Origin of the sequence: Sinorhizobium saheli (assembly GCF_001651875.1) — a bacterium.
Lineage (GTDB): Bacteria > Pseudomonadota > Alphaproteobacteria > Rhizobiales > Rhizobiaceae > Sinorhizobium > Sinorhizobium saheli.
This window is the reverse complement of record NZ_LNQB01000067.1, coordinates 1-57,671: the sequence shown is the minus strand read 5'-3', so window position 1 is coordinate 57,671 and position 57,671 is coordinate 1. Positions and strand designations below refer to the sequence as shown.

Sequence of the window (57,671 nt, the reverse complement as noted above, 5' to 3'; positions counted from 1 at the left end):
CACGAGTGCGGTCGCGAGCCTGACGACCGCACAGCTCGCCGCCCTCTCCACCGGCCAGGCCGCCGCCCTGTCCACGATGCAGGTCCGGGTGCTGGGTTCGGTGCAGGTCGCCGCTTTGAGCGCGGAGAATGTCGCCGCGTTCTCGACCGCCCAGGTCGCGGCACTGAGCACGAAAGGCATCCTTGGCCTCGGCTCCGAGCAGATCGACGCCTTGTCCACGGCCCAGGTCGAGGCGCTTTCCTCGACCCAGATCGCCGCCCTTCGCGCCGAGCAGCTGGCGATCTTCCATGCGGACGACGTGGCAACGTTCTCCAGCGCCGAAATGGCGGCGATCGGCGCGGGCGCCATTTCGGGGCTGACGACCGACCTCGTCGAAGCGCTCTCCACGGCACAGATCGCCGCCTTGAGCACCAAGGGCGTCACCGGCCTCAGCGCCGATCAGATCGCCGCTTTGTCCACTGATCAGATCGCCGCCCTTTCGACCGCCCAGGTGGCTGTTCTCAGCTCCGCGCAGCTTTCGGCCCTGAGCGAGGAGGATATAGCGGCGCTCTCCAGTGCCGATATCGCAGCGATCGGTGCGGGCGGTATTGCGGGGTTGTCGACGGATGTCATCTCGACCCTCTCCTCAGACCAGATCGCCGCGCTTGGCACGGCCGCGGTCGCGGGATTGACCACCGACCAGATCGACGCGCTCAGTGCCGATCAGGTCGCTGCCTTGAGCACCAGGCAGGTCGCCGTGCTCAAGGCGACGCAGGTTGCCGCCCTCGGCACCGAGAAGGTCGCGGCCCTCTCCTCCGACCAGATCGCCGTCCTCGGCGCAGCCGGCCTCAAGGGCCTGACGTCTGATCAGATGGAGGCCCTGTCCTCCGACCAGATCGCGGCACTCGGCACGAAGCAGGTTGCCATGCTGAGCGCCGATCAGGTCGCTGCCCTGGAGGCTCAGGATCTCGCGGCGTTCTCGTCCGGCCAGATCGTTGCGCTGAGCAAGGCCGCGATCACGGGGCTCGGCACCAGGCAGATCGTTGCCCTGAGCACCGCGCAGATGGAGGCGCTGAGCTCGGCCCAGATCGGCGTTCTGAGCTCGACGCAGCTTGCGGCCCTGGGCACGGAAGACCTGGCGGTCTTCTCGACGCAAGACATCGCCGCGCTCGGCTCGAGCGCAATAGCGGGTCTCACCACGTCCGTTCTCGCTTCGCTCTCGACCGGGCAGATCGTGAGCCTCGGCACGGCCGGCATCACCGGCCTCAGCACCGGTCAGGTCGCCGCGCTCGGGACGGGCCAGCTCGCCGCGCTCGGCACCGGGCAGGTTGCTGCGCTGAGTTCGGTGCAAGTCGCCGCGCTCGGCACGAGCGATCTGGCGGCCCTGTCGACCCGGCAGGTCGCCGCGCTGAGCACCGCCGGCCTCGCGGGCTTGACGAGCAAGCAGATCGTTGCGCTCGGCACCGACCAGCTCGCGGCGCTGACCACGGTCCAGGTCGCGGCGCTGAGTTCGACCCAGCTCGCGGCGCTTGGAACGGAGGACATCGCGGCCTTCTCGACCAAGGACGTCGCGGCGATCGGCGCGGGCGCCATATCGAGCCTGTCGACGGCCGTCGTCGCAGCGCTGTCGACCGGACAGGTCGCGGCGCTGAGCACCGCCGGCATCGCGGGCCTGACGAGCGCGCAGGTCAATGCGCTGAGTTCCAGCCAGCTTTCCGCCTTGAGCAGCAAGCAGCTTGCGGCGCTGAGTGCGGCGCAAGTCGCCGCGCTCGGCACGAGCGACGTGGCGGCCCTTTCGACCGGGCAGATCGCCACACTCAGCACCGCGGCGATTGCGGGCTTGAGCACCAGGCAGATCGCCGCCTTGAGCACCGACCAGATGGAGGCGCTGACGCCTTCGCAAGTCGCCGCTCTCACCTCGGCCCAGCTCTCGGTTCTCGGAAGCGAAGACATCGCCGTGTTCTCGACGAAGGACATCGCGGCGATCGCCGCGGGCGCCATTGCCGGTCTCTCCACGGCCGCCGTCGCTTCGCTCTCGACCGAGCAGATCGATTCGCTCAGCACCGCCGGCGTCGCCGGGCTCGGCACCAGGCAGATCGCTGCCCTGAGTTCGGACCAGATTGCGGCCCTCTCCGCCAGCCAGGTCGGCGCGTTGACCTCGCGACAAGCCTCCGCGCTCGGGACGGAAGACATAGGGGCATTGTCGATCGAGGACATCGCCGCGATTGGCGCCGACCTCGTCGCGGGCCTGGCAACGGATGTCATCGCTGCCTTTTCCACCGAGCAGATCGCCGCATTGGGCACTGCCGCCGTCGCGGCGCTGAGCACCCGGCAGGTCGATGCCATGAGCACCGGTCAGGTCGCAGCCTTGACCAGCGGCCAAGTGCGGGCGCTCACCTCCGGGCAGGTCGCCGCCTTGAGCACCGCTGACATCGCGACGCTCTCGACCGATCAGATCGCCGCCTTGAGCGCGGCGGGCATTGCGGGTCTCGGCACCGAGGACGTCGCGGTTCTCTCCGCGGGCCAGGTCGAGGCCCTGACGGCGGACCAGATCGGCGCCCTCGGCTCCCGGCAGATCGCCGTCCTCAGCACCGGCGACATTGCGGCCTTCACCACCGCGGAGATCGCGGCGATCGGTTCGAGCGCCGTCGCGGGGCTGTCGACCGACGCGATAGCCGCGCTTTCCTCCGATCAGATCGCCGCCTTGAGCACCGCGGGCGTCGCCGGCCTTTCCAGCGCCCAGATCGCGGCCTTGAGCACCGATCAGTTCGAGGCCTTGTCGAGCGCACAGCTCGGCGCTCTCGGCTCCCGGCAGGCGGCGGTGCTCGGCACCGATGCCATCGCCGCGCTCTCGGCCGATCAGGTTGCCGCGCTGAGCACGGCCGCCATTGCCGCGCTCTCCGCCGCCCAGATCGACGCCTTGACTGCCGAGCAGCTCGAGGCACTGACCCCCGACCAGGTCGCGGTTATGAGTTCGGCGCAGATCGCGGCGCTGAGCACCGACGATCTGGCAGCCTTCTCCACCGCGGACATTGCCGCGATCGGTTCGAGCGCCGTCGCAGGATTGTCCACCGATACGCTGGCGGCGCTTTCGGCGGAGCAGATCGCGGCCCTGAGCACGGCCGGCATCGCCGGTCTTTCCACGGCCCAGATCGATGCGTTGAGCCTCGATCAGATCGAGGCCCTGTCGACCTGGCAGGTCGGCGCTCTCGGCTCCAAGCAAGTGGCGGCGCTCGGCACCGGCGACGTGGCGGCTCTCTCCGCGGGCCAGATTGCGGCGCTGAACACGGCCGCCGTCGCGGGCCTTTCCATGGCCCAGATCGCCGCCTTGAACGGCGATCAGCTCGAGGCCCTGACCCCTGCGCAGGTCGCGGCCATGAGCTCGACGCAGATCGCGGCGCTCACCACAGCCGACCTCGAGGCCTTCTCGACCGCGGATATCGCGGCGATCGGTTCGAGCGCCGTCGCGGGGCTGTCGACCGATACGCTGGCGGCGCTTTCGCCGGGCCAGCTCGCGGCATTGAGCACGGCCGGCATCGCCGGTCTCTCCACGGCCCAGATCGATGCCTTGAGCATCGAGCAGATCGAGGCCTTGTCTACCGGGCAGGTCGGCGCTCTCGGCTCTAGGCAGGTAGCAGCGCTCGGCACTGCCGACATAGCAGCGCTTTCGGCAGACCAGGTCGCCGCGCTGGGCACGGCCGGCATCGCCGGGCTTTCCACGGCCCAGATCGACGCCCTGAACGCCGATCAGCTCGAGGCCCTGACCCCCGCGCAGGTCGCGGCCATGCGCTCGACGCAGATTGCGGCGCTGAGCACGGACGATCTGGCGACCTTCTCGACGGCGGATATCGCAGCGATCGGCTCGAATGCGGTCGCGGGATTGTCCACCGATACGATGGCGGCGCTTTCGGCGGTGCAGATCGCGGCCTTTGGGACCGCCGGCGTCGCCGGTCTTTCCACCGCCCAGCTCAATGCGTTGAGCACCGACCAGATCGAGGCCTTCACCTCTTCGCAGATTGCCGCGCTGAGTTCGACGCAGATCGCCGTTCTCGGCATGGACGACCTCGCGACGTTCTCGACGGCGGAAATCGCGGCGATCAGCGCCAGCGCCATCGCGGGACTGTCCACCGATACGATCGCCGCGCTTTCCATCGAGCAGGTCGCGGCGCTCGGCACGAGCGGCATTTCCGGCCTTTCCACCGCCCAGATCGGCGCCTTGAGCGCGGACCACATCGAGGCGCTTTCGACCGGGCAGATCGGCGCCTTCGGCTCCAGGCAGGTGGCGGTGCTGGGCACGGACGACCTGGCGGCGCTCTCGACGGACCAGATCGCGGCGCTGAGCGCGGCCGGCCTGGCGGGCCTGACGAGTGGCCAGGCCGGTTCCTTGAGCGCCGAGCAGATCGAAGCATTCTCCACAGGCCAGATTGGCGCCCTGACGGCCGATGCGCTGTCGGGCCTGAGCGCCGAGGACCTGGACGGGTTCTCGGCCGAGGAGCTCGCGGCGATCAGTTCCGCCGCCATCAAGGGGCTTTCCACCGCCTTCATCGCGGCACTCACCACCGGCGAAATCGCGGCGCTGGGCACGGCCAGCGTTGCGGGCCTGGTGAGCGCCCAGGTTGGTGCGCTCAGCCCCGCGCAGATCGATGCGCTTTCCACCGGCCAGATTTCCGCCTTGAGCGCGAACGGGCTTGCGGGCCTGGGCACCGAGGATCTCGCGACATTCTCGACCGGGGAACTCGCGTCGATCAACGCGGCTGCGATCAAGGGACTGTCCACCGATTTTGTCGCAGCGCTTTCCACGCTTGCGATCGGGGCGCTCACGACGAGCCAGGTCGGATCGCTCGGCTACACGCAGGTCCTGGCGATGAGCACCAGCCAGATCGCCGCGCTCTCCATCGCGCAGGTCGGTGCGCTGAACGCCATACAGGCCGCAGCCCTCGGCACCGACGACGTCGCGCAGCTCTCCACCGATCATATCGTCGCCCTGAGCACGAGCGCGATCTCGGGGTTGAGCGTCAACGCCATCGCCGCCCTGACGACGGCCCAGGCCGAGGCTTTGACGCCAATTCAGGTCAGTGCGATGACCTCGGCGCAAGTCGCGGCCCTGAGCGCGGACGACCTTGCGACCTTTTCGACGGAAGACGTCTCGGCGTTCAGTTCGAGCGGCGTGGCGGGGCTCTCCACCGACGACATTGCGAGCCTCTCCAGCGACCAGCTGAACGCGCTTATGGAGACGCAGATGGACGCGCTGAATTCGGATCAGATCGCAGCGGTCATCGCGGCCTATCTGGCGGTCTAATCCGCGCCTTGGCCTACGGCCGCGTCGCTGCGCCCCACGGGAAGCGGCCGACCTTGATCGATTTCAGCGCCTCGCGCGAGGCGACATCGACCACCGTGACATCTCCCGAGATGCCGTTCGTCGTGAACAGCTGGCTGTGATCTGGCGAGAACGCCAGGTGCCAGACGCGCCGGCCGACCAGGATGTATGTCTCGACCTCGAAGGTCTTCATGTCGACCACGGCGACGTGGTTTGCCGGACCGAGCGCGATGAAGGCGGTCGTGCCGTCGGGCGTGAATTCGAAGCCGACGGGCTGGATCAGGTCGTCCCTGACGCCGGTGAGGGCGAAGCGGATCTTGGCCTTTTCGGACCGGGTCGCGACGTCGAACACCGTCACCGTGCCGCCGATCTCGGAGGAGACCCAGAGCTCCTTGCCGTCGCTCGTGAACTCCGCGTGGCGCGGCCGGCTGTCGACGAGCGTATTGGCGACGATCTTCATCGTCGCCGTGTCGATCCAATGGGCCATGTTCGTCGTCTCGGAGGTCGTCACGACGAGCTTGCCGTCCGCCGAAACGGCCATGCCCTCCGGCTCGATGCCGACATTGATCTGCGCCACGACCTCGCGCGCGTCGACGTCGACCACCGTGGTAACCGCATCGTCCTCGTTGGCGATCCACAGGTGCTTGTCGTCGGGGGCGAGCACGAACTGTTCCGGATCCTCGCCCGAAGGCAGCTCGTGAAGGATCTCGCCCGACGCCGGGTCCATCACCTCCACGGCATCGCTGTCGGACGCGCAGATATAGACGCGCGAATGGTCGGAGTTGAAGGTGATGCCGCGGGGGCGCTCGCCGGTCGCGATCGTGCGGACGACTTCGAGGGTCGCGGTATCGATGACGGAGATCGTGGCGTCCTTCTCGTTGGTGACCCAGATTTCGCCGGCCGTCGCGGCAAGGGGAAGCGCGCCGATCGGCAGCGCAATCAGAAAGGAATGAAGCCGTCTCATGTCAGTCTCCGAATGCGGTGCAGGCGCTTTCCGGGCGGTCGAGCCCGAGCGTATCCATCTCGTTTTGCGGATGCAGGTAGCCGTCGAGCGGCGTCAGCTCCACGAGCGCGCGGGCATTGACGACCGGCATCGGCTGGCGCAGCTGCCCATTCCAGCGCCGGTAGCTGAGCGGGCGACCCTTGAAGCCGTCGAGCGCGAAGCCGTCCGACAGGATGAAAGCCCTGAGTTTCTCCGGGTCGGCCGTGTTGATCCGCGTCACCGCCTCGCCGACGGTGCGCAGCGCCGTCCAGGCGGCATAGTCGCGCGGCCGCATCTCGCGTTTTGCCGCGCTCTCGAAGCGGTTCTGCAACTGCACGGCGCCCCATTGCTCGAGCACCGGCGCCCAGCCGTCGCCGCGCAAGCCGTCGGAGCCGGCGATCGGGCGCGCCAGCCAGGTGTTGTTGGCAACATAGCGGGCGAAGTCGTCGGCCTCGTCGGCGACCAGCAGCACGTCGTGCTCGGGCAGGTCCTGAGTGAAGAGCGGCACCTCCTTGCTCGCCATCCGCCTGAGGTCGGTGTCGAAGGTCCAGGCCTTTTCCGCCAGGATATCGACGCCGAACTTCGCCGCCGCGGCGCGCAACGTGGCGGCGAATGCCGCGTCCTCCGGCCGCGGGCCGACGATCATGACGGTGCGCGTCCAGCGCCGCGCCCTCAACACCTGCATCAGCGCCTCGGCGCGCATCGCGTCCTCGGGAATGGTGTGGAGGAGATTGCCGCGGCAATCGGCGTCGCGCAGCCGGCGCTCGCCGGAGCCGACATTGACGATCAGCGCGCCCTTCGCCTCAGGCAGATCGGCGACGGCCAGCACGCTTTCGGCGGGCGCGTCGACAAAAAGCACGGGCGATGCCGCGAGCGCGGCCCTGGCGGCCGCGGTGAGGTCGCCTCCGGGCGCGACGGAAACCACCTTCAGCCCATAATGGTGGCCGAGGAAGCTGCCGGTCGTCTCGGTATCGGAGAGTCCGAGCTCGGCCCCGGCGATACCGAGATCCTCCGGGACAGGGTCGAGGTTCGAAAGCACCGGCGGCGCCTTCACCTCCTGACGCAGATAGGTCATGGCGACGGTGACGTCCGCCCGGGCCGGGCCGGCGGCGCCGGCAAGCGCCGCCAGCAGGCACGCGGACATTGTCCGTTTGACGCGGATCTTCGGCATGGGGAACTCCTCCTCGCTCGAAGTTAAGGCGCGAGCAGGGAGGAGCGGAATACGACCAAGGTGCCATGCCGGGCCGCGACCTAGGTCGAATACCGCGGCCACCGCGGGCGGCTGTAAGAAACGGGTCCGAACGCAGTCTTGCCAGGGAGGAAAGAATGTCCAGGAACCGTATCCGCGCCGGGGTTGCGGCGCTTCTGCTGATCGCGACGGCGACGGTCGTCGTCGCGCATGGCGACGTGGCGCCGCAACCGGTCAACACCGACGCCCTGCCGGATGTCGGTGAGGAATGGCTTACCGAAAACCCCTATCGCGAGGACAAGGTCGGACGCGACGTCTGGCTGAAGGCCGTCGAGATCGGCGCTTCCGGTTTCAACCAGAACTGCGCCCGCTGTCACGGGCTCGGCGCCGTCTCCGGGGGATTGGCCCCCGACCTCCGGCTGCTGGAAGCGGCCGAATACGGTGACGAATGGTTCGTCGAGCGCTTCCGCCACGGCTACACCCAGGACGGCACCACCAAGATGCCGGCCTTCGGTGACATTCTCGGCCAGAAGGCGGCCTGGGCGATCCGCACCTATATCGAAACCCGGCCGGAAGACGGGGCGCTCGATGCGCATGCGGGCCGGCTGCACGAGGTTCGCAACGAACTCGCCGGGGCCAAGGTCGCCGATCCGAAGGCGCTCAAGGCCGAACTCGAGAAGATCGCCGCCGAAGTGAAGACGGCCTCCGGCGCGCCGGTTGCCGACAGCGTCGCCTATGAGGCGGCGAGAATCCTGACCGACGCTCCGGAAAGCTGGAAGAAGGCCAGCGAGATCCTGACCGTCGGGCTGTCTGCGACGGAGTGAGCCATGGGCGCTCCCCGGGCGATCGCGCTCGCAGCCATGGCTTGCGCCGTCCTGCCGGCCGTGGCCTTCGCACGATGCGAGGGCCACGTGCCGCAGCCGAAGCCGCAGAACACCTTTCCCCAGGACGTCGGCCGCTCCTTCGACCGGATCGTCGAGGAGGGCTGGATCGAGTTCGCGGTCTACGAGGATTTCGCGCCCTGGTCCTATGAGGAGAAGGGGCGTGCGCGCGGGGTCGATGTGGAGATCGGCCGGCTCATTGCCGCCGCACTCGGGGTCGAGGCCCGTTTCCGCCTCGTCCAGGCGGGCGAGACGCTCGACGCCGACCTCCTCAACTATGTCTGGAAGGGCGCCGTGATCGGCGGCCATGTCAGCGACGTGATGCTGCATGTCCCCTATGACAGCGACTATGCCTGCCGGATCGAGCAGGTGACCTTCACCGGCCAATATGCCCGGGAGGCGATCGCCATTGCCTATGACAGGACCGATTATCCCGAGGAGGCGCCCACACCGCCCTTCTTCCGCTTCGACACGGTGGCGGTGGAAAACGACTCGATCTCCGACTTCCATCTGACGTCACTTCTCGGCCCGGTCGACAAGATCCGCCGCTATCGCAGCACCGCGCTTGCCGTGGACGCGCTCGCGAGCGGGGAGACCATGGCCGCCATGGGCCCGCGGGCAGAGCTTCAGGCGGGCATTGCCGCCCATCCGGAGGCGGCGCTCGCTCTTCACGAGCCGCCGCTCGTCGGTCTGGCGCGCGGCAAGTGGACCTTGGGCGTCGGCGTGAACTTCCAGCACAAGGACCTCGCCTATGCGGTCGACGACGCGATCGCCGCGGCGCTCGCCGACGGCCGGATCGCCGCGATTTTCAAGGCTGGGGGCCTGACCTTCGAGCCTCCGGTGCGATAGAGCGGGACGCGCTCAATCGCGTTCGCGCCACCGCTCTATCTGCTTGTTTCTGCCGCATTTGCGCGACGCCAGGTGATTCCACCTGGCTGCAAAATGCTTCAGTTGCCGGACCTCGCCTGATTTGCAACGGCGGGACGGGCTGATATGTTCCTCGTCTGTTCCCGATCGAGTCGCGTGAATGCCCATCCCGCGCTGGCCGTCGGTGCAATGAAGCGGGGAACCATGAGCGCAGCCTATCTCGAGAAGCTGAACGACCGGCAGCGCGACGCCGTCGAGCATGGCATCGGCCTGCCGGAGGGGAAGATCGGCGGGCCGCTGCTGATCATCGCCGGCGCCGGGTCCGGCAAGACCAACACGCTCGCCCACCGCGTCGCCCACCTGATCGTCAACGGCGCCGATCCGCGACGGATCCTGCTGATGACCTTCTCGCGCCGCGCCGCCGCCGAGATGGGCCGGCGCGTCGAGCGCATCTGCCGGCAGGTGCTCGGTGAAAGGGCCGGGGTCATGGCGGACGCGCTCGCCTGGGCGGGCACCTTCCACGGCATCGGGGCGAGATTGCTGCGCGACTACGCCCCAGAGATCGGCATCGATCCGGACTTCACGATCCACGACCGCGAAGATTCGGCCGACCTGATGAACATCGTCCGGCACGAGCTCGGCTTCTCGAAGACGGAGAGCCGCTTCCCCACGAAGGGAACCTGCCTGGCGATCTATTCGCGCGCCGTGAATTCGCAGCAACCGCTCGACGAGGTACTGCGAACCGGCTTTCCGTGGTGCGCGTCCTGGGAAAAGCAGTTGCGCGAGCTCTACGCCTCCTATGTCGATGCCAAGCAGGCGCAGAACGTCCTCGATTACGACGACCTCCTGCTCTACTGGGCGCAGATGGTCGGCGAGCCGGTGATTGCCGGGGAAATCGGCGGCCGCTTCGACCATGTGCTCGTCGACGAATATCAGGACACCAACCGCCTGCAGGCGGCGATCCTGACGGCGCTGAAGCCGGACGGCCGCGGGCTCACCGTCGTCGGCGACGACGCGCAGTCGATCTATTCCTTCCGCGCCGCGACCGTGCGCAACATCCTCGATTTTCCGGCGACGTTCACGCCGGCGGCGGACATCATCACGCTCGAGCGGAACTACCGCTCGACTCAGCCGATCCTGGCGGCCGCCAACGGCGTCATCGAGCTTGCCCGCGAGCGCTTCACCAAGAACCTCTGGACCGAGCGCCAGTCGGCCGAGCGGCCGCGGCTGGTGACGGTGCGCGATGAAGCCGATCAGGCCAACTATATCGTCGAGCAGGTTCTGGAAAACCGCGAGGGCGGCATGCGCCTGAAAGAACAGGCGGTGCTCTTCCGCACCTCCCACCACAGCGGCACGCTCGAGGTGGAACTGACCCGCCGCAACATTCCGTTCGTCAAGTTCGGCGGCCTCAAATTCCTGGACAGCGCCCATGTCAAGGACCTGCTCGCGGCGCTGCGCTTTGCCCAGAACCCGCGCGACCGCGTCGCCGGCTTCCGGCTGATGCAGCTTCTGCCCGGTGTCGGGCCGCAGACGGCCGGTCGGGTGCTCGATGCGATGGCCGCCGATCCCGAACCCTTGACGGCGCTCGCCGAAATCCCAGCACCGCCGCGCGCGGGCGACAACTGGACCGCCTTCATCGACATGCTTCAAAGCGTGCGGACGGGAAAGGCCGGCTGGCCGGCGGAGATCGGCGCGGCGCGCGCGTGGTACGAACCGCATCTCCACCGCATCCACGAGGACGCGGAGGTCCGCAAGGCCGATCTGCTGCAGCTCGAGCAGATCGCCGCCGGCTACCCGTCACGCGAGCGGTTCCTGACCGAGCTCACCCTCGATCCGCCGGACGCGACCAGCGATCAGGCGGGCGTGCCGCTTCTCGACGAGGATTATCTCATTCTGTCGACCATCCATTCGGCCAAGGGCCAGGAATGGAAGTCGGTCTTCATGCTCAACTGCGTCGACGGCTGCATCCCGTCCGATCTCGGCGTCGGGTCGACGGCGGAAATCGAGGAGGAGCGCCGCCTACTCTATGTCGCGATGACGCGTGCCAGGGACAGCCTGCACCTCGTCACGCCGCAGCGGTTTTTCACGCATGGGCAGAACGCCGCCGGCGATCGCCACGTCTATGCGTCGCGAAGCCGCTTCATCCCGGCGACGCTTCTGCAGTTCTTCGAATGCGCGGCCTGGCCGGCCGTGAAGCCGGCGGTCGCCGGCGCGCGCGAGGGGCGAGCGATGCGCGTCGACGTCGGCGCCCGCATGCGCGGCATGTGGCGGTAATCGGCCGAGCCCCGCGCGCGCGGGCTCCCCGGCGTCATTCCTCCGCATAGACGGAGGCTGCCTTGCCGTCCTTCGGGACGGTGTAGATCACGAACTTCCCTGTCTTGGTGCCCGCCATGCCGGGCGAACCCATCGGCATTCCCGGGAGCGTGATGCCGGCGATCGCCGGCTTCTCGCCGATGAGCTTGCGCACGACGTTCACCGGCACATGGCCGTCGACCACGTAGCGGTCGATGAACATGGTGTGGCAGCCCTGCATGCCTTCCGGCACGCCGGCCTTGCGGCTGATCGCGGCAAGCTCATCCGTGGGCTTCACCTCCACGTTGAAGCCGTTCTCGCGGAGATAGGCGGCATAGCCCTCGCAGCAGCCGCATTCCGGGTCCTTGTAGAGCGTCGCCTCAAGCGGCTCGGCGAAGGCCGGCGCGGCGAGCGCGATGAAAGCGGCGACACTGGCGAAGCGGCTGCCCAGGCGGAAGGTGCGGTTCATTTCAGCGTCTCCTCGAATAGCTCGGCATCGACTGTAGCATAGCGCCGCCGGACGATCTTTGCGGCCGTGCAATCGCCGTTCAACAAGCTTTGATCAGGCCGGAGCCTGCGGGGTCTGGTCCGCGAGAAAACGCGCTCTACAATCATCGGGATCAACCGAGGGAAATCCATGACGGAATACCAGATCCGCCGCCGCTCTTTCCTGACGCTCGCTGCCGGAACGGCGGTGCTTGGGCTGGCGGGTTGCACCACGGCTCCGAGAAGTTCGCGCACGGAATACGTCGCGCCGGCACCCTATGCCTACGGCGCGAACCAGATGCTCGCGGAAATGTACGGCGAGCGCCCGATGGAGCCTTATCCCCTGCCGGCGATCCCTTACGAAAAGATCGATCCCCGTTTCTATCGCCAGCTCGTGCCCGATCCGACGGGCGAGCGGCCGGGCACGCTCGTCGTCGACGTCGGCAACCACTTTCTCTATCTCGTCCAGGAGAACGGCCAGGCGATGCGCTACGGCGTCGGTCTCGGCCGCGCCGGTTTCGAGTGGGCGGGCCGCGGCGTCATCCAGTACAAGCGGGAATGGCCGCGCTGGAACCCTCCGGACGAGATGGTGGCGCGGCAGCCGGAACTGGAACCATACAGCATTGCCAGCGGCGGCATGGAGCCCGGCCTCACCAACCCGCTCGGCGCCCGTGCCCTCTATATCTTCCAGAACGGGGAAGACACGCTCTACCGCATCCATGGATCGCCGGAATGGTGGACGATCGGCCAATCGGTCTCGTCCGGCTGTGTCCGGATGATCAACCAGGATGTCATCGACCTCTACGGTCGCGTGCCCAACGGCACGCCGATCGTCGTGACCAACCTCTCGGCCGGAATGCCGGTGCAATCGTAATTCGGGAAATTCGGTCCATCAGATCGTGCTGCTCGCGCGCATCGCGTCCGCTGACTGGCGAACGACGTCGGAAATCTGCAGCAGTTGCTTGGCCAGGGGGTTTGTCCTGCGCCAGATCATGCCGATCGTCCGCGAGGGCTGCGGATGCTTGAAGCGCGCGACGGACACCGATGCGGAGCGCGTTTCCACCGCCACGGCCATTTCCGGGATGAGCGTGACGCCAATGCCGGCGCCGACCATCTGCACCAGCGTCGAGAGCGAGCTGCCGTCCATCAGCTCGCGCGGCTGCACCGAGCGCATATTGCAGAACGACAGGGCCTGCTCGCGAAAGCAATGCCCTTCTTCGAGGAGCAGCAGCCGCATTTCCCGCAGCGCTTCACGATTGGGCACCGGCTTTCCCTCGTCCTCGCTCGGCCGGACGAGCACGAAATCTTCTTCGAACAGGGCGACCTCGGCGAGGGAAGGCTCCGATATCGGCAAGGCGACGATTGCCGTATCGAGCCGACCTTCCACCAGCTCCTCGACCAGCTTCGACGTCAGCGTCTCGCGCACGTTTATCTCGACGCCGCCATACATGCGGGTGAGATTGCCGATGATGGCGGGCAGCAGGTAGGGGGCGACGGTCGGGATGATGCCGATTCGGAGCCGCCCCGCCAGCCGCTCCCGCGAGGCGCGCGCCAGGTCTCCCAGCTCGTCGACGGACCGCAGGATGTCGCGGACGCGTAGCACGAACACTTCTCCGAAGCCGGTGAGCCGGACCTGACGGGCGCCGCGTTCAAAGAGCTCGGTGCCGAGCGATTCTTCCAGTTCCCTGATCTGCATCGACAAGGCGGGTTGGGAGATCGCGCAGGCATCGGCCGCCCGGCCGAAGTGGCCATGCCGCGCCACGGCCTCGAAATAACGAAGCTGCTTGAGGGTCAGGTTTGCCATCAGATTTCCTTATCGCGCCTATCAGTAAATCCAACTTAAACTAATTGACGGCTGTTGGTACAGTGCCCGCAGCCGTGAGGGGAATGACAAATTCCCCGACGGCTGGCAGGGGACGGATTGCCGCTGCGCCAGTGGCTTCAGCACGCTTTTCCAAAAGAGGCGGAGACAAGCACAATTTCCATATGGCAGGCGCTCCGTCATCGCGCCGCCATGAACCCGGATCACTTTCCAGAGCGGAACGCCGTTCCTCTGGACATTACAAATCTCGAAAGCATTCAAGGGGAGATCGATATGGACGCCAAAGCCGACAGCACGGGCAAATGCCCTGTCATGCACGGACCGCGCGGCACCACCAACCGCGACTGGTGGCCGAACCAGCTGAACCTCAAGGTCCTTCACCAGAACTCGGCGCTTTCCGATCCGATGGGCTCGGCGTTCGACTATGCCGAGGCGTTCAAGAAGCTCGACCTCAATGCCGTCAAGCAGGACCTTTATGCCCTGATGACGGACAGCCAGGACTGGTGGCCGGCCGACTTCGGTCACTACGGCCCGCTGTTCATCCGCATGGCATGGCACAGCGCGGGCACCTACCGCACCGGCGACGGGCGGGGCGGTGCGTCCTCGGGCACCCAGCGCTTTGCGCCGCTCAACAGCTGGCCGGACAACGCCAACCTCGACAAGGCGCGCCGGCTGCTCTGGCCGATCAAGCAGAAATACGGCAACCGGATCTCCTGGGCCGACCTGATGATTCTCGCCGGCAACTGCGCTCTCGAGTCGATGGGCTTCAAGACTTTCGGCTTCGGCGGCGGGCGTGCCGACGTCTGGGAACCCGAGGAAGACATCTACTGGGGAACCGAGGGCGAATGGCTGGCCGACAAGCGCTACAGCGGCGATCGCGAGCTCGAGAACCCGCTGGCCGCCGTCCAGATGGGCCTGATCTACGTGAATCCGGAAGGGCCGAACGGCAACCCGGATCCGCTCGCCGCCGCGCGGGACATTCGCGAGACCTTCGCGCGCATGGCCATGAATGACGAGGAAACGGTCGCGCTCATCGCCGGCGGCCACACCTTCGGCAAGACGCACGGCGCCGGCGCCGCATCGCATGTGGGCCCGGAACCGGAAGGCGCCGGCATCGAGGAGCAGGGCCTCGGCTGGACCAGCAGCTATGGCAGCGGCAGGGGCGGCGACACGATCACCAGCGGCCTGGAAGTCACCTGGACCTCGACGCCGACGAAGTGGAGCAACAACTTCTTCTGGAACCTGTTCGGCTATGAATGGGAACTGACTACGAGCCCGGCCGGCGCCCATCAGTGGAAGCCGAAGCATGGTGCGGGTGCCGGCACGGTGCCGGACGCGCATGACGCGTCGAAGCGCCACGCGCCGGCGATGCTGACGACGGACCTGGCGCTCCGCTTCGATCCCGCCTACGAGAAGATCGCACGGCGCTTCTACGAGAACCCGGACCAGTTCGCCGACGCCTTCGCCCGCGCGTGGTTCAAGCTGACCCACCGCGACATGGGGCCGAAGGTGCGTTATCTCGGCCCGGAAGTGCCGGCGGAGGATCTGATCTGGCAGGATCCGGTTCCCGCCGCCGATCACCCGCTGATCGACGCGAAGGACGTTGCCGAGCTCAAGGCGAGGATCCTCGCCTCCGGCCTGTCGATCGCCGAGCTCGTCTCGACGGCCTGGGCCTCGGCATCGACCTTCCGCGGCTCGGACAAGCGCGGCGGCGCCAACGGGGCGCGCATCCGCCTCGAGCCCCAGAGGGGCTGGGACGTCAATGAGCCGGCGCAACTCGCAAAAGTGGTCGAAGTCCTCGAGGGCATCCAGAAGGCCTTCAACGCCGAGCAGACCGGCGGCAAAAAGGTGTCGCTCGCCGACCTGATCGTGCTCGGCGGCGCCGCCGCGGTGGAAAAGGCCGCGAAGGCTGCCGGCCACGACGTCGAGGTTCCGTTCGTGCCGGGCCGCACGGACGCCTCCCAGGAGCAGACCGACATCGAGTCCTTTGCCGTTCTCGAGCCGATCGCCGACGGGTTCCGCAATTACCAGAAGGCTCGGTACTCGCTTTCGACGGAGGAACTGCTCATCGACCGGGCACAACTCATGACGCTCACCGCGCCGGAGATGACGGTCCTGGTCGGCGGCCTGCGCGTCCTTGGCGCGAATCACGGCGGCACGGCGCACGGCGTCTTCACCGATCGCGCCGGCACGCTCAGCAACGACTTCTTCGTCAACCTGCTCGACATGGGCACCGCCTGGAAGGCGGTCTCGGACGCCCAGGAAGTCTTCGAAGGGCGTGACCGGAAGACAGGCGACGTGAAATGGACGGCCACCCGCGCCGACCTCGTCTTCGGCTCGAACTCCCAGCTCCGGGCGATCGCGGAAGTCTACGGGCAGGAGGATTCCCGCGAGAAGTTCGTGCGCGATTTCGTGGCGGCCTGGAACAAGGTGATGAACGCCGACCGCTTCGACCTCGCCCGGGCCTAGTTGAACCCGCGGGGAGGCTGACCCAGCCGCCCCGCGGTACACATACGCAACGCCGCGCGTCTGACCGGACGCGCGGCGTTGAGCCGGCTTTGGCCAGCCGCCCGGTTTCCCGGCGGTGCGGGCCCGTCAACGGGCGGAAGCGGCAAGCGCGGCCTTGATCCGCTCGTCGGCCTTCTTCGGCAGTTTCACCGCGCTTACGGCTTCGACCGTCGCCGGCACGTCGCCCACCTGGATCAGCGCCACCATCCCCATCGAGAAATGCGGCGAGCACTTGACCCCGTAGAGGCCGGGAACGGTGACGGTCATCACATATTCCTCGTTGACCTTGCTTTTGAACTTCTCCACGCCGTCCGGCAGCATGCCCTTGATCGACTCGACATTGTGGCCCTTGTCGACGGGCACGAAGCGGATGGTGTCGCCGGGCGCGGCCTTGACGAGAGCCGGTTCGAAGACCATGGCGCCGCTCTCTCCCTTGTTCAGCATCTTCACCTGATGTTCCCCGGCATTGACTCCGCCGGCCATGAGCATCATCGCGGCAGCGATCCCAAACTTCTTCAGCATTGGCTTCTCCCCATAAGGTTCCGAACTGCTGGAAAGGAAACATCGGAAGGCGGGGACGGACAATGCGACCTTGGTGCCGGTCCGGAGCATTGGCGCGAACGCATGTGAGCGCATCCCGCTCTAGCGTCCGCCGGCGACGAAGGCCTCCAGCGCCTCGGCATCGATGGGCTTGTACATGATTTCGACGTCGGCGGCGGCGCAGGCCTCGCGCACGCCCGGCGTGCGGTCGGCGGTGATGATCCTTGCCGGCCGGTCGCCGTGCCGGGCCCGGAGGGCGATCAGCGTCTCGATGCCGGTCAATCCGTCGCCGAGCTGCTGGTCGATCAGATAAAGGTCGGGCACGATGCCCATCTCCTCCACCAGCTCCAGTGCCTCCTCGCCGCTTGCGACCTCCAGCACGGTGACGCCGCGCCGTTCGAGGTGCAGGCTCATGGCATGGCGCAGCTCCTCGTCGTTCTCAACGAGCAGCGCGATCCGGTCGCTGCCGTCGGCCATGGGGCCATCCTCGGCGGTCTCGCTGCAGCTGTAGCTGGCGGCGGCGCGGGCGGGGGCGCGTTCCAGTTCGACGGCAAAGCAGGTGCCGCGCCCCGGCGTCGAGCTCAGCGTCAGGCGATGATCGAGCAGCGCGCAGGCGCGCTCCACGATCGCCAGCCCGAGCCCCAGGCCCTCGGATGCGGAGGCCGAGGCGTTCAGCCGGTGGAATTCGCGAAAGATCGCGCGCTGGTCCTCCGCGGCAATACCGGGGCCGGTGTCGTGCACTTCGATGCGCACGGCCCCGGGCAGCCGCCGGGTTCCGACGAGCACGCGTCCGGTGCGGGTGTAGCGGATCGCGTTGCTGATGAGATTTTGCAGGATGCGCCTGAGATAGGCCGGGTCGCTGAAGACCGTCAGCGTGCAGGGGAGGATGGCAAGCTTCAATCCCTTGCGTTCCGCCATGGGGGCGAATTCGTCGGTAAGCTGGGCGATGAGCGGCGCAAGCCGCACCGGCGATCGCTCGACGACCGCCTCGTCCAGCCGCGAGATGTCGAGCAGGGCCCCGAGGATGGCCTCGACGCTCGCCAGTGCCTTGTGCGCCTTGTCGAGGGTGCCGCCGGCGTGTTCGTCCGCCACTTCGTCGCGGGCCGATGCGACGAAGAGCTTGGCGGCGGAGAGCGGCTGGAGAAGGTCGTGGCTCGCCGCCGCAACGAAGCGGGCGCGGGTGGAGTTGGCGCGCTCGGCATCGGCGAGCGCGGCGCGCAGATCCTCGGTGCGGGCGGCCACTCGCGCCTCGAGCGAGGCATTGGCGCGCTGCATCGCCTGGATCGCCAGCCGTTCGCGCGTCACGTCGCTGAAGGACATCACGAAGCCCCTGTCCGGGGTCTCCTCGGCAAAGGCCACGAGGATCATGCCCGAGGCGCGGCGGACCTCCAGAAACAGCGGCGGGCGCGGGGTCCTCTGGACGGCCCAGGTGGCAAGATCGGACGACATGACATCGCCGATGAGCTCGCTGTCGCGGCGGATCCAGCGCTGCAGCGTGTCGAAGCCGGCGCCGGTGCGCAGGACGGTCACGGGAATGTCGAGCAGCAGGCGGAGCCGTTCGTTCCAGCCGACCAGCCGGCCGGCGGCGTCGAAGATGCAGATGCCCTGGTTGATGTGCTCGAGCGTCGCGCGGATCAGCCGCGCCTGGTCGTCCAGCATCCTGCCGCGCTCGGTCCGCTCCATGCGGATGATGTCCGTCACGTCGGTCTGAAGAACGACCGTGCCGCCTTCGGAGGTGCGCTGCTCGCTGATCTGCAGCCAGCGGTCGCCGGCAAGGGCGACGGTGAAGACGCTGCGCATCCGGTGACGCTGCATCCGCTTCGCCGTCCAGCCGGCCGGCGTCTCGCTTTCCGGCAAGGCGAGAAAGCGCGAGCGGCTTGCCGCTTCGATGTAGTCCGCGAACGGCAGGCCCGGACGAAGGACGGCACGCACGTCCTCAAGGTCGCGGCAGAAGCGCGAATTGTACATCACCAGGTTTTCGGCGGCGTCGAAGAGCGCAAAACCCTCCTCCACCGCCTCGATGGCGTCGGCGAGGTTCCGGCGGGCTTCGGCGAGCCGCGCATTGGTGTCGCTCAGGACCTTCAGCGTCGCTTCGAGATCGCATGTGCGCTGGCGGACCCGCTCTTCGAGCATCGCCGCACGCTGGAACTGCTCATAGGCCGCGCCGCGGTCACCGGATGCCTGCTCGACCTGGCGCATCAGCACTTCGGCGATGGTCAGAAGTTTCTCGGTGTTGCGCTCGGGGCTGTCGCCGGCATCGATCAGCGAATCGGAGATGCGTGTCATCAGGGAACCTTTTCGGCGAGCACCGTGCCCGGCGGATAGATGGCGACGCCCGTCATCGTCTGGTTGACGTGCATCGGGCCGAATTGCTCGCCGTAGGTCGAGAAGCCGACGACGCCGTAGCGGCGCAGCAGGTCGGAGACGTGTCCGCTCACCTGCTTCTGCTCGGCCTCCAGCCGCCGCAGGATGCAGTCGAAGGCGAGGATCGCCGCCGGGCGTTCCGGCCTGCACAGCCGGGCGAGTTCGCGGCCGAGGTGGTCGACCATGTCCGCCGGTTCCGCGATCGTCAGCACGACCCCCTCGTCGATGGCGGAGAAGAAGACGAGATCGCCGTTTTCGGCCACCTGCCTTATGGCGCGCACGTGGTGGCGCGCACCCATGCGGACGGCGACCGGATGCGCGGCGAAGGTGAAGGGGCCGAGTTGTTGCGGATCCTTGCCGAGAAGACGGGCGTATTCGCGCGCCGCCGGTTCGGCGTTGATCTGGCGGACGATGCGGCGGCGCGGATCGGCCTCGGTGACGACCATGCGCGTTTCGGTCGGAATAAGGTGATCGAAATTGAAGACCCGGATCGGACATTGCGTGCGCACCAGCGCCAGCACCGCGATGTCCCGCGCCAGCCGCTCGCCGTCGAGCACGAAGGTCTGGCCGAAGCGCGCGCCATCGCCGGCCGACCCTCCGAGCATGGGCGTCGCTCCTAGGCCGGCGGCAAGCGCCGAGGTGAGCTCGTCCTCCTTCTGCGACAGCCCGTCGACGAGCAGCATGGCGAATTCATGAGGCAGTTCGGGGTGACGCTGGGCCATGTCGGCGCGGCGGCGCACGAGGTCGGCGGCGAGAGCGGGGGGATCGAGCCGCGTCAGGTCGGAGACGGTCAGCGTATCGACGCGGAAATAGCGCGACGGCAGCGCGAGCGCGACGATCGTTCCCTCGTCGTAGCCAGCATCGGAAATCTCGCCGGCCGTGGTGCAGCCGATGACGGGGACGCCGTCGAAGACCCGCGCCGCCTCCCCGGGCAGGCGCTCGAGGTCGCCGGCGGGCGAGACGAACAGCATGACGAGCGCGAAGGGTCCTCGTCCCAAGCGCTGCGCCAGAATTTCCATGGGCCTGGGTTCGTTCGCGCCGACGCTCGCGTGCGGAACGATCGTCTCGCGCTGAAGACCACCGGATATCCTCATGGCCCGTTCCTCCCGGCACTACAGTAAAACCGCAATCGGTCCGGAATCCAGCTTTCCCGCCGAGGTCAATCCTCCAGCGCCAATGCCGCGAAGCTCGCTTCTTGCGCAAACAGCACCGCCTGCATCCGCGTCTGGACGCCGAGCTTGCGCATGATGGCGGTGACATGCGCCTTCACGGTCGTCTCGGCGATCGAAAGCTCGTAGGCGATCTGCTTGTTCATGAGGCCGGCGCAGACGAGCTGCAGGATCTTCGCCTGCTGGCGCGTCAGCAGCGCCAGTCGCGCGACCGCCTCGTCCGACAGGGAGGCGCCGCCCGGCTCCAGGGCCATCTGCGGCGCGTAGACCTCGCCCCGTGCGATCGCCGCGAAGGCGGCGCGGAATTCGTCGCGATTGGCGTGCTTGGGAACGAAGCCGTTGATGCCGGCCTTGAGGAGTGCGCGGACGACCTTCAGCTCGTCCAGCGACGAGACGACGACGATCGGTGTTTTCGGTGCGGCTTGCCTCAGGCGCACGACGCCGTCGAGGCCGTTGACGTCCGGCAGGTTGAGGTCGAGCACGATGACATCGGGCGGGGCCTCCCGATCCAGGCGGGAGAGGGCGGCATCGAGCGTGCCGACGGAATCGACGGAATGGATGCCGACCGGCCCCGTCAGCGTCATCGCAAGCGCATCGCAGAACAGCGGATGGTCGTCGACGATCAGTGCCGATCGCAGTTCGACAGGGTCGAACAGCGGCCGCACCGGCACGTTCGTGTGCGTTCCCGGGGAAGAGTGGCGGATTATGATCATCTCGAGTCTCCGCGCGTTCTGCTGTCTTTTCCTATGGCCCTACGAACCGCGAAGGGCCGGGCTTCCAAGCCCGGCCCCCCATGCTACTGGACCGATGCCAGCTGCTTGGGCAGACGGAAGGTCCATACCATACCGCCTTGGTTGAGGTAATTCACCTTCTTTGCCACTTCGCCGCCCCAGAGCGGAACGGCGCCGCCCCAGCCGGAGATCACCGACACATATTGCTCGCCGTCCTGTTCCCAGGTGATGGGCTGGCCGACGACGCCGGACCCGGTCTGGAAGGTCCAGAGCACTTCGCCGGTCTCGTCGTCGAGCGCCTTGAACTCACCCTCGGGCGTCCCGACGAAGACGAGGCCGCCGGCGGTCGTCATCACGCCGCCCCACAGCGGCGCGCTGTTCTTGTACTCCCATTTGATCTCGCCGGTATTCGGGTCGATCGCCTTCAGCGAGCCGATATGGTCCTCGAACAGCGGCTTGATGGTGAAGCCCGCGCCGAGATAGGCGGCACCCTTCTTGTAGGAGATCGGTTCGTTCCAGATGTCCATGCCCCACTCGTTGGAGGGCACGTAGAAGAGCTCCGTCTTGTGGCTGTAGGCCATCGGCATCCAGTTCTTGCCGCCGAGGAAGGAGGGTACCGCAAAGACCTGCTGCCCCTTGCCGCCGTCGGCGGCCGCGGAGGGATCGCCCGGGCGGTTCTCCTCGACGTAGATCGGCCGGCCGTTCTTATCGATACCCTTCGCCCAGCTGATGTTCTTGACGAAAGGATAGGCGGCCACGAACTTGCCGTCCTCGCGGTTGAGGACATAGAAGAAGCCGTTGCGGTCGGCGGTCGCGAAACGCTTCGTGCCGTCCTTGCCGATGAAGGGCACGACTTCGTTGACGCCGTCGAAATCCCAGCCCTCCCTCGGCGTGGTCTGGAAGTGCCACTTGATCTCGCCGTTCTCGGGATCGATGCCGAGGCGGCTCGCCGCGTAGAGGTTGTCGCCCTTGTTGCCCTCGACTGGCTTGCCGGCATTGCGCAGGTGGCTGTTCCAGGGAGCGGGGTTGCCGGTGCCGAAGACCAGGGTGTTGGTGTCGGCATCGTAGGAGCCGCCGAGCCAGGTGGCGCCGCCGCCGGTCTTCCAGAGGTCGCCCGGCCAGGTCGCGTTCAGCGTCCCGGTCATCGTGCTTTCCTTGCCCTTGTAGGTCCCCATGTGCCCTTCGATGACGGGGCGGGTCCATACCATTTCGCCGGTCTTGGCGTCGCGGGCCTGAACCTCGCCGACGACGCCGAACTCGCCGCCGGAATTGCCGGTGATGACGAGGCCGTTCACGATCAAGGGCGCCGCCGTATAGCTGTAGCCCTCCTTGTAGTTGGCGATCTTCTTGTTCCAGACCACATCGCCCGTCTTGCGGTTCAGCGCGACGAGACGGGCGTCGAGCGTGCCGAAATAGATGTTGTCGCCGTAGATCGCCGCACCCCGGTTGACCACGTCGCAGCAGGGCAGGATGCCCTCGGGCAGGCGCGCGTCGAACTGCCAGAGCTCCTTGCCGGTCTTGATGTCGATCGCGAAAAGCCGGCTGTAGGAGGCGGTGACGTACATCACGCCGTCATAGACGATCGGCTGGCTTTCCTGCCCGCGCTGCTTTTCACCGCCAAGGCTGAAGGCCCAGGCCGGCACGAGATTCTTGACGTTGGTCTTGTTGAGCGTTTCGAGCGGGGAGAAGCGCTGCAGCCCCCGTCCCATGCCGTTCGTCAGCACATCGCCGACCGTGGTGGCGTCGTTGGCGAGGTCTTCCTCCGTGACCCCCGCCTCGGCCAGTCCCGCCAGTGACAGGACCGTCACGGCAGTCAGCATCAATCTGTTCATATCCATCTCCTTCCCTCGCTTGCGTGAGCCGCAACCGTCTGGCGGGGCTCATCATCCTCCGGCGGCGAAGGCGCCGATATTGCACCTTGGTCGTAATGCCGGGTATGCCCGCAGGGGGCGCTCCGGCCGCGCGACGGCGGTCAGACCATGGTCCTAGGACGATTGGACGAATGTCGGGGCGCGACGAGGAAAAGGTCCGACTTGGCGCGATGAACAAGGCCCATGAGTTGACGGCCGGACCCCACCGTGGGCATGGTGGTGGCAGTGAACCGACGCGCCTTTGCAACGACGCGCCTTTGCGATGAATCCGGGATGAAACTCCGCCGTTGCCCGCCAAGCATATTTCCAAGGGGACCACGATGACCACGCGTCGAATGTTCGTTTCGGCACTGTGCACCGCATCGCTCGGCTTGGTCGCCGCGACCCTTCCTTACAAGATCACCCTGTCCGGCGCGGCCTTCGAGCTTGCCGCCAACTCCGCGCTCGCGAAGAACGGCGGCAACGGTAACGGCGGCGGCAATGGCAACGGCGGCGGCAACGGCAATGGCGGCGGAAACGGCAACGGCAGGGGCGGCAACGGTTCGAGCGGCGGCAACGCTAACAGCGGCTCGGGCAGCGCGAGCAAAAGCTCGACCATCGACGGCAGCTATGCGCCGCTGAAGGTCCGCCACGTCGACGGAATCAGCGAAGAGATCAGGGACGGCCGCTATATCATGAAGGATTCGCGGGGGCGCACCATCGTGAACCGCCGCGCGACTTCGAAGGATGAGAAACGGCTTCAGGCCCTCACTGACTGACGCCGCGCCGCTCCTGCGCGTCCCGCAGGACCATGGCGGCCTCCGTCCGGTTGGCGACATCGAGTTTCGCCATGATCTGCGTCATGTGATGCTTGACGGTCTTCTCATGAAGGTCGAGCTTGCGGGCCACCTGCTTGTTGCTCATGCCTGAGGCCACGAGGCCGAGGACCTCGCGCTCCCGGGCGGTCAGGTCTTCGATGGCGTCGGATTTCGGCGGTGTGGCGACCGGGCGGCTGGAGAGCAGCTTGGCGGAGAGCGTCGGGGCGACGTAGCTCTCCCCGGCGGCCACGGCGCGAATGACGTCGGCGAGCGCCTTCGATCCGACCCCCTTGAGAACATAGCCCTTCGCGCCGCCCTGCAGCGCCGCCGTGACGTCGTCGCCGGCCTCGGAGACGGTGAGCATGACGATCTTCTGCGCCGGCGCGATATCGAGGATGCGCGGCACCGCCTCCAGTCCGCCGCCGGGCATGGAAATGTCGAGCAGCAGCACGTCCGGGCCGAGGTGCTCGGCGATACGGATCGCGTCGTCGCGCGAGCCTCCTTCCGCCACGATCTCGAAGCCGTCGATCTCCGAGAGGCTTCGCGTCACCCCCTCCCGGAAGAGCGGATGGTCGTCGATCACCGCCACGCGTATTCTCGTCATGCCTCACCAACCTCCTTGATGCCGAGCGACATGCGGACGACGGTGCCGGGAGCGGCGCCGTCGATCTCGAATGTCCCTCCGAGACTTTCTATCCGTTCTCTCAGACCGGCAAGCCCGATGCTCGTGGGTCGTATCTCGCTGAGGTCGAAGCCCGGCCCGCCATCGCCAACCTCGATCCGCACCCTGTCGCCGTCGACGCTCTGCACGACCCGTTGCCCGACGCCGCCACCGTGGCGGTAGGCGTTGTTGAGCGCCTCCTGGACGAAGCGGTATATGCAGATCTTTGCCGATGGCGGAAGCCGCTCCGGCGGATCGGACAGCGACAAATCCACCGCCGATCCGGTGCGCTGCCTGTGGGCGTGAACGCAGCGCTCGAGGATCTCGGCGAGGCTCGCCGTCTCGATCTGCGGCAGGACGAGACCGCTGCATATCGTCCTGATTTCGTGCATCGCCTCGTCGAGGCTGGCCTTGATGGCGGCGATCTCGCGCTCGCGCGCGGCCATGGACGTCGACGGCCGGGTCAGCAGATCGCTGTCCAGCCGCAACGATGCATAGGCTACGAGCTGTGCCGGGCCATCATGCAGGTCGGCGCCGATCCGCCGCAGCATCTTCTCGTTGAGCGCCGTCGCCCGTTGCGAAGCCTGCTGCAGTCGGCTGCGGAGCGTCTCGTTCTGCGACAGCAGCGCCGAAAGCTCGTCGACGCGCTGCTTGAGGGCAAGGCGCTGCTTTTCGATGGTTCTGCCGCCCCGCATGACGATCGCCGAGAGGGCGACGAAGAAGGCCAGCGTGAACGCCGCGACTGCGAACCAGGTCAAAAGGCGGGCGCGGTGGAGACTGTCCTCGAAGTCGTAGGCAACTTCATGGAACTCGGAAACGGCGACGACCTGTCCCGACCACGGCTGCAGCACCGGATTGTAGATCCGGAGGAGCGGCGTCTCCGTGGTTTCGTCCGCTTCATCCCCCGGGTCGCCGACCGGCTTGAAGCGGGCGACCATCTTGCCGTCGAACGCCGTCTTCAGCTCGTCGTTGACCGCGACGCGCTTGCCGACCATCTCCGCATCGTTCGAATAGAGAACGGTGCCGTCGGCGCGCCACAGGCGAAATGCCAGCAGGCGGTTGCCGAGCGCGCCCTGTCCGAGCGTCTCGTCGAGCGCGCGCGCGACGGCATCGTCGAGAACGCGCGTCGTCTGCATGTCGGGCAGCAGCGGCGCGATGACGCTATCGACATAGAGTGCGGTCGTTGCCGCCGAATTGCGGGTGACCGCGTCTTCTATGAGGCTGGTGACGAATGCGCCGACTGCCACCATGGCCGACGCCGCGACGATGCCGCCGGCGAGCAGGAACTGCTTTGCCAACGGCTGTCCATTCCATCGGTCGATCAGGTCTCGGGCGCGCACGGAAATCTCGGAAATGTCCGCTCGATTCACTGCGGCACATGGTTGGTTTTGACGGCGATAAACTACCGCTCGCGGTCGTCCGGTCAATGGTGCGCCGTCATCGCGCCGGTGGATCGGACTTTTTGCGGCCGCCCGATCGGACCTAAGTCCTACCCGCCGAGGCAATGGTCCAAGGACGGTGGTACGCCGCCATGGCGCAAGCTACCGTTGCATCAATTCGACGTGTTCAAATGTGCCCGCCAAAGGGTATGCAAACAACGGGAGGCCTGGCATGGCTATTTCCAAGATAATCGGACGCAGCGTCGTCGCCCTGGCGATCGCGGCAGCCCCGATCGCAACGGTCACCTTCGCGACGTCGGACGTTGCGTTCGCCAAGGGCGGCAACGGCGGCGGCAATGGTGGCGGTAATGGTGGCGGCCACGGCGGCGGAAACGGCAACGGCGGAGGCCATGGCAACGGACATTCCGGCTCGGGCAAGTCCGGAACCCATTCGGGCAAGAAGAGCAGCGATCGCAGCTTTGGCGACACCCTGAAGTCGCTCTTCAAGAAGGGCACGAAGTCCCATAAGACGATCAGGGCCGAGAAGGCCCAAAAGCCGGCCAAGGCCACCGTGGCCGACGTGACCGATGTGACGGACACCGCGGCCGAGACAGCCAAGCTCAGCTCGCTCAACAGGAACTATCACGCCTATCTCAACTCGAACGATCCGCGCATGGCGGCGATTTCGGCCTACGCCATCGCCTATGCCGAGTTCGAGGCGGAGAACGGCGTCGATGCCATCCCGACCGATCCGGCCTTGAGCGACGAAGCGCTGCGCGAGGCGCTCGAGAGCTTCACGAAGGGCGGCGAGGTGAGCGACGAGAGCCTTGACGAGGCCAAGGAAATCCTGGGCGTCGGACCGGCAGTCGGCAAGATCGACGAGATTCGCGAGACGCTTCCCGAACCCGTCGACGACTCGACGGACGAGACCGATACCGCGAATTGACGCTGAGCGCGGGCGGAGCGACGCTGTCCGCCCGCATCTTTCGACCCGCTGCGCGCCTCTCGAGACGCTGCAGCGCACGACGAAGTCCGCCGCAAAACGCGCGGGCACCTTCACACTCCTCCTCATCTCCCGCTAAGTGATCGCAGGCGATCGGCAACGGCAGCAACCACTGGTCGGTTCGGCGCATGAACGTGAAGCAATTCAACAGCGCGGTTGCGGTCGTTACGGCTGCTATGCAGGAGGCACGGGTCGGCTTCTCGTTGCAAGAGGTCCACGCCGCCGACGAACCAGGCGACGTTCTCTATTCGGAATGTCTCGCGCGGCTCGTCGAACGGAACGGCACCGTCAGAACCGGCGGAGAGTTCATAGGCCCACTGGAAACGGTCGGATGTGCACCGCTCTTCGACCGGCATCTTCTTGGCATTGCATGCGACTGGCTGGTGAGCCATCCGGCGCAGGCATTGGGCTGCAATCTCTCGGCCGACAACCTCTCCGACGATTGCAGCCGGACGGCGCTCTACGATCTGCTTTCGAGCCACCGCGCAATCGCCTCGCGTCTCGTTCTCGAAATCACGGAGAGCCTGCCGATAACGGCGCTGTCGGCGGCCACAGAGCTGCTTCAGGCTCTCCGCGCGCTCGGCTACCGGATCGCCGCCGATGATTTCGGGACCGGCTACTCGACGCCGGAATCGCTTTTGTCGATCCCCGTCGATATCGTGAAGATCGATGCGTTCTTCGTGCAGCACCGCAGCGACAGCGCCGAGCGGGTCCTTCGTCATATGGTCGGGCTGGCGTCCTGCGCCGCGCCGACCGTGATCGTTGAAGGCATCGAGACATATGCGCAGCTCGATGCCGCAAGGGTTGCCGGCGCGACGCATGTCCAGGGCTATCTCCTGTCCGAGCCGACATTGCCGCCGGTGCATTGCGGCTAGGCAAGGGCTGCCCTGCATCGTGCGCGCCGCATGTTGACTTCATGCGACGCTGCCGTTCCGATCGTCATTGGCCCAAAGCCGCCGGCTTCCGGCGACATTGAGCCGGCCGCAGGCCGATCGAAGGCCCGGCGTCGCTCAGCGCCCGTAGGTCACCTCGATCGTCGCCTGATCCAACGTATTGGCGCGGACGAAGAAGCCGACCATGGCGGCCGGGGCCGTTTCATCGAGGGGCAGCTTGTCGAGCTTGAGGGCATAAACCGTGAACTGGTAGCGGTGCGGTTGATCGCCCGCGGGCGGGCAGGCGCCGCCGTAGCCCGACATGCCGAAATCCGTGCGACCTTCAACGGCGCCTTGAGGAAGTTTCCCGCCGCTTGCCCCGCTTGCAAGCTCCGCGGTATCGGCGGGCAGGTTGAACACCGTCCAGTGCCACCAGCCGGAGCCGGTCGGGGCATCCGGGTCATAGGCCATGATCGCGAAGCTCTTGGTGTCTGCCGGCGCGCCCGACCAGGAGAGCTGCGGCGAGACGTTGCCGCCCTCGCAGCCGAAGCCCTTGAAGACCTGGGCGTCGGCCATGGCTTTGCCGGGCGTGAGGTCCTTCGAGGTCAGTTTCATTTCCGCCTGGGCGGCGGTGGCGCCAAGAAGGCTCAGGGTGAGAAGGGTGGTGATGAAGCGCATGGGTATCGGTCCTGCCGTTGCTGGGCGTGTCGCGACCGGAGGAATCCTCGCGACGCGCCTTATGGTCTTGTTTCATGCATGTCGTCGCTCCCGGAACCGCTACGCACTTCCGGGCGGCATGCCTGATACAGGAAGCATAGCTCAAAGCGAGATTTCGTCTGCCCCGAGATGCTCGACTTCTGTCCCGATCCGCTCAAATGCGCGGGTATCGCCCCGCACATCGCGCGGACTGATGCCGAAGCGTCCCTTGAACCGCGCCGAAAACTGCGAAGCGGAATCATAGCCCACTTCCTGGGCGACACGGGCGATCGGCAGGGTCGTCGTCTGCAGGAAGCCCAGCGCCCGCGTCATGCGCGTGTCGCTCAATGTCTCGGTGAAGCTGGTGCTCTCGGCCGCCAGCTTGCGCCGTAGCGTGGCTTCGCTCATGTGCAGGGCGCGAGCGGCATGAGCCAAGGTCCAGTCGCGCGCGGGATCCGTTTCGATCATCTGCCGCAGCCGATCCTCAAGGCGCGGGCTTTGCCCCTTGCCGAGCACGGCTCCGCTCAAGGCGAACCATGTGATGAGCTCCATCAGCCGGACCTTGGCGACGGCCGGCGGCAGGGCCGCGACATGGCCGGGCGAGCAGAAGAACTCGAACAATGCCGCCGCTTCGGCCGGCAATCCCCTTGCCTTGACCGGCAGGGCGGTTTGAGGCTGCGTGACGGAGGCGATGCGGGCGTAGGTCTCCTCGAACAGGGCGCGCGGGATCGGCAGGAGGCGCGCTTCGTAGTTCTGCGGCGCCTTGGGGATATTCTCCATCGTCATGGGCTGATGGTCCGGCAACAGGGCGAACTCGCCGGCGACGAGGCGCAACGGCATGTCGCGGGCGATGACCACTTTGGTCCCTGAATACACCTGGAGAAGCGCTGGCGTGGTGCTGACGAGATGGTGAAAACAGGTGCGGCCGGCCTGCCGGAGGATGGCGCCGGCGGGGAGGGGAAGTGCCTCGTGGTCCATGCGGCCCTCTTGAGTTTCGCGGCCGACGAAGGCCGCCGCCTTTCGATGAACATCTGTCTGGGCCCAATGACCGATAATCCGGCGAAATGGCAAGAGCGAAACCCACCCATCATACAAGCGTCAACTCGAGAGAGGCCTGCCCGCCTCTTCCGCCTCCGGGGTGCTTGCCATCGCGATCGGCATGTGTAGAACCGCGAAAAGGCTGCAGCAGCCCGTGTGCCCACGCTTGCGCGGGGGGCACATGGCGCCCCCGCTGCGGCGCAAGTGACCAGCATCAAGGCAATTGCATTTGCACCACGACAATCCGCCCGGGCGCATCAAGAAGCGCGTCGTCCTGCATTTTCCGGGATTCGAGCCGCTGGACGCCGGCAAACACCGGGACCGCTACGAGCGCACGGCGCTGAAGACCGCCGACCTGTGGGACTTCAAGGCCGATGTCGGGCCGCTTCATTCCGACGGCCGGAACCATTATTTCGATGTCGACAGCGCAGGCATCGGCTGGCGGACGGTGAGCCGGGTCTACATCCTCGATCACAACGACCTCGTGCGAAAACTGAACGGCCGGCCGGCGCTTCAGAGACTGGCGTGCGGATTCGTGAGCGCCGCCCGTGTCATTATCGAGGGCGGTGCCGCCGGATATTTCCGGCACGCCTGGCGCTTCGGCCTGTTCTTCGCCTTCCCCTTTGCGCTCGTCGTGCTCGCGCTCGTCGCGAGCCTCGCCATTGCCGCCTCTCCCTGGTGGCTCGCGCTTTCTCCTTGGTATTTCCTCCTGAGCGTCGCCTGCGCCTGCGCCTTCTTTTTCCGGCTATTTCTTCCCTGGTCGGACAGGCTGTTCACGCTGCATCTCTTTGCCGATTGGGAACTGGCCGTTGCGGTCGCAAGCCTCGACCAGTCCTATCTCGCCCGGTGGCTCGACGAATGCGCCGCATCGGCGCGGGCAGCCTTCGACGAGGCGGCCGACGAATATGTGGTGAGCTCGCACAGCATGGGTTCGAGCATCGCCGCCCATGTGATCGGCATGCTCATCGAACGAGACGCGGAACTGTTCGCCGGAAAGCGCGTCGTCTTTGCGACCCTTGGCGGCGCAATCCTGCAATGCGCCCTGCTTCGCTGCGCCGAGGTATTGCGGGCGCGCATCGGTCTCATCGCCCGGGCGAAGGAGGTGTTGTGGTTCGAGGTTCAATGCCTGACCGACGCCATAAACTTCTATAAATGCCCCGTGGTGGCGCTTGCGGGGCACCCCGATGCGCCGCAGCCGCGGATCGTTTTCATTCGCCTGAGGCACATGCTTTCGCCCGAGCGGTACCGGAAGATCAGGCGGGATTTTCTGCGGGTCCACCGGCAGTATGTGCTCGACGCCGACCGGCGCGTGCCATTCGATTTCACGCTCATGACCGCCGGCCCCCGTCCGGCGGGCGCCCTTGCCGAGTCTCCTGACGGCGCCCGCCTCTGATAGGGGATACCCGTCCGTTGCCGCAGCCCAGGCTGCCGCTCGGCGGAGCGCAAATTTTGTCCTCCCCCTAAACCGTTGATCGCCTTCGCCCGGAGAAGTATTTCTCTTGTCGACAGAAGGATTGCCAGATGACCGATACCGATACGAATGGGCTCCCGGAACGCAGACGCGGCTCCGGCGTGAAGATGGTTTACGATCTTCTGCGCGACGAGATCCTCGACCTCGTCCTGCCGCCCGGCAGCCCGATCGACGAGGCGCAACTGGCCGAGCGCTTCAAGATGTCGCGCACGCCGATCCGCGAGGCGCTGGTGCGGCTGGCCGGAGAGGGCCTGATCGACACGCTGCCCAACCGGTCGACGATGGTGTCGAACATCGACTTCCTCAACATGCACACCTATTTCGATGCGCTGGTGCTGATGTACCGTGTCACGACGCGGCTTGCGGCCGAGCATCATCGGGCCGAGGATCTGCAGGTGATCCGCGCGCACCAGGCCGCGTTTGCCGCGGCGGTCGAGGCGCAGGATGCGCTGGCGATGATCGCCACCAATGCGGCCTTCCATTCCGCGATCGCCGAGGCAGGCCGCAACCCTTATTTCACCGGCCTCTTCAAGCGGCTGCTGGACGAGGGGCGGCGCATTCTCAGGCTTTACTACCAGTCCTATGACGATCGATTGCCCAGGCGTTTCGTCGACGAGCACGAAGCCATGATCGCCGTCATAGCGGCGCGCGACCTCGGTGCGGCCGATCGGCTGGCCAAGGCGCATGGCGAGCAGATCGTCGACCAGATCCGCAAGCTTTTTTCGCGCGACAGGCGGTTGGACATAGAGCTGTGAACGCGTCGTCGATTTTTTGTCGACAAATAAAATACAAAGCGTATTATCGCGTGGAAGGGCAGCCTGCACGCCGGCGACGACGTGGTATCGCCAAGCGATTTGCGGCCAGGTGGAATCCCCCGACGTCGCACAAATGCGGCAAAACAAACAGATGGAGCGGCGGCGCGAACGCATGTGAGCGCATCCCCGCTCTGGAGCCAAAGGAGCTTTGAGATGAAGGCGAAGATTTTCTCCGGCGTGGTCCCCGCGCTGATGACCCCCTGCAAGGAAGATCGCACCCCGGATTTCGACGCGCTCGTCCGCAAGGGGAAGGAGTTGATCGCCGAAGGCATGTCGGCCGTCGTCTATTGCGGCTCGATGGGCGACTGGCCGCTCCTGACCGACGCGCAGCGCATGGAGGGCGTGGAGCGCCTGGTGAAGGCGGGCGTGCCGGTCATCGTCGGCACCGGCGCCGTCAACAGCGCCGCCGCCGTGGCACACGCGGCGCATGGCCAGAAGGTCGGCGCGCAAGGCCTGATGGTCATCCCGCGGGTCCTGTCGCGCGGTCCGTCGGTGGCGGCGCAGAAGGCGCATTTCAAGGCGATCCTTTCCGCCGCGCCGGACCTGCCGGCGGTGATCTACAACAGCCCCTATTACGGTTTCGCCACCCGCGCCGACCTGTTCTTCGCGCTGCGCGCCGAGCATCCGAACCTCGTCGGCTTCAAGGAGTTCGGCGGCCCGGCGGACCTGCGCTACGCGGCCGAGAACATCACCAGCCGCGACGACGACGTCTCTTTGATGATCGGCGTTGACACCGCCGTTTTCCACGGCTTCGTCAATTGCGGCGCCACCGGCGCGATCACCGGCATCGGCAATGTCCTGCCGAAGGAGGTGCTGCACCTCTGCAATCTGGCGCAGGCCGCTGCCCGCGGCGACGTCGACGCACGTCAGCGCGCGCAGGAGCTGGAGCAGGCGCTCGCCGTCCTCTCATCCTTCGACGAGGGGCCCGACCTCGTCCTCTATTTCAAGCACATGATGGTGCTGAAGGGAGAAAGGGAATACACCCTTCACTTCAACGAAACCGATGCGCTCACCGAGAGCCAGCGCGGCTATGTCGAGGCGCAGTTCAAGCTCTTCAACACGTGGTATGCCGAATGGAGCAGGCTCCCCGGCGCCGTGCAGACCTACAAGGCATGACCCGATGGTGTGCGAGATCGGCAGGAAAGACGCGTCAGATGGCCGCCGCCGGCAAAGGACCTGATGTCATCGTCATCGGCGCGGGCGTCGTCGGGCTCTCCGCCGCGATCGCCGCCGCGGCGCGCGGGCTGTCGGTCACCGTCCTGGATCGCGAGGGACCGGCGGCCGGAGCGTCGGCCGGCAATGCCGGGGCCTTCGCCTTCACCGATATCCTGCCGCTGGCTTCGCCCGGCATCCTCAGGAAGGCACCGAGGTGGCTCATCGATCCGCTCGGGCCGCTGACGGTGCCGCCCGCCTATGCGCTCAGGATCGCGCCGTGGATGTTTCGTTTCTGGCGCGCCTGCTCGCCAAGGCGCGTCGCGCATTCGACCAGGGCGCAAACCGCGCTCATGGATCTGTCGAAGGCGGAGCTGGAACCGTTCCTCGCGCAGACCGGCACGGTGCCGATGCTGCGCAAGGACGGCAACCTCCAGGTCTATGAGGGCGAGGCGGAATTCGAGGCCTCGCTTTCCGGATGGAAGGCGCGCGAAGAGCACGGGATCGAGTTCCGTCACCTCGATGCGGCCGGCATGGCCGAAATCCAGCCGGGCCTTGCGCCGCGCTTCACCCACGGCACCTTCACGCCCGGCTGGTACTCGATCGCCGATCCGAAGCTCTATACGCTGGCGCTGGCGGATCATTTTCGCGCGACCGGCGGGGTGATCGGGCGCGCGGAGGTTACGGCGCTCAGGCCCGCCGAGGACGCGGTCGAGGTCCTGGCTGCAGACGGCAAGGGTCGCCGCGCGGCGCAGGTGGTGCTTGCGGCCGGCGCTTTCTCGCACCGGATCGCCCGCACCATCGGCGAGCGCATTCCGCTCGAAACCGAGCGCGGCTACAACACGACGCTTCCGGCCGACGCCTTCGACCTGCGCACGCAGGTGACATTCGGCGATCATGGCTTCGTCGTCACGCGGCTTGCGACCGGCATCCGCGTCGGCGGCGCGGTGGAACTCGGAGGGCTCGAGCTGCCGCCGAACTTCCGCCGCTCGGAGGCAATGCTCGCGAAGGCGCAGGCCTTCCTGCCGGGACTGAAGCCGCAAGGCGGCGTCAAGTGGATGGGCTTTCGCCCGTCGCTGCCGGACAGCCTGCCGGCGATCGGCCGCGCCCGCGCGACGCCGCGGGTCGTCTACGCCTTCGGCCACGGCCATCTCGGCCTCACCCAATCGGCGGGCACCGCGCGGATCGTTGCCGATCTCCTGACCGGGCAGACGACCGGGCAGGCCCCCGCCATCGACATCGCACCCTTTTCGCCGCAAAGATTCTGACAGAGGTTTCGATCATGGCCACCTACACCTTCTCCTGCATCGACGGTCATACCTGCGGCAATCCCGTCCGCCTGGTCTCCGGCGGGGGCCCGCGTCTCGAAGGCGCGACCATGCTGGAAAAGCGGGCGCATTTCCTTAAGGAATTCGACTGGATCCGCACCGGACTGATGTTCGAGCCGCGCGGCCACGACATGATGTCGGGCTCGATCCTCTATCCGCCGACGCGGCCCGACTGCGACGTGGCGGTGCTGTTCATCGAGACCTCCGGCTGCCTGCCGATGTGCGGGCACGGCACGATCGGCACGATCACCATGGGGATCGAGAACGGCCTGGTCACCCCGCGCGAGCCCGGCAGGCTGTCGATCGACGCGCCGGCGGGCAAGGTCGACATCACCTATCGCCAGGAGGGCCGCTTCGTCGAGGAGGTGCGCCTCACCAACGTGCCGAGCTTCCTTTACGCGGAGGGGCTGACCGCGGAAGTGGAAGGGCTGGGCGAGATCGTCGTCGACGTTGCCTATGGCGGCAATTTCTATGCGATCGTCGAGCCGCAGAAGAACTTTCGCGACATGGCCGACCACACCGCCGGCGAACTCGTCGGCTGGAGCCCGAAACTGCGCGCCGCGCTCAACGCGAAATATGAATTCGTCCATCCCGAGCATCCGCAGATCCGGGGCTTGAGCCATATCCAGTGGACGGGCAAGCCGACGCAACCGGAGGCGCATGGCCGCAACGCGGTGTTCTATGGCGAGAAGGCGATCGACCGCTCGCCCTGCGGCACCGGCACCTCGGCCCGCATGGCGCAGCTTGCCGCCAAGGGCAAGCTCAGGGTCGGAGACGACTTCGTCCACGAGTCGATCATCGGCTCGCTGTTCAAGGGCCGCGTCGAGGCGGCGGTGACGGTCGCCGGTCGCGATGCGATCATCCCCTCGATCGCCGGCTGGGCGCGGATGACCGGCATCAACACAATCTTCATCGACGATCGCGATCCCTTCGCCCACGGCTTCGTCGTAAAATGACGGACCGGGCACCCGCGCTGAGCATCCTTGGCGGCTCGGCCGAGGGCCCTGTCGTTGCTTCGCCGGAGGCGCTGAGCTTCTGGGGCGGGGTCGACCCGGCCACGGCGCGCGTGATCGACGTGCATCACCCGCTGCATGGCGTCCCGCTCACCGGCTCCATCCTCATGATGCCGTCGAGCCGGGGCTCCTGCTCCGGCTCGGGCGTGTTGCTCGATCTCATCCTGACGGGCCGGGCTCCGGCGGCCCTCGTCTTTGCCGAAGCCGAGGAGGTCCTGACCCTCGGCGCGCTGATTGCCGCCGAGATGTTCGGCAGGCCGCTGCCGGTGCTGCGCCTTGCGCCGGAGGTGTTCTCGCAGTTGTCGCGCGCGAAGACGGCCCGGATCAGCGACGCGGCGATCGAAGCGGAGGGGCTGACGATCCCGCTTGCCCCGCCGGCCGCCGCTGCGCTCGACCTCTCCGCGGCCGATCGTGCCATGCTCGACGGGCGCGAGGGCGTCGCCGTGCAACAGGCCATGCGCATCATTTGCGCCGTGGCGACACAGCAGGGGGCGCGGAGCCTCGTCGGCGTGACGCAGGGCCATATCGACGGCTGCATCTATGCGAGCCCCGCGAACCTGAACTTCGCCGAGAAGATGGCCGGGATGGGGGCGAGGGTGCGGGTGCCGACGACGATGAATGCGATCTCCGTCGACCACGCCCGCTGGGAGGCCCAGGGCGTTCCCCGCGCATTCGGCGCCCCGGCGGCCCGGCTCGCCGGTGCCTATGTCCGCATGGGCTGCCGGCCGACCTTCACCTGCTCGCCCTATCTGCTCGACGGCGCGCCCGGGGCCGGCGAAGCGGTCGCCTGGTCGGAATCCAATGCGGTGATCTTTGCCAACAGCGTGCTCGGCGCAAGGACGGCGAAGCACCCGGATTTCCTCGATCTCTGCATCGCGCTCACCGGTCGGGCGCCGCTTTCCGGCGTCTATCTCGACGAAAACCGCAGGGCGCGGCGGATCATCGACGTGGAACTGCCCGTGGGCGTCGACGATGCCTTCTGGCCGCTCATCGGCTATCTCGCCGGACGCGCGGCACCCGACCGCATCCCGCTTGTGCGCGGGCTCGCCGCGGCGCGGCCCTCGCGTGACGACCTCAAGGCGCTCTGCGCCGCCTTCGGCACCACCTCCGCGGCACCGATGCTGCATGTGGAGGGCGTGACGCCCGAGGCCGATCGCGCCGCGGCGGACGATGCCGGCGTGGCGGCCATCTCCCGCGCCGACATGGCCGCCGCCTGGTCGGCCCTGAACGAGGGACCCGAGGAGGTGCAACTCGTCGCCATCGGCAGCCCGCACGCCTCGCTCGCCGAATGCCGGACGCTCGCCGCGGCGCTCGGCGGGCGCATGCGACACCCCGACGTCGCGGTGATCGTCACCGCCGGGCGGCAGATCATCGAAGCGGCGCGGAGCGACGGCACGCTCGCGCGGCTCGAAGCAAGCGGCGTCGAGGTGCTGCCGGATCTCTGCTGGTGCTCGATCTCAGAGCCGGTCTTCCCGGTGCGGACCCGCACGGTGATGACGAATTCCGGCAAATACGCCCATTACGGCCCCGGTCTTTCCGGCCGCGCCACGCGCTTCGGCAGCCTCGCCGATTGCGTCACCGCCGCCTTGACCGGCCGCGTGCCCGCCCGGCTGCCGGTTTGGCTTTCCCGATGATCCGGCGGCGACGCGGCAAGCCTTGCGGCGCGACTGCATTGATCTAGAGTTGCAGTCAATGAAAGCGTCTTGGAGGTTTTGACTGTGGCCATCCTGACAGTGCGAAACGTGCCGGATGAGGTGCACCGGGCTCTGCGCCTGCGAGCGGCCATGCACGGCCGCAGCACCGAGGCGGAAGTCCGCGACATTCTGGAAAGTGCGGTGAAATCGGAGCAGCGCATCCGCATGGGCGATGCTCTTGCGGAGATCGGACGGCGGGCGGGACTGACGAATGACGATTTCGCCCTGTTCGAGGAGGTGCGCGACAGGACGCCCGCGAAGCCGATGGGGTTTGAATGATCGGCGGGTCTGGTCAGACGCGCCCGCGTCGCTGTAGAACTCTGAATTGCTGCATGATTTTGTCCGTGAACCGATTCCGACATGCTCAATCATGGTGGAATCACCTGACGTCGCACAAATGCGGCAAAAGCAAATAGAGCGGTGGCGCGAACGCATGTGAGTGCATCCCGCTCCAGAGGCCGGAACGGCGGACGGTTGATCGTGGAGCGAAAGACGAGTCTCAAGGATGTGGCGCGCGAAGCCGGGGTTTCGCTGAGTACCGCATCGCATGCTCTCAACGGCACCGCGCCGCTAACGGTCGAGGTGCGTAAGCGGGTGCTCGAGTCGGCCCGCCGCCTCGGCTATCTCGAAAGCCGGCGGAAAAAGGCGACGATCGCCGCGCTGCGCAGCGTCCTGCTCGCGCTGACGAGCGACGCGGCGCCGCAGAGCGACCTCAACATGGTGAGCTGGACGATCCTCAACGGCCTGCGGCGCGAATGCGAAAGGCGGGGAATCCGCATCGTGCCCTTCGTCAGTGCGCTCACGCGGCTCGATCCCGCCGAGGTGCGGGACGCCGCGGAGGGCGAGAATGTCGACGGCATCGTCGTGCTCAACGATGACAGGCCGGATCTCATCCGGGCACTGTCGGCGCTCGACAAGTCGTCCGTCATCCTTAACGGCGAAGATCCGGCGATGCTCGTCGACACGGTGACGGTCGAAAACCGTTTCGGCGCGCGCCTCGGCGTCGAGCATCTCCTGTCGCTCGGCCATCGCCGCATCCTGCACCTGACATGGCAGGGCCGCACGACCATCCGCCGGCGCTATGACGGCTATGTCGATGCTCATCTGGTCGCCGGCCTGCCCGCGCCGGACAACATGGTCGTGGTCGCGGAAAGCTACGAGCCGAAGCATGGCGAGCAGGTGATGCGCGCCCTGTTGAAGGCCGACCGCAGCCTGCGCGGCGCAACCGCGATCTTCTGCGCCGCCGACAATCTGGCGCTCGGCTGCCTGAAGGCACTCAGCGAGGCCGGCATTCGCGTGCCGGAAGATGTCTCGGTGCTGGGTTTCGACGACATCGTGCCGGGCGAGTTCAGCGCGCCGCCCTTGAGCACGATCCAGATGCCGGCCGACCGCCTGGGGGCCGCCGCACTTTTCCTGCTCGAGCAACGCGCGCTCGCCAACGACCCGCTGCGCCCGGCGCACCGGCTGGAGCTCGGTTGCCGCCTGATCCTGAGAGGCAGCATCGCGCCGCCGCCGAGATAGGGCAGGTTGAACCCCCTCGACAAGTCCTATTTCATTCCCGTCCCGGCGATGCCGGTGGTGATGTAGCGCTGCAGGAAGAGGAACACCAGCGTCACCGGCACGAGGCTCAGGAATGTCATGGCGAGGATATAGTGCCATTGCACGGAGAACTCGCCCTGGAAGGCATTGAGGCCGACCTGGAGCGTAAAATTCTCGCGGCTGCTGAGCACGATCAGGGGCCAGAGGAAGTCGTTCCAGCGCCAGAGCACGGAAAAGATCGCCAGGACGGCGAGCGCCGGGGCGGTGAGCGGCAGGACGATGCGCCAGAAGATGCGGAATTCGCTGGCCGCGTCGACCCGTGCCGCTTCGATCAGCTCGTCGGGGATCGTCAGCATGTATTGCCTCAAGAGGAAGACGCCGGTCGGCGAGGCGACCGTCGGGATGATCACGCCCCAGAGATTGTCGACGAGGCCGACGCCGACGACGACGAGATAGGCCGGCACCATGACGACGGTCAGCGGGATCATCAGCGTCGAGATGATCAGCACGAAAATCGCCGTGTCGCCGCGGAAGCGGTATTTGGAGAGCGCGAAGGCCGCGAGCGCGTTGACGATGAGGGTCAGAAGCGTCGCGACGAAGGTGACGAAGACCGAATTCTTGAGGAAGGTCAGGAAGTTGAAGCGGGTCAGCGGGTCCGTGTAGTTCTCCGTCGCCACCGTCAGCCGCTGCACCGGCGAAATGCTCCGGGTATCGACGCTGACGGGCTTGCCGGGATACTTGGGGTCGACCATTTGCGCCTTGAGGCCGATGCGGCGGACCATCGCCATCTCGCGGGCCTCGCCGTCGACCGTCGCGTTCCAGAGGCTCAAGGGCTTGTCGAAGCCCTGGACCTCCACCTGCACCGCCGCGCGCGGCAGCAGCGTCGGCGGGAAGCGGGTGATCTCCGCCTCGGGCTTGAGCGAGGACAGGCCGGCCCAGATGACGGGGATGAGAACGGCGAGCGTGCCGCCGACCAGCCACAGCCAGGAGAGGATGTCGGTCATGTCGATCCGGCCCGGGCGCCGGGTGCGGGTCAGGAAGCCGATGGCGCTGAAGGTGCCGTGCATGATCAGGACTCCGCCTTTTTTCCGAGGCGCAACTGGACAAGGGTGAGCACCAGAAGCACCAGCCCCATGAGGACCGAGGCGGCCGAGGCGAGGCCGTAGAGCCTCAGGTCGCCGGCAAAGGCCATCTGGTAGATATACTGGACGAGGAAGGTATTGGCGGTGCCCGGTCCGCCGCCATTCGTCAGCACCCAGGCCTCGTCGAAGATCTGCACCGACTTGATCATCAGGAGGACCAGCACGACGATGAGGTTCGGGCCGAGGAGCGGCAGGGTGATCCGCAACAGGGTGCGCGACGGCGTGGCGGCGTCGATCGCCGCCGCCTCGTAGAGATCCTTGGGGATCGCCTGCAGGCCGGCGAGCAGGATCAGCGTGTAGAAGCCCATGTGGAACCAGACGGAGACGACGACCACGAAGAAGCGCGACCAGCCGACTTCGAGAAGGAAGATTTCCGGCGGCACGCCGAGCATCTGCAGGAAGGCGTTGAGCAGGCCGTTGCGATCGAGGAACCACTTCCAGATGAGGCCGATGACGACCGGCGACAGAAGTACCGGATAGAAGAACATCGCCCGGAAGAAGCCGCGCGCGGCGATCGCGCGGTCGAGGATCAGCGCCGTGACGAGTGCGACGAGAAGCGTGGCCGCGACATTGAAGCCGACGAACCAGAGCGTGTTCCAGATCGCCGTCCAGAAGAGCGATTCCTCGCAGCTTCCCGGCACGAGGTAACTTTCGCAGCTTAGAAGCGTCCGGAAGTTGTCGAGGCCGACGAAGGGGCGGTTCGAGATTAGGAGCTCGGTGCCGCCGGTAAAGGCATAGCCGACGGCGATCGCGATCGGCAGGAAGGTGAAGATGCCGAAGAGCACGAGGTTCGGTGCCAGGAAAAGATAGGGCATCCGCCGCTTGCCGATCAGCCGCTCGACGGCGTTGATCGGCGCCTCGACCACGGCCATTGCAAGGTCGAGCGCGCGATCCGCGAAACCTGTCGCCCCGGCCATGTCAGTGCCCCCCGTGGCGACGTGCAAGCGCCAGCTCGCTTGCGGGGTCGAAGACATGCAGGCGCCCTTCCTGCGGCATGACCTTCAGGACCGCGCCCGCGGCGGGCGCAAAATGGCCGGGCTGGTGGACGATGACCTGCTCCGCCTGCCCCTGAAGGGTGCCGTAGACATAGGTCTCGGTTCCGAGGCTCTCGTGATACTGCACCTCGAAGGGCAGGCCTTCCTCGGAAACGACGAAATGCGCCGGGCGGATGCCAGCAAGCACCTCCTGGCCGGCCGAGACGCTGGCAGGATCGACGTCGCTCTCGAGCAGGGCCGGTTGCCCGACGTCCACCAGCACCCGGCGATCGTCGCCGATGACGATCCTGCCCTTCAAAATGTTCATTCGCGGCGAGCCGAGGAAGCCCGCGACGAAGAGATTGGCGGGAAAGTCGAAGAGCTCGAGCGGCGTGCCGACCTGCTCGACGCGGCCGGCGCGAAGCACGACGATCTTGTCGGCCATGGTCATCGCCTCGACCTGGTCGTGGGTGACGTAGATCATCGTCGTCTGCATCTGACGATGAAGCTTGGTGATCTCGGCGCGGGTCTGGACGCGCAGCGCCGCGTCGAGGTTGGAGAGCGGCTCGTCGAAGAGGAAGATCGCCGGCTCGCGCACGATCGCCCGGCCGATCGCCACGCGCTGGCGCTGGCCGCCGGAGAGCTGCCGCGGCTTGCGGTCGAGATAGGGCTCGATCGCCAGCATCCGCGCGGCCTCGGCTATCCGGGCGTCGATCTCGGCCCGCTTGAACTTCAAGTTTTCTAACCCGAACGCGAGGTTCTTGCGCACGCTCATGTGCGGGTAGAGCGCGTAGGACTGGAAGACCATGGCGATCTTGCGCTCGGCCGGCGACAGCGCACCGACATCGCGCCCGCCGATCGCGATCGCTCCGGACGTGATGTCCTCGAGACCGGCGATGATGCGCAGAAGCGTCGACTTGCCGCAGCCGGACGGACCGACGAAGACGACGAACTCGCCATTGTCGATCGACAGGTTCACGTCGTGCAGCGCGGCGACCGCGCCGTACGACTTGTTGAGATTGGTAAGCCTGAGATCTCCCATCGCCCTGCTCCCGTCAGGTCAATTCTTCGACGATATCCTTCGCATTCCACCCGTCCGGCAGGATTGCCGGACGCTTGACCGCCACGTCCCGCGCGGACAAGTCCCCGACGCCCTTCAAAAAGATCGCCGGCATGCCGCCCGGATAATCGAGAAGCCCGACGATCCTGCCGTCGGCGCCCCGCGTCCAGGCATTGGCCCGGCCTTCCGACTCGGCGCTCGGGGCGATATCGGCAAAGGTCGGCCTCAGATCGTAGCGCAGGCCGGTGCCGAGCGGTCCGGGCGCCTGCGCAAGCGTGATCGCGCGGAACGCGACGTTGCGAATGCCGGCAGGAGACGCGCAGACGAGATTGATCGCCCCCTCCATGCGGCCGGTGATCTCCTCCACCAGAAGGTTCTCCACCGCGCCGGCGCTCCGTTCGGGGCGCCTGTCGACGACGGTCACGGTCAGCGCTTCGCCCGAGCCCCAGAAGCCGTCGGGCGTCTCGCGGCAATCGACCTCGATCCGCGAGAAACGGATGTTTCTCATGTGGCCGCCATCGCGCGAGAAGAGGCCGAGACCGCGATTGGAGCGGCTCACCCTGCAGTCCTCGAAGACGATATTGTTGAAATCGCCGAAGGATTCCGTCCCGAGTTTCAGCGCGCAGCTCAGGCTCGAGACGGAAGCGCGGCGGACGGTGACATCCTCGCAGGTCCCGATCGCCTTGCCGTCGGGCCCGGCGCTGGTCTTGAGGCAGATGCCGTCGTCGGCGGTCGAGATGGCGCAGTCCTCGACCAGCACGCGGCGGCAGGCATCGAGCACCATGCCGTCCGTGTTCGGCAGCCGCCGGTCGTTTTCGATCGTGACATTGCGGATGACGATGTCCTCGCAATCGGCGAGGTGCAGGGTCCACATCGGCGAGCCGGTGACCCGAAACCCGTCGAGGACGAGGTTGCGGCATCCTTCAAGGACGATGACCCGCGGCCGGAACTCTGCCGGCACGAAGGTGCCGACGCTCGCATCGTCGCCGGTGATGAAATGCTCGCCGCCCGACTCGATCCGGCCCGGGCCGGTGATCCGCACGTTCTCGGCGTCGCGCGCGACGATCATGCCCCGGTTTGACTTTTCGGCGATGACGCGGACGGTCGTCTCGCGATAGGCCTCGTAATCGGGAATGGGGCGCAGCAGCGCGCCTTGGCCGAGATTGAGCTCGACGCCGCCCCTGAGGATGAGCCCGCCCGCCACATGCTCGCCGGCAAGGAGCGACACGCGGCCGCCGCCGTGGGCGGATATCTCGTCGATCGCCGACTGGATCGCGGTGGTCGCGTCCCGCCCGGTCGCCTCGATATCGATCTGCCGTGCTCCGGTCACGCCTCAGCATCCTCCTCGAAAAGGACATCGATCAGCAGCAGCATGGTCAGTGCCTGGCCGTAAGGCGTCGGCAGGTTGGGGATCCGCCGATAGAAGTCGAGGTCGTGGCCCATGGGCGTCCCGTCGGAGACGCCGTGGACGACGCCTTCCCGGTCGATCTGCCTGAGCACGGCGATCAGCGCCCGGTCGGCGTGCACCCGATCCTGCTTGTCGAGGATGCCGGCTTCGATGCCGCGCAGGATTCCGTAGGCGATCCCCGCGGTGGCGGAGGTTTCGAGAGGCGAGGTCGGATCGTTGACGAGCGTGTGGAACATGCCGTCCTCGCGCTGATGGCGCTTCAGCGCGCAGACCTGGCTCTTGAGCACGTTGGCGAGGAAGCGCCGGTCATTTGGGGCGAGCGACGGCACCAGTTCGAAAAGCTCGGGGATCGCGACGGTGATCCAGGCGTTGCCGCGCGCCCAGAAGGCCTTGGCGAAGTTGTGGCGGCCGTTGAAGGTCCAGCCGTGATACCAGAGCCCGGTGATCGGATCGGAAAGATAGCGGGTGTGGATCATGAACTGGTAGACGGCCTCGTCGGTCCAGTCCCGGCGATTGCAGATGACGCCGGCGCGGGCGAGGAAGAGGCCGGCCATGAACAGCGTGTCGTCCCAGAGTTCGCCGTCGTTCAGCCGCTCCTTCACCACATGCTGGAAGCCGCCGTCCTCGGTTTTCGGCAGGCGATGCACGAGCCAGTCCGCCCAGTCCTCGACGAGCGCGCGGAAATCCGGGCGGTCGACATGTTCCGTCAGGATGGCGAGCGGCAGCATCGGCGCGGTGCTGTTGATCTGGCGCGGCGGCAGGCCGCGTTCGATCTGCCAGGCGTACCAGGCGACGAGCTCGTCGAGCGCCTTGCAGTCGTTCGTGGCGAGCGCCCGGCGCAGGAAGCCGTAGAGACCGACGCCGACCTCCCAGTCCCATTCGTCGAACTGGATGCCGCCGGCATCGTTCACGCCGGCCAGACCTTCCTTGATCCCCTTCAGGCGGCTGAAAGCGGCTGCGACCTTGTCGACCGTGGTCTTGAGCGAGGATCGATCGATGGTGATCCGGTTCATATTGATGTTCCACTCATGAATAGAAGAGAGGGTCCGCGCCAATGGCGGGACCGGTACTGTCGAACGTGAGTTCCGGCGTCGGCTGCCGGTTAACGAAGGCGTGCGGCCGCTCGCCGATCGAGAAGGCGCCGTCATGGGCGAGCCGCAACTCCGGCCGATTGGGTGGCGCGACCGAGAGCAGGAGCCGATCGGCGTCGAAGGCGACCCTGGTGGCGAGGACGCGCTTTCGGAAGCGGCCGAAATCGGCGCCGTCGCCGCAGCCGACGGCGGCGATCCAGCCGCAGCGCCGGCCTTCGGAGCGGAGTTCCCGTCCGGCGGTGGCGCCCGTCTCGACCATGGCGAGGCCGTTGGTCGAGTGCAGGGCCGCAAAGCCCGTGCCCGAGCGGACGATCAGCCACCCGGCCTCGATCAGGACCTCGTCGAGGCCGTCGCGCCCGAGATAGGCATGCGTCCAGCCGTTGCGATGGTCCTGCGTGTCGAAGACCATCAGCGCCAGGTCCCGGTGCTGCGCAACGCGCGGAAGGATGCCGCTGCCCGCCCAGTAGGACGGCCGCTGCGTGCCCCAGGGATCGTCCTCGCCCGGATGGTTCACCCACAGCCGCGCCATCGGGTGACCGGAGAGGCGGATATCCACCACATGCTGCTGATGGCCGTTCACACCGGTCTTGTGGTCGACGACGGTCGAGAGCTGCGCCGCCTCGTTCTTGAAGAGAACGAGCCTTCCCGCATCGAGCCCCTGCGCGTAGCGGGCTTCGATGGCGCGGCCCGGCTCGAGCCGCGCCAGGCGGACGAGATCGGCCGGCGGGGCATAGTTGGAGCAGCAGAACATCGGCAGTGATGCGACGCCGCCGTTCAGCCAGCCCTCGCCGAAGGCGACCGCGGCGAAGGGGGCGAGTTCGGTCAGCGGGCCGGCGCGCAATTCCTTGTCATAGGCGCGCCCCTGCGAGCCCGCCGGCACGCCGGCAAGCGTGTGCAGCGCGATCATTTCGAAGATCAGGTCGAGCTGGCGTCGTGCGCGCTCGGCGAGTTCCGCCTCAGCCCAATGTTCGAGCGCGAGAAGGCCGATGAAATCGATCGGATAATAGGCGGCCGAGTTCCATTCGGCGAGGCCGTGTGCCTCGACCGCGTCGAACCAGCGATGCAGGCGCGCCGTCGCCAGCGCCGCCTGTTCCCGCCCGGTCCTGCCCGAGGCCTCGAAGACCGCATCCGGCAGGAGCGCGCCGGCGAGCAGCTGGCTGACATGAAAGCACAGCACATGGTTCTCGCTCCAGAACCACATGGCGTCGTTGCCCGGTTCGTCCACCCAATAGCGGTAACCGAGGACCGAGCGCCGGATCGTCGCGAGCGTTTCCGGCGCCAGGTGCTCGCCATATCCGCGGGCGAGCCACAGGAGCGGCACCATGACGAAGTCCGAGCAATCCTCGCGCCGGTCGATCGAATGGAGGGTCGCCGCAATGATCCGCTCGATGGTGGCCGTGTCGTCGCTGCCTGTCGCGACGATCGCGAGCGCCCGGCCGATGCGCTCGGCGCCATGGCGCGCGCTGAAGGCGAGCGCCGCGCGCTTTCGCTCTGCGAGCGTCGGGGCCATTGCGCCGGGTGCAAGCCGGCTGAGGAACGCCGCATCGATGATGCGCGTAACGGTGCCCGCACCCGACCCGATCGTCAGCCTGACGCCGTGATAACCGTCCGGAAGCCTGAGCGTCCCGGGAATTGCGAGGCGGGTTTGGCTCGCGCCGAGCGTCGCCTCGGCCCGCGCCAGCACGGCCCTGTCGTGGCCGTGGCTGAAGACCTCGACGCAAACGGGCAGGTCGCTCCCGGGCGGCGCGTCGAAGACGATTTCCAGCGCCTCCCCGATGAAGACGTCACGGCCCGGCCGCACGTCGCGGGCAAGTGCGGCGAGCCGGCCGACCTCGTCGCGGTCGAGCGCGACCGGCAGCACGATGGTGAGCGGCGCCTCGTCCAGAAGCTCGAGCTCGAAGAACCAGATCGTGTCGCGCTCGGCGAGATCTTCCGTGTGGAGCAGGATGTGGTTGTCGCCGGCGGCAAGGTCGAGCCTCACGTCCGACGTGCTCTCGACATTGCGCCGGAACGGTTCGAAGCGGACCTGCTCGCTGCCGTTCACCCAGATGCGCACGCCGCCGCAGGTCCTGAGCCTGAGGTGGAGCCTGCGGGGGGCTTCGCTCCGGAACGTGCCCTTCAGCCATCGCCGGATATGGGTCGGCACATGCCAGAAGCCGGTGAACTCGACGCGACGGTTGGCACCCGGAAGGTTCAGGTGGGCCGCCGGCCAATCGCCTTCCGGCTCGATCGCCCGGCCGACCATCCCGGCCCAGAAGGCCTTGCGGCAGGGGAGGTCGCCCACATCGACGAAACCGTTGATGAAGCGATAATCGACGCGATCCTCCGCCGGCGCCGCAACGCCCGGAAAGTCGGCGCGGATCAGGCCGGATACGATCCAGGCGGTGATCGTCTCGCCCCTCGAGACCTCATAGGTCGGGTCGGGTGAGGCCTTATCCGTCGCGGAATTGCGCTTCATAGACCGCCTCCCGCCGATCTTATGAAAATATTTTCGTAAACTTTGCGAAGTCATGCCCGAAGGCTTGCTCGCCGAATTCCGGCAAAACAAACGGCTTGACGTTTTCGTTGTCAAGTCGCAAAAAGTGAAAATCGAATTTGGGAGAGGAGCTCCGGTTCGGTTTATGAAAAAGTTTTCATAGGGAGGATGTGCATGTCAAGGCTTTTCTCAGGCGTAAGTGCACTTGTATTTGCCGGTCTGGTCGGAGCGGCGTCGGCTGAGGCCGAAACCAAGTCGATCACGTTCCTGTTCACGGATGACGACCAGGGCTATGTCCAGCGCATGGCCGAGCTCACCAAGGAGTTCGAAGCGAGCCATCCGGACGTAAAGGTCAATTTCGTCTCTTCCGGCTACGACGCCGTCGTCAAGCAGCTTCCGGTGCAGCTCGCCGTCGGCGAGGGGCCCGACCTCGCCAAGATCACCGACTGGCAGCTCGCGCCCTATTATCTCGACATGCGCCCCTACATGAAGGACGCGGACGCCTTCGCCCGGCTTCATGGCGAAAGCCTCGAGCAGTTGCGCCTGCCGGGCATCAACGAGCCGAATTCGATCAATGGCTACGTGGCGTCGCAGACGCTCAACCTGCCCTTCGTCAACAAGACCCTGTTCGAGCAGGCCGGCGAGCCGCTGCCCGGGCCGAAGGCGACCTTGAAGGAGATCGTCGAGGCTTCGGCGCGGGTGGCGAAGGCGACCGGTGTCCAGATCCCCTTCACCATGGACCGTTCGGGCCATCGCTTCTCCGGCGGGGCGTTCTCCTACGGCGCGACCTATGTCAAGGACGGCAAGTTCAGCTTCCCCGACGAGGCGGCGAGGAAATACATCGCCGACCTCCATGCCTGGACGGAGAACGGCAGCTTCCCCAAGGAGATGTGGGGCGCGGCCGGCGGTTCGCAGTACAAGAACATGGGCGACGAATTCGTCAACGGCAACGTCGTGACCTATCTCGCGGGCAACTGGATGGTCAATCCGTTCCAGAGCAAGATCGGCGACGCCTTCGATTGGACGGCGATTAACGCCCCCTGCGGCGAGGCCGGATGCTATGCCATGCCGGGTGCGACCGCGATCGTCGGCTTCAAGCGGACGAAGCATCCCGAGGCGGTCGCCGAGTTCATCGAGTTCCTCGGCTCCGAGAAGGTTCAGCGCGAGATTGCGGAGAGCTACGTGATCCTCACCGGCGCCGAGATCAAGGATCCGCAGTACAAGCTTTCGAGCGACGACGCCAAGGCGGCCATGGCCGTCTTCCTCGACAACAAGAAGAACGTGCCGCAGGCCGCGCGCGACTTCGAGCGCCAGAAGGGCGGCACGGCGCTCTATCAGCAGATCGTCCAGCGCGTGAGCCAGCTGATCGTCGGCGAATTGTCGCTCGATGAAACCTACAAGGTGCTGGAGGACGACGTGCGCAAGATCAACGAGGCGCGCGCGACGCAGTAAAGCGGCGCGCGGCACCGAGCCGCACTCCTCCGACGACGCGCCGGCGAACCGGCGCGTCGTCTCGGCGCGCGTTTATCGGATCCCGAGGGTCGATCGGGTCACGGGCTCCGCATGGAGCGGTAGCGATGCCGCGCCCGTGATCTCGAGCGTGGCGACAACGACAGCCAGGATAGAGAGAAGAGCGCAAAGCCGCCGCAATGCATGGCGGCTTTCCATGGCCTCCAAACGCTGCCATGCTGGATTGCGGCGGGCAAACATCCCTTGTGCCAGAACAGCTTCCATGATGGTCATGGCCGTCACTCCTTTTGACGGCATTGGTCGAACCGGACCATCGGAGTTCGACTTCTCCATCGAAGGGGCAGGAAAATTTGCCGGCCTTGTCGAAATGCGCCGAGGCTGCTCGTCAACAGACCGTCGAAACAAAGGAGGACATCGCCGTGAAGTATCTCTGCCTGGTCTGGTGCGAGGAAGGACAGTTCGAAGCCTTGTCGCAGGAGGAAAGGGATCAAATCGATCGCGATTCCCTGAGCTATGATCAGCAACTCGCCGGAAGCGGGCACATGATCGCCGCGGAAGCGCTGCAGGCGCCGGCGAACTCCGTCGTGGTCCGCGTGCGCCATTCCGAGGTTTCCGTGACCGACGGCCCCTTCGCCGAAGCCAAGGAACATATCGGCGGCTTCATCCTGATCGAGGCGAGGGACTTGAACGACGCGATCCGCGTCGCGGCAGGCATTCCGCTCGCGAAGCTTGGCAGCATCGAGGTGCGGCCGATCTATGACTTCGGCGGCCAGGCTTGAGGCGAGCACCACGCGCCGCGGCGGCGGCCCCATATTACCCCATATCAGGAGTGCGTCAGGAGGCAGCAATGAACTATCTCTGCCAATTCTGGTTCGAGACATCGGCAATAGCAGAGCTGTCGGAGGAAGAAGGGCGAAGGCTTACGGCCGACTGCAAGGCATATGACGACGGCCTCGCCGCAAGCGGGCATTTGCTCATGGCGCAGGCCCTGCGCCAGCCCGCGTCCGCCAGGACCGTGCGCGTGAGCGACGGCCGGATTTCGGTGACCGACGGGCCATTTGCCGAGATCAAGGAGCATCTCGGCGGCATCATCCTCATCAAGGCCGCGGACATGGATGAGGCAATCGGCATCGCGAGCCGCTCGCCGCTGGCGAGGTATGCCGCGATCGAGGTGCGTCCGGCCTATTCCATAAAGGAGACGCAGTGACGGCAGGTCATGGCGACGCCACGCACCCGGAGAGGCTCTTGCAGAAGCAGATCGAGGACATCTACCGCGCGCATTCGCGGAAGGTACTGGCAACATTGATCCGCCTGCTTGGCGATTTCGACCGGGCCGAGGAGGCGCTGCAGGACGCCTTTGCCGAAGCGGCCCGGACGTGGCCGAGCGAGGGGATACCCCGCAACCCGTTCGCCTGGCTCGTGTCTGCGGGACGGTTCCGGGCAATCGACCATCTGAGGCGGCAGGTTCGCTTCGCGGCCGCGGTCCCCGATATCGAAGACAGCCTCTATCGGGAGGGTGACGATCTGGAGATCGGCGACATGGCCCTGATAGAAGATGACGTGCTCCGGCTCATCTTCATTTGCTGTCACCCGATCATTCCGGCGGACGCGCAGATCGCCATGTCCCTCAGGGAAATCTGCGGGCTGACGACGGAGGAAATCGCTCACGCTTTCCTGACCCCGGCGCCGACCATTGCGCAAAGGATCGTGCGCGCCAAGAACCGCATCCGCGCGGCCGGAATTCCCTATGAAGTGCCGGACAAGGCCGAGCTGCCCGACCGCCTGCAGCACGTCCTGCATGTGATCTATCTCGTCTTCAACGAGGGCTATTCCGCCTCGTCCGGCGCAGAGATCGTCAGGTCGGACCTGACCTCCGAAGCGATCCGTCTTTGCCGGCTGCTCCTCACCCTGCTGCCGGACCCGGAGGTCTCGGGGCTGCTCGCGCTGATGCTATTGCAGGACGCCAGGCGCGCCGCGAGACGAGGCGCCTCGGGCGAGATGATCCTGCTCGCCGATCAGGACCGTTCCCTTTGGGACGGCGAAAGGATCAGGGAAGGCCTGGCCATCGTCGATGGCGCGCTCGGCGCTGGAACCTTGGGCTGTTATGGCCTGCAGGCCGCCATTGCCGCCGAACATGTCCGCGCGCCCAGGGCTCATGAAACCGACTGGCGCCGCATTGCCGGCTTCTACGACCTGCTTCTCGCCGCCCGCCCGTCGTCGATCGTGGAACTCAACCGGGCCGTCGCCGTGGCGATGTGCGAAGGGCCGGCCGCGGGTCTGGCGGTCGTCGATGCCATCCTCGCCAGCGGCGAATTGCATCGTTACCACCTCGCCCATGCGGCCCGCGCCGATTTCCTGCGGCAGTTGCAGCGCTTCGCCGACGCGCGCCTCGCCTATGAAACCGCACTGGAACTGTGCCGCCAGGAACCGGAGAAGGCCTTTCTGCGCAAGAGGATTGCCGAGCTTGGCGGTCAATGAGCGACCGTCCGCCGACCGCCCCCTGGAGCGGGCTGCGCTCACATGCGTTCGCGCCACCGCTCCACCTGTTTGTCTTGCCGCATTCGTGCGACGTCAGGTGATTCCACTTGACTGCAAAATGCTCTAACCAGACTCGACCTCCGCCAGGAGCCATCGGCGGAAGGCCTTCATCGAGCCGGTTTCCGGGCGCGATTTCAGCCGCGTCAGCCAGTAGCTCCCCGTATGCGCGACGATGTCGAAGGGCTGGACGATGCGCCCCTCCTCGATCTCCTGGAGGAACATTGCGACCGGAACGAGCGCCACTCCGACGCCGCGCGCCGCGGCCTCCACGAGCGTCAGCGACGAGTCGAACATCCAGCCGCGGAGATTCGGCGGCGCTATCCCCGCCGCCCTGCACCACAGGGGCCATTCGTCGATCCGGTAGGAGCGCAGCAGCTCGACTTTGGCGAGGTCCGCCGGTGTCAGCAGGCGTTCGCCAAGCGCCGGCGCGCAGACGGGAGAAAGCGGCGCGTCCATCAAATGGATCGCTTCCGTCCCGTGCCATGCGCCGTCGCCGAAGCGGATGAAGAAGTCGAGGCCGTCGACGAGGATGTCGGAGCGATTGTTGTTGGTCTTGAGGCGCAGGTCGAGGTGAGGATTCTGCTCCTTGAAGGCGTTGAGCCGCGGCAGGAGCCAGCCGATCGCGAAGGTGCCGACGACGCCGACCGTCAGTATCTCGCGGAAATTACCCTCCTCGAACTGGCTGAGCGTTGCGCTCATGCGGCGAAAGGCGTCGGAGAGCACCGGCAGCAGCGCGTGTGCCTCATCGGTCAGGGTGAGGCCGCGCGGGAGGCGCTTGAACAAGGTGACGCCGAGGACCTCTTCGAGCGCCTTCACCTGGTGGCTGATGGCCGTCTGCGTGACGCGAAGCTCCAGCCCCGCGCGGGTGAAGCTCAAATGTCGTGCCGACGCCTCGAAGGCGCGCAGCGAGTTGAGCGGGAGCTGGGAGATTTCCATCGATGTCCATGCCTAAGTTTTTCTCATGTCTGAGCGCAGAATTGATCGTTTGTCCAGGGGCTCGGTCCGCTTCATAGTCCCGTTCGCGAGGTCCGGACGGGACCTTGGCGAAGTGCATCGAGGTGCTGCGGCGACCATTTGCATGTCCGGCGGGACGCGCGCGCCGTAGGGTCAGCTCTTTCCAACACCAATTTTCAGACGGATGACAGGAATGACGATCACATTGTCACGCCGGCAGGCGCTTGCCGGCAGTTTGCTCACGATCCCGGTCCTTGCAACGACGGCGGCGGAAGGTCGCGCCGAGGACGCACAAGCTGCCGCGGCGAGGCTCGACGCGCTGGAACGCAGGCATCCCGGCCGCATCTGCGTGAGCATTCTCGAGGTTGCAAGCGGCAAACGGGTCGAGCACCGGGCCGACGAACGCATTCTCATGTGCAGCACCTTCAAGGCGCTTGCGGCGGCCCTCGTGCTGGCGCGCGTAGACAAGGGCGAAGAGCGGCTGGACCGGCGCATCAAGTTCTCGAAGAACGACCTCGTCGCCGGTTCGGCGGCGACGGAGACGCATGCCGGCGGAGCAGGCATGACGATGGCGGAGCTCTGCGACGCCGCCGTGACGCGCAGCGACAATACGGCCGGAAATCTGCTGCTCGCCAGTTTCGGGGGGCCGGCGGCGCTCACCGCCTTTTTCCGTTCGCTCGGGGACGACGTTTCGCGGCTCGACCGTATCGAGACCGACCTCAACTATCATGACGGACCGGACGACATTCGCGACACCACCACGGCGGCCGCGATGCTCGAAAATCTGCGCAGGCTTCTGTTTACCGATGCGCTTTCGCCTTCCTCGCGTTCCCGACTCGCCGCCTGGCTCATCACCAACAAGACCGGCGACAGCCGCTTGCGCGCAGGCGTTCCGAAGAACTGGCTCGTCGGTGACAAGACCGGCACCAACGGCGACAAGCACGGAATTGCCAACGACATCGCGGTCCTGTGGCGGCCGGATGGGGCGCCGATCATCGTCACGGCCTATTGCGAGATTCCCTCCATATCGGCGGACGAGCGCAATGCCGTCATTGCCGAAATCGGCCGGATCGCATCAGGGCTCTGAAATCTGCCGGTGCGGGATCACGGAAAGGCGTGCAGCGTCTTTCCGCCCGCATCCCGCGCCTTAATTCCTTACGATCGATCACGAGGACCTTTCTATGATGAGACATATCTTCCTTCCGGGGCTCGGCGCGCTGACGGCGGTTTCGTTGCTCTTCGCCACCGTCGCCGAGGCTGCCGACGACCCGCGCGAGAGCGAGCTCGACCGCGTCGTCGGCGAGGTGATCCGGCCCCTCATGGAGGCAAACGAAATACCGGGAATGGCAGTGGCGGTCACGGTGCAAGGCAAGCACTATCTCTTCAGCTACGGCATCGCTTCGAAGGAGAGCGGAAAGAAGGTCACCGAGGAGACGCTCTTTGAAATCGGCTCGATCAGCAAGACCTTTACCGCGACCCTTGCGGCCTATGCCGAGGCGAAGGGTGCCTTGTCGCTCTCCGACAATGCCAGCAAATATCTGCCGGCCCTCGCCGGCAGCAGCTTCGACGCGATCAGCCTTCTCGATCTCGGCACCTATACGGCAGGCGGACTGCCGCTGCAGTTTCCGGAGAATGTCGACGACCGGGACGAGATGGTCGCCTATTTCCGGAGCTGGCGCCCGGCCTATGCCGCCGGCAGCCACCGGCTCTACTCGAATCCGAGCATCGGCCTGTTCGGGCACCTCGCCGCGGCGAGCATGGGGAAGCCGTTCGACGATCTGATGGAACAGGAACTCTTCCCGGCCCTCGGTCTGAGCCGCACCTACATCCGGGTTCCGAAGGACCAGATGGCGAACTACGCCTACGGCAATACGAAGGACGGCAAGGCCGTCCGGGTAACGCCCGGCATCCTCGACTCGGAAGCCTATGGCGTGAAGACGACGGCGGCCGACATGATCCGTTTCGTCGAGGCGAACATGGATGGCTCGCATCTGGACGAACCGCTGCGGCGGGCGATCGCCGCGACCCACACCGGATATTATGCCGTCGGCGACATGACACAGGGCCTGGGCTGGGAGCTCCATGCCTATCCGGCGAAGCTCGACCGGCTGCTTGCGGGCAATTCGGCCGAGGTGAGCCTCAAGCCGAACAAGGTGAGGAAGCTCGAGCCGCCGCGGCCGCCGCGGGAAGACGTGCTGATCAACAAGACCGGCTCGACGAGAGGCTTCGGCGCCTATGCCGCCTTCGTGCCGGAGAGGCGCATCGGCATCGTCATGCTGGCGAACAAGGCCTATCCGATCCCGGAACGCGTGAAGGCCGCCCATCGGATATTGACGGCGCTCGCCGATGAGCCCGGATTGGCGAGCACGCGCTGATTCCCCAATCGGCTGAATGGAAATCACGAGAGGATTCAAGGCGCTACGGCAGCCATCCGCGCCTGAAAATGCCGCCGGTTCTCTCCTCGACATCGACTCTCGGTCCGAAACCCTTCATGATGAGGGTCGCGCAGCCCGTGTTCTGCCGAGGCATGAAGGCAAGGATTTGCAGTCGTTCAATGGTCGGACGCGGGCGCGGCATCGTCGATGTTTTCAAGATGGTCTCGGATGAGGAGGTCCTGATCACAGGCCGCGAAGGCGGGAGATGGCCTTGCACTGGTGGAGCCGCACCTGGAAAAAGCAGCCGCAACTGACCCCCGTTTCCTCGATGCGCAGCTTCTGGGGGCTGATGTGGGCCTATTGGTTCTCCGACCGATGGCACGAGGCTTGGGGGCTGGCGGCCATCATCGTCGTGCTCACCGGGCTGCAGGCCATGGCCAGCGTCTGGTTCGCCGTGGCGTCCGGAGAGCTCGTCGGTGCGATCGCCTTTCTTCACCATCCCGAAACGCCGACGACGCTGAATTCTCTTCTGGCAAGCGCGGCAAGCCTCGCCGCCATCATTGCGCTCCGGGAAGTCGGGTTCACGGCGGTGCGCCACTTCTTCTCGACCAGTCTGCATCGCAAATGGCGCGCCTGGCTCGACCGCCGCTTCAACGACGCGCTGCTCGACTGCAATCACACGCATCTCCACCTGCAGCACGGCGCCGCGGAGGCGATCCCGACCGCGGGCGGCGTGCCGGACAATGTCGACCAGCGCGTGCAGGAATCGATCAAGGGCATGACCGGCGGCGCCATCGGCCTCGCCATGGGCATTTCCGGCGTGATCCTGTCGCTGTTCTTCGTCGGCGGCAAGATCATCGAAACCTCCACCGCGGTCGCCGGCCTTGAATTTCTCGGCAGTTACGCCACCGCCTGCCTGACGCTGGCAGTGGTCGTCGCCTACGTCCCCATCAACACGCTGATAGCGGCAAAGCTGGGGTCGATCCAGCAACGGCTGGACGTCCGGATGCAATGGGCCGAGGGCAGCTACCGCCGTGAGCTGACGACGCTCCTTCACCGCAGTTTCCATATCGCGGCTGCCCGGGGCGAGGAAACGCAGAAGGGCATCCACCGGCGGCGCTATGGCGAGGTCGATCGCACCTGGGCGAGGGTCAATATTCTGACGGCCGTCTACATGGGATTCGAGCTCGTCTACAACGTCGTCGGCTCGCGCCTCGTCGCCTACGCGCCGGGGCTGCTCTCCTATGCCGAGAACAGGATCAGCCTGCAGGGCTATGTCACCGGCGCCGAGCTTGCCAATGCCATCATCAACGACTGCTCCTGGTTCATCCACGTGATGCCCGACATCGCGCACCTCAGGGCGAATGCCGGGCGCGTCATCGATCTCGCCAAGGCGATCGAGGACGTGCAGCGGCCACGCGAATTCTATGCCCGCACCGGCGTTGCGGAGCTGCGCTATGCGGAGCAGGACGCCAGGCGCGGACTGACGATTCGCGATCTTGAAATCATGCATCCGGGTACCGATGAACCTTTTGTCACGACAGGCGAGCTGCAGTTCCATCCCGGCGAATGGACGCTGCTCGTCGGCGAATCGGGCAGCGGCAAGTCTTCCCTCCTCAAGGCGATCAATGGCCTGTGGCCGCACGGCCGCGGCACGATCCTGATGCCCGGGAATGTACGGACCTTCTTTGCCACGCAGGACGTGAAGCTGCCGCCCGTGACGCTGAAGGAACTGGTCTGCCTGCCCGACGCCGCCGAGGCCCACTCCGACGACGAGGTCGCGGCGGCACTTTCCGAGGCCGACCTTGAGGATTTCGCCGGCGAGCTCGGCGAGGAGGGCCGGGGCAATCAAAGCTGGGATCGCCTGCTTTCCGGCGGTCAGAAGCAGAAGCTGGTGCTGGCGCGCATCCTCCTGCAGCGGCCGGCGCTGCTGTTCCTCGACGAACCGACAAGCGCCCTCGACCGCGAGGCGGCGGTCGCCTTTCACCAGGCGATCCACGACAGTCTCCCGCGCGCAACGGTCTTGAGCGTGATGCACGACGCCAACCCGCCGAAATCCGCAAGCGGTGAGGCATTCTACCACAGCGTGCTCGCCATCGACGACGGCATCGCCACCAAGACGCCGTTGCCGAGAGTGGCGATCGGCCCGGTCGGCCCGGCCCGCGTGAGGCTGCGCGGGGAGAAGCGGCCGGTGGATCGCTAGAGCATTTTGCAGTCAGGTGGAATCACCTGACGTCGCACAAATGCGGCAAAAACAATCAGATAGAGCGGTGACGCGAACGCACGCGAGCGCATCCCGCTCTATGGAGCCACGGATGTGGAGCCACGGGAGCCGAAATTTTTGATCCGGTCGTGTCGGAATGCGGAAACGTCGTTCGTCTTATAGCCAATGCCGGAAAGCGCGAAGACAGGCCGCGCCGGAGGATTCGCCCGATTGGAGAGAAAGATGACCGATTCATACTATCGCTGGGTAATCGTCGCCGCAGGTGGTCTGCTGGGCTGCATCGCCATCGGCGCCATGTTCTCGCTGCCGGTTTTCCTCCTGCCCATCGCGCGGGACACCGGATGGTCGGTCACCGGCATCTCGACCGCGATGACCATCGGTTTCATCGCAATGGCCCTGGCGAGCATGGTCTGGGGCAGCCTCTCGGACCGCTTCGGGCCGCGCCTGGTGGTCCTCGCCGGCTCCATCCTTCTGGCCGCAAGCCTGGCGCTCGCCAGCCGCACCACGTCGCTGATCGCGTTTCAGTTCCTGTTCGGCGTGCTCGTCGGCAGCGCCGCCGCGGCGATCTTCGCGCCGATGATGGCCTGTGTGACGGGCTGGTTCGACACCCACCGCAGCCTTGCCGTTTCTCTGGTGTCCGCCGGCATGGGCATGGCGCCCATGACCATGTCGCCCCTGGCGGGGTGGCTGGTCTCCATCTACGACTGGCGGACCGCGCTTGCGATCATCGCGCTCGTCGCGGCGGCGACCATGATCCCGGCCGCTCTGCTCTTGCGCCGGCCGCCGGCCCTCGAGCACGGGAACGCCGACCCGGCGGCAGGGCAGGCGGAGATGTCGGTCGCGCAGGCGCTGAGATCACCGCAATTCGTCCTGTTGCTGCTGACGAACTTCTTCTGCTGCGCCACCCATTCGGGGCCGATCTTCCATACGGTGAGCTACGCGATCAGCTGCGGGATTCCGATGATCGCCGCCGTGTCGATCTACAGCGTCGAGGGTCTCGCGGGCATGGGCGGCCGCGTCGTCTTCGGCATCCTCGGCGACCGGTTCGGTGCCAAGCGCATTCTGGTCTCCGGCTTGCTGCTGCAGGCGTTCGGCGCACTCGCCTATGTCTTCGTGCGCGAACTCGGCGCCTTCTATGCGGTCGCCGCCCTGTTCGGCTTCATCTATGCCGGCGTCATGCCTCTCTACGCCGTCCTCGCCCGCGAGAACTTTCCGTTGCGCATGATGGGAACGGTCATCGGCGGAACCGCGATGGCCGGCAGTCTCGGCATGGCCATCGGCCCTCTCGCCGGCGGTCTGATCTATGACGCCTTCGACAGTTACGCCTGGCTCTACATCGGCGCCTGGGGCATCGGGATCGGCGCCTTCCTTATCGCGATGACCTTCAAGCCGTTCCCGAAGGAGCAGCCGGCCCTCGCGGCAGCCTAGCAGGCTGCTGAAAAAGCCCTCTGGCTTTTGGGTTTTTGCCGTGATTCCCTACGGCTGCAACAGAGGGACTGATTT

General features: G+C 66.3%; 46 protein-coding genes (1 of these 46 running past the window's edge). 25 read left to right on the top strand and 21 right to left on the bottom strand.

Annotation, left to right across the window (positions count from 1 at the left end; genetic code table 11):
- On the top strand, window positions 1–5,278 hold the 3' portion of the coding sequence (locus tag ATB98_RS09035) for a hypothetical protein (RefSeq protein ID WP_066872225.1). It extends 1,802 nt beyond the left edge of the window; only the last 5,278 of its 7,080 coding nucleotides appear in the window; its start codon lies off the left edge, out of view; the stop codon is at window positions 5,276–5,278.
- Window positions 5,279–5,291: 13 nt separating this feature from the next.
- On the opposite strand, the gene ATB98_RS09030 is transcribed toward ATB98_RS09035, so the two are convergent.
- Entirely contained in the window at window positions 5,292–6,260 is a 969-nt protein-coding gene (locus ATB98_RS09030; protein ID WP_066872222.1) for a YVTN family beta-propeller repeat protein, read from the bottom strand.
- A gap of 1 nt (window position 6,261) precedes the next feature.
- On the bottom strand, window positions 6,262–7,449 hold the full coding sequence (locus ATB98_RS09025; RefSeq protein WP_066872219.1) for an ABC transporter substrate-binding protein: 1,188 nt from the start codon (window positions 7,447–7,449) through the stop codon (window positions 6,262–6,264).
- Window positions 7,450–7,604: 155 nt separating this feature from the next.
- Between ATB98_RS09025 and pedF the strand changes: the two genes are divergently transcribed.
- From pedF to ATB98_RS09010, 3 genes are all read left to right on the top strand, one after another.
- Complete coding sequence (gene pedF / locus ATB98_RS09020) at window positions 7,605–8,291, top strand: cytochrome c-550 PedF (RefSeq protein WP_066872215.1); 687 nt, start codon at window positions 7,605–7,607, stop codon at window positions 8,289–8,291.
- A gap of 3 nt (window positions 8,292–8,294) precedes the next feature.
- Window positions 8,295–9,197 carry a substrate-binding periplasmic protein gene (locus tag ATB98_RS09015; RefSeq protein WP_066872212.1) on the top strand — a complete coding sequence of 301 codons (903 nt, stop codon included), beginning with the start codon at window positions 8,295–8,297 and terminating at the stop codon, window positions 9,195–9,197.
- Window positions 9,198–9,419: 222 nt separating this feature from the next.
- The gene (locus ATB98_RS09010; protein ID WP_066872209.1) at window positions 9,420–11,489 is read left to right on the top strand and encodes an ATP-dependent helicase; all 2,070 of its coding nucleotides are present in this window, start codon (window positions 9,420–9,422) and stop codon (window positions 11,487–11,489) included.
- 34 nt (window positions 11,490–11,523) lie between these two features.
- On the opposite strand, the gene ATB98_RS09005 is transcribed toward ATB98_RS09010, so the two are convergent.
- Window positions 11,524–11,976, bottom strand: a complete 453-nt coding sequence (locus tag ATB98_RS09005; RefSeq protein ID WP_066872206.1) for a DUF411 domain-containing protein — start codon at window positions 11,974–11,976, stop codon at window positions 11,524–11,526.
- Window positions 11,977–12,144: 168 nt separating this feature from the next.
- Between ATB98_RS09005 and ATB98_RS09000 the strand changes: the two genes are divergently transcribed.
- Window positions 12,145–12,867: a L,D-transpeptidase gene (locus ATB98_RS09000; RefSeq protein WP_066872204.1), complete on the top strand. Its 723-nt coding sequence runs from the start codon at window positions 12,145–12,147 to the stop codon at window positions 12,865–12,867.
- An 18-nt stretch (window positions 12,868–12,885) separates the two neighbouring features.
- On the opposite strand, the gene ATB98_RS08995 is transcribed toward ATB98_RS09000, so the two are convergent.
- Complete coding sequence (locus tag ATB98_RS08995) at window positions 12,886–13,797, bottom strand: hydrogen peroxide-inducible genes activator (RefSeq protein ID WP_066872201.1); 912 nt, start codon at window positions 13,795–13,797, stop codon at window positions 12,886–12,888.
- A 291-nt stretch (window positions 13,798–14,088) separates the two neighbouring features.
- Here ATB98_RS08995 and katG point away from each other — a divergent pair, with 291 nt between their 5' ends.
- Window positions 14,089–16,284, top strand: a complete 2,196-nt coding sequence (gene katG / locus ATB98_RS08990; protein WP_066872197.1) for a catalase/peroxidase HPI — start codon at window positions 14,089–14,091, stop codon at window positions 16,282–16,284.
- A 126-nt stretch (window positions 16,285–16,410) separates the two neighbouring features.
- On the opposite strand, the gene ATB98_RS08985 is transcribed toward katG, so the two are convergent.
- The 5 genes from ATB98_RS08985 to ATB98_RS08965 all read right to left on the bottom strand — a co-directional run bounded on the left by ATB98_RS08985 (window position 16,411) and on the right by ATB98_RS08965 (window position 22,965).
- On the bottom strand, window positions 16,411–16,815 hold the full coding sequence (locus ATB98_RS08985; protein ID WP_234781896.1) for a pseudoazurin: 405 nt from the start codon (window positions 16,813–16,815) through the stop codon (window positions 16,411–16,413).
- Window positions 16,816–16,965: 150 nt separating this feature from the next.
- Complete coding sequence (locus tag ATB98_RS08980; protein WP_084435394.1) at window positions 16,966–19,149, bottom strand: hybrid sensor histidine kinase/response regulator; 2,184 nt, start codon at window positions 19,147–19,149, stop codon at window positions 16,966–16,968.
- Entirely contained in the window at window positions 19,149–20,321 is a 1,173-nt protein-coding gene (locus tag ATB98_RS08975; protein WP_066872192.1) for an FIST N-terminal domain-containing protein, read from the bottom strand. Before ATB98_RS08975 ends, ATB98_RS08980 begins: the two co-directional genes overlap by 1 nt.
- Before the next feature lie 65 nt (window positions 20,322–20,386).
- A complete protein-coding gene (locus ATB98_RS08970; protein WP_084435392.1) occupies window positions 20,387–21,109 on the bottom strand; it encodes a response regulator transcription factor in 723 nt (240 codons plus the stop codon).
- 83 nt (window positions 21,110–21,192) lie between these two features.
- The gene (locus ATB98_RS08965; RefSeq protein ID WP_407695290.1) at window positions 21,193–22,965 is read right to left on the bottom strand and encodes a PQQ-dependent methanol/ethanol family dehydrogenase; all 1,773 of its coding nucleotides are present in this window, start codon (window positions 22,963–22,965) and stop codon (window positions 21,193–21,195) included.
- Window positions 22,966–23,318: 353 nt separating this feature from the next.
- Here ATB98_RS08965 and ATB98_RS28860 point away from each other — a divergent pair, with 353 nt between their 5' ends.
- Window positions 23,319–23,756 carry a hypothetical protein gene (locus ATB98_RS28860; RefSeq protein WP_066872415.1) on the top strand — a complete coding sequence of 146 codons (438 nt, stop codon included), beginning with the start codon at window positions 23,319–23,321 and terminating at the stop codon, window positions 23,754–23,756.
- Here ATB98_RS28860 and ATB98_RS08955 read toward each other — a convergent pair.
- Together ATB98_RS08955 and ATB98_RS08950 are read right to left on the bottom strand one after the other, a co-directional pair.
- The gene (locus ATB98_RS08955) at window positions 23,746–24,399 is read right to left on the bottom strand and encodes a LuxR C-terminal-related transcriptional regulator (RefSeq protein WP_066872186.1); all 654 of its coding nucleotides are present in this window, start codon (window positions 24,397–24,399) and stop codon (window positions 23,746–23,748) included. The two genes, ATB98_RS28860 and ATB98_RS08955, sit on opposite strands and share 11 nt — an antisense overlap.
- Window positions 24,396–25,754 (bottom strand): sensor histidine kinase, encoded by a 1,359-nt coding sequence (locus ATB98_RS08950; RefSeq protein WP_407695289.1) that lies wholly within the window; start codon window positions 25,752–25,754, stop codon window positions 24,396–24,398. Before ATB98_RS08950 ends, ATB98_RS08955 begins: the two co-directional genes overlap by 4 nt.
- Before the next feature lie 313 nt (window positions 25,755–26,067).
- On the opposite strand from ATB98_RS08950, the gene ATB98_RS28855 reads away from it, so the two are divergent.
- Both ATB98_RS28855 and ATB98_RS08940 read left to right on the top strand, forming a co-directional pair.
- On the top strand, window positions 26,068–26,781 hold the full coding sequence (locus tag ATB98_RS28855; protein WP_066872180.1) for a hypothetical protein: 714 nt from the start codon (window positions 26,068–26,070) through the stop codon (window positions 26,779–26,781).
- Between the two features lie 185 nt (window positions 26,782–26,966).
- The gene (locus tag ATB98_RS08940) at window positions 26,967–27,713 is read left to right on the top strand and encodes an EAL domain-containing protein (RefSeq protein ID WP_066872178.1); all 747 of its coding nucleotides are present in this window, start codon (window positions 26,967–26,969) and stop codon (window positions 27,711–27,713) included.
- A 135-nt stretch (window positions 27,714–27,848) separates the two neighbouring features.
- Here ATB98_RS08940 and ATB98_RS08935 read toward each other — a convergent pair whose 3' ends face one another.
- Complete coding sequence (locus ATB98_RS08935; protein WP_066872175.1) at window positions 27,849–28,388, bottom strand: YbhB/YbcL family Raf kinase inhibitor-like protein; 540 nt, start codon at window positions 28,386–28,388, stop codon at window positions 27,849–27,851.
- A 141-nt stretch (window positions 28,389–28,529) separates the two neighbouring features.
- On the bottom strand, window positions 28,530–29,384 hold the full coding sequence (locus ATB98_RS08930) for an AraC family transcriptional regulator (RefSeq protein ID WP_066872172.1): 855 nt from the start codon (window positions 29,382–29,384) through the stop codon (window positions 28,530–28,532).
- Window positions 29,385–29,673: 289 nt separating this feature from the next.
- Between ATB98_RS08930 and ATB98_RS08925 the strand changes: the two genes are divergently transcribed.
- The 8 genes from ATB98_RS08925 (at window position 29,674) to ATB98_RS08890 (ending at window position 38,438) form a co-directional block, all read left to right on the top strand.
- Window positions 29,674–30,837 carry a hypothetical protein gene (locus tag ATB98_RS08925; protein ID WP_153435832.1) on the top strand — a complete coding sequence of 388 codons (1,164 nt, stop codon included), beginning with the start codon at window positions 29,674–29,676 and terminating at the stop codon, window positions 30,835–30,837.
- A gap of 128 nt (window positions 30,838–30,965) precedes the next feature.
- Window positions 30,966–31,670, top strand: coding sequence for a GntR family transcriptional regulator (locus tag ATB98_RS08920; protein ID WP_066872169.1), 705 nt, complete (start codon window positions 30,966–30,968; stop codon window positions 31,668–31,670).
- Between the two features lie 213 nt (window positions 31,671–31,883).
- Window positions 31,884–32,846, top strand: a complete 963-nt coding sequence (locus tag ATB98_RS08915) for a dihydrodipicolinate synthase family protein (protein ID WP_066872167.1) — start codon at window positions 31,884–31,886, stop codon at window positions 32,844–32,846.
- A gap of 38 nt (window positions 32,847–32,884) precedes the next feature.
- Window positions 32,885–34,150 carry an NAD(P)/FAD-dependent oxidoreductase gene (locus tag ATB98_RS08910; RefSeq protein ID WP_066872165.1) on the top strand — a complete coding sequence of 422 codons (1,266 nt, stop codon included), beginning with the start codon at window positions 32,885–32,887 and terminating at the stop codon, window positions 34,148–34,150.
- Window positions 34,151–34,164: 14 nt separating this feature from the next.
- Complete coding sequence (locus tag ATB98_RS08905; RefSeq protein ID WP_066872161.1) at window positions 34,165–35,166, top strand: 4-hydroxyproline epimerase; 1,002 nt, start codon at window positions 34,165–34,167, stop codon at window positions 35,164–35,166.
- Window positions 35,163–36,857, top strand: coding sequence for a cis-3-hydroxy-L-proline dehydratase (gene lhpI / locus ATB98_RS08900; RefSeq protein WP_066872157.1), 1,695 nt, complete (start codon window positions 35,163–35,165; stop codon window positions 36,855–36,857). Before ATB98_RS08905 ends, lhpI begins: the two co-directional genes overlap by 4 nt.
- Window positions 36,858–36,941: 84 nt before the next feature.
- Entirely contained in the window at window positions 36,942–37,196 is a 255-nt protein-coding gene (locus ATB98_RS08895; protein ID WP_066872409.1) for a FitA-like ribbon-helix-helix domain-containing protein, read from the top strand.
- Between the two features lie 195 nt (window positions 37,197–37,391).
- A complete protein-coding gene (locus tag ATB98_RS08890; protein ID WP_066872154.1) occupies window positions 37,392–38,438 on the top strand; it encodes a LacI family DNA-binding transcriptional regulator in 1,047 nt (348 codons plus the stop codon).
- Window positions 38,439–38,464: 26 nt separating this feature from the next.
- Here the strand turns inward: ATB98_RS08890 and ATB98_RS08885 are convergent, their stop codons facing one another.
- Genes ATB98_RS08885 through ATB98_RS08860 form a run of 6 tightly spaced genes read right to left on the bottom strand, consistent with a single transcriptional unit; the run spans window position 38,465 to window position 46,589 of the window.
- Window positions 38,465–39,523 carry a carbohydrate ABC transporter permease gene (locus ATB98_RS08885; RefSeq protein WP_066872151.1) on the bottom strand — a complete coding sequence of 353 codons (1,059 nt, stop codon included), beginning with the start codon at window positions 39,521–39,523 and terminating at the stop codon, window positions 38,465–38,467.
- 2 nt (window positions 39,524–39,525) lie between these two features.
- Entirely contained in the window at window positions 39,526–40,515 is a 990-nt protein-coding gene (locus ATB98_RS08880; protein WP_066872148.1) for a carbohydrate ABC transporter permease, read from the bottom strand.
- A gap of 1 nt (window position 40,516) precedes the next feature.
- Complete coding sequence (locus tag ATB98_RS08875; protein WP_066872145.1) at window positions 40,517–41,614, bottom strand: ABC transporter ATP-binding protein; 1,098 nt, start codon at window positions 41,612–41,614, stop codon at window positions 40,517–40,519.
- A 13-nt stretch (window positions 41,615–41,627) separates the two neighbouring features.
- A complete protein-coding gene (pglB, locus tag ATB98_RS08870) occupies window positions 41,628–42,962 on the bottom strand; it encodes a polygalacturonase PglB (RefSeq protein ID WP_066872142.1) in 1,335 nt (444 codons plus the stop codon).
- Window positions 42,959–44,053 (bottom strand): beta-galactosidase BglB, encoded by a 1,095-nt coding sequence (gene bglB / locus ATB98_RS08865; RefSeq protein WP_066872139.1) that lies wholly within the window; start codon window positions 44,051–44,053, stop codon window positions 42,959–42,961. The genes pglB and bglB overlap by 4 nt, the downstream gene beginning before the upstream one ends.
- A gap of 13 nt (window positions 44,054–44,066) precedes the next feature.
- Entirely contained in the window at window positions 44,067–46,589 is a 2,523-nt protein-coding gene (locus ATB98_RS08860; RefSeq protein WP_066872136.1) for a hypothetical protein, read from the bottom strand.
- 192 nt (window positions 46,590–46,781) lie between these two features.
- On the opposite strand from ATB98_RS08860, the gene ATB98_RS08855 reads away from it, so the two are divergent.
- Window positions 46,782–48,059: an ABC transporter substrate-binding protein gene (locus ATB98_RS08855; RefSeq protein ID WP_066872134.1), complete on the top strand. Its 1,278-nt coding sequence runs from the start codon at window positions 46,782–46,784 to the stop codon at window positions 48,057–48,059.
- A 72-nt stretch (window positions 48,060–48,131) separates the two neighbouring features.
- On the opposite strand, the gene ATB98_RS08850 is transcribed toward ATB98_RS08855, so the two are convergent.
- Window positions 48,132–48,350: a hypothetical protein gene (locus ATB98_RS08850; protein ID WP_066872131.1), complete on the bottom strand. Its 219-nt coding sequence runs from the start codon at window positions 48,348–48,350 to the stop codon at window positions 48,132–48,134.
- Between the two features lie 146 nt (window positions 48,351–48,496).
- On the opposite strand from ATB98_RS08850, the gene ATB98_RS08845 reads away from it, so the two are divergent.
- The 3 genes from ATB98_RS08845 to ATB98_RS08835 all read left to right on the top strand — a co-directional run bounded on the left by ATB98_RS08845 (window position 48,497) and on the right by ATB98_RS08835 (window position 50,555).
- Window positions 48,497–48,856 (top strand): YciI family protein, encoded by a 360-nt coding sequence (locus tag ATB98_RS08845; RefSeq protein ID WP_066872406.1) that lies wholly within the window; start codon window positions 48,497–48,499, stop codon window positions 48,854–48,856.
- Between the two features lie 68 nt (window positions 48,857–48,924).
- Window positions 48,925–49,284 (top strand): YciI family protein, encoded by a 360-nt coding sequence (locus tag ATB98_RS08840; RefSeq protein ID WP_066872128.1) that lies wholly within the window; start codon window positions 48,925–48,927, stop codon window positions 49,282–49,284.
- 38 nt (window positions 49,285–49,322) lie between these two features.
- Complete coding sequence (locus tag ATB98_RS08835) at window positions 49,323–50,555, top strand: RNA polymerase sigma factor (RefSeq protein ID WP_066872403.1); 1,233 nt, start codon at window positions 49,323–49,325, stop codon at window positions 50,553–50,555.
- A gap of 123 nt (window positions 50,556–50,678) precedes the next feature.
- On the opposite strand, the gene ATB98_RS08830 is transcribed toward ATB98_RS08835, so the two are convergent.
- Window positions 50,679–51,551, bottom strand: a complete 873-nt coding sequence (locus tag ATB98_RS08830; RefSeq protein ID WP_066872125.1) for a LysR family transcriptional regulator — start codon at window positions 51,549–51,551, stop codon at window positions 50,679–50,681.
- A gap of 211 nt (window positions 51,552–51,762) precedes the next feature.
- Between ATB98_RS08830 and bla the strand changes: the two genes are divergently transcribed.
- The 4 genes from bla to ATB98_RS08810 all read left to right on the top strand — a co-directional run bounded on the left by bla (window position 51,763) and on the right by ATB98_RS08810 (window position 57,596).
- Window positions 51,763–52,656: a class A beta-lactamase gene (gene bla, locus ATB98_RS08825; RefSeq protein ID WP_066872122.1), complete on the top strand. Its 894-nt coding sequence runs from the start codon at window positions 51,763–51,765 to the stop codon at window positions 52,654–52,656.
- A gap of 97 nt (window positions 52,657–52,753) precedes the next feature.
- Window positions 52,754–53,944, top strand: coding sequence for a class C beta-lactamase (gene ampC, locus ATB98_RS08820; protein WP_066872400.1), 1,191 nt, complete (start codon window positions 52,754–52,756; stop codon window positions 53,942–53,944).
- A gap of 265 nt (window positions 53,945–54,209) precedes the next feature.
- On the top strand, window positions 54,210–56,147 hold the full coding sequence (locus ATB98_RS08815) for an ABC transporter ATP-binding protein/permease (RefSeq protein ID WP_234781893.1): 1,938 nt from the start codon (window positions 54,210–54,212) through the stop codon (window positions 56,145–56,147).
- Window positions 56,148–56,390: 243 nt separating this feature from the next.
- The gene (locus ATB98_RS08810; RefSeq protein WP_066872116.1) at window positions 56,391–57,596 is read left to right on the top strand and encodes an MFS transporter; all 1,206 of its coding nucleotides are present in this window, start codon (window positions 56,391–56,393) and stop codon (window positions 57,594–57,596) included.
- Window positions 57,597–57,671 lie beyond the last annotated feature (75 nt).

What these genes read in the sequence shown, in the direction of transcription:
- ATB98_RS08830 (WP_066872125.1), bottom strand. Translation starts at nt 51,551, where the DNA reads ATGGAAATCTCCCAGCTCCCGCTCAACTCGCTGCGCGCCTTCGAGGCG.
- ATB98_RS08995 (WP_066872201.1), bottom strand. Translation starts at nt 13,797, where the DNA reads ATGGCAAACCTGACCCTCAAGCAGCTTCGTTATTTCGAGGCCGTGGCG.
- ampC (WP_066872400.1), top strand. Translation starts at nt 52,754, where the DNA reads ATGAGACATATCTTCCTTCCGGGGCTCGGCGCGCTGACGGCGGTTTCG.
- ATB98_RS08920 (WP_066872169.1), top strand. Translation starts at nt 30,966, where the DNA reads ATGACCGATACCGATACGAATGGGCTCCCGGAACGCAGACGCGGCTCC.
- ATB98_RS08970 (WP_084435392.1), bottom strand. Translation starts at nt 21,109, where the DNA reads ATGATCATAATCCGCCACTCTTCCCCGGGAACGCACACGAACGTGCCG.
- ATB98_RS08850 (WP_066872131.1), bottom strand. Translation starts at nt 48,350, where the DNA reads ATGACCATCATGGAAGCTGTTCTGGCACAAGGGATGTTTGCCCGCCGC.
- ATB98_RS28855 (WP_066872180.1), top strand. Translation starts at nt 26,068, where the DNA reads ATGGCTATTTCCAAGATAATCGGACGCAGCGTCGTCGCCCTGGCGATC.
- ATB98_RS08940 (WP_066872178.1), top strand. Translation starts at nt 26,967, where the DNA reads ATGAACGTGAAGCAATTCAACAGCGCGGTTGCGGTCGTTACGGCTGCT.
- ATB98_RS28860 (WP_066872415.1), top strand. Translation starts at nt 23,319, where the DNA reads ATGACCACGCGTCGAATGTTCGTTTCGGCACTGTGCACCGCATCGCTC.
- ATB98_RS08810 (WP_066872116.1), top strand. Translation starts at nt 56,391, where the DNA reads ATGACCGATTCATACTATCGCTGGGTAATCGTCGCCGCAGGTGGTCTG.
- ATB98_RS08860 (WP_066872136.1), bottom strand. Translation starts at nt 46,589, where the DNA reads ATGAAGCGCAATTCCGCGACGGATAAGGCCTCACCCGACCCGACCTAT.
- ATB98_RS08975 (WP_066872192.1), bottom strand. Translation starts at nt 20,321, where the DNA reads ATGAGGATATCCGGTGGTCTTCAGCGCGAGACGATCGTTCCGCACGCG.
- katG (WP_066872197.1), top strand. Translation starts at nt 14,089, where the DNA reads ATGGACGCCAAAGCCGACAGCACGGGCAAATGCCCTGTCATGCACGGA.
- ATB98_RS08815 (WP_234781893.1), top strand. Translation starts at nt 54,210, where the DNA reads ATGGCCTTGCACTGGTGGAGCCGCACCTGGAAAAAGCAGCCGCAACTG.
- ATB98_RS08955 (WP_066872186.1), bottom strand. Translation starts at nt 24,399, where the DNA reads ATGACGAGAATACGCGTGGCGGTGATCGACGACCATCCGCTCTTCCGG.
- ATB98_RS08965 (WP_407695290.1), bottom strand. Translation starts at nt 22,965, where the DNA reads ATGGATATGAACAGATTGATGCTGACTGCCGTGACGGTCCTGTCACTG.
- pedF (WP_066872215.1), top strand. Translation starts at nt 7,605, where the DNA reads ATGTCCAGGAACCGTATCCGCGCCGGGGTTGCGGCGCTTCTGCTGATC.
- ATB98_RS08905 (WP_066872161.1), top strand. Translation starts at nt 34,165, where the DNA reads ATGGCCACCTACACCTTCTCCTGCATCGACGGTCATACCTGCGGCAAT.
- ATB98_RS08985 (WP_234781896.1), bottom strand. Translation starts at nt 16,815, where the DNA reads ATGATGCTCATGGCCGGCGGAGTCAATGCCGGGGAACATCAGGTGAAG.
- ATB98_RS08910 (WP_066872165.1), top strand. Translation starts at nt 32,885, where the DNA reads ATGGCCGCCGCCGGCAAAGGACCTGATGTCATCGTCATCGGCGCGGGC.
- ATB98_RS08915 (WP_066872167.1), top strand. Translation starts at nt 31,884, where the DNA reads ATGAAGGCGAAGATTTTCTCCGGCGTGGTCCCCGCGCTGATGACCCCC.
- ATB98_RS08885 (WP_066872151.1), bottom strand. Translation starts at nt 39,523, where the DNA reads ATGCACGGCACCTTCAGCGCCATCGGCTTCCTGACCCGCACCCGGCGC.
- bla (WP_066872122.1), top strand. Translation starts at nt 51,763, where the DNA reads ATGACGATCACATTGTCACGCCGGCAGGCGCTTGCCGGCAGTTTGCTC.
- ATB98_RS08840 (WP_066872128.1), top strand. Translation starts at nt 48,925, where the DNA reads ATGAACTATCTCTGCCAATTCTGGTTCGAGACATCGGCAATAGCAGAG.
- bglB (WP_066872139.1), bottom strand. Translation starts at nt 44,053, where the DNA reads ATGAACCGGATCACCATCGATCGATCCTCGCTCAAGACCACGGTCGAC.
- ATB98_RS08930 (WP_066872172.1), bottom strand. Translation starts at nt 29,384, where the DNA reads ATGGACCACGAGGCACTTCCCCTCCCCGCCGGCGCCATCCTCCGGCAG.
- ATB98_RS09030 (WP_066872222.1), bottom strand. Translation starts at nt 6,260, where the DNA reads ATGAGACGGCTTCATTCCTTTCTGATTGCGCTGCCGATCGGCGCGCTT.
- ATB98_RS09015 (WP_066872212.1), top strand. Translation starts at nt 8,295, where the DNA reads ATGGGCGCTCCCCGGGCGATCGCGCTCGCAGCCATGGCTTGCGCCGTC.
- ATB98_RS09000 (WP_066872204.1), top strand. Translation starts at nt 12,145, where the DNA reads ATGACGGAATACCAGATCCGCCGCCGCTCTTTCCTGACGCTCGCTGCC.
- ATB98_RS08880 (WP_066872148.1), bottom strand. Translation starts at nt 40,515, where the DNA reads ATGGCCGGGGCGACAGGTTTCGCGGATCGCGCGCTCGACCTTGCAATG.
- ATB98_RS09025 (WP_066872219.1), bottom strand. Translation starts at nt 7,449, where the DNA reads ATGCCGAAGATCCGCGTCAAACGGACAATGTCCGCGTGCCTGCTGGCG.
- ATB98_RS08875 (WP_066872145.1), bottom strand. Translation starts at nt 41,614, where the DNA reads ATGGGAGATCTCAGGCTTACCAATCTCAACAAGTCGTACGGCGCGGTC.
- ATB98_RS09010 (WP_066872209.1), top strand. Translation starts at nt 9,420, where the DNA reads ATGAGCGCAGCCTATCTCGAGAAGCTGAACGACCGGCAGCGCGACGCC.
- ATB98_RS09005 (WP_066872206.1), bottom strand. Translation starts at nt 11,976, where the DNA reads ATGAACCGCACCTTCCGCCTGGGCAGCCGCTTCGCCAGTGTCGCCGCT.
- ATB98_RS08935 (WP_066872175.1), bottom strand. Translation starts at nt 28,388, where the DNA reads ATGCGCTTCATCACCACCCTTCTCACCCTGAGCCTTCTTGGCGCCACC.
- ATB98_RS08855 (WP_066872134.1), top strand. Translation starts at nt 46,782, where the DNA reads ATGTCAAGGCTTTTCTCAGGCGTAAGTGCACTTGTATTTGCCGGTCTG.
- lhpI (WP_066872157.1), top strand. Translation starts at nt 35,163, where the DNA reads ATGACGGACCGGGCACCCGCGCTGAGCATCCTTGGCGGCTCGGCCGAG.
- ATB98_RS08980 (WP_084435394.1), bottom strand. Translation starts at nt 19,149, where the DNA reads ATGACACGCATCTCCGATTCGCTGATCGATGCCGGCGACAGCCCCGAG.